Source organism: Ructibacterium sp. SJQ-7 (genome assembly GCF_054696575.1).
This window is the reverse complement of the sequence record NZ_CP195193.1, coordinates 2,536,807-2,594,477: the sequence shown is the minus strand read 5'-3', so window position 1 is coordinate 2,594,477 and position 57,671 is coordinate 2,536,807. Positions and strand designations below refer to the sequence as shown.

Here is a 57,671-nt window from a genome sequence, read left to right as displayed (position 1 = left end):
TTACCTCTCTTTACTTCCTCACAGGCACACAGGAGCCGTCCGCAAAAGGATTAAAACTCTTAGGGAAAGTCTAACTATTTTACGGATAACACGCGGACAGCCCTTGTCTGCCTGTGAGATTTAATTGTTACGACATCTCTCGTGCCAATTTTGCAACCGAGATATATCCGTCTTTAAAATTGAACAGTCTTTCTACCGTTTTTCTGTTCAAACCGCAGAAGTTTTGAACGTCTTTAACTTTTAATAACTCTTTAGTCGGAAAAAATTCCTTAATTCTTTCGAGATTATCTCTATATGATGGTTTCTCTAAAGCCATTTTAATCACCTACTTTCTATCTTCTAATCTACTATAATCCAATCTTTTGCGGCTAAATCCTCTGCGGACGGATTCCAACGACTTGCAGAGGGCTTGTTGTTCTTGAAAACTATACAACATTCTGCACTGTCTGTAGGTTTTATCTTTACACCGGCTAACACCGTTCTTATGTATTTTTTTCGTGCTATAAAACGTTTACGTTTTCTTGCTTTCTTCGCCGCTTTATAAATGTTCATTCTCTCACCTACTTTCATTTACGCTGATTGTATTTCCTTGCTATTTGTGCTATAATCAACCTCAAAGGAGGTGATTATATGAGAATTTACGCAAATCTGCTTGGTAATTGGACTGACATAACCGAAACTGGCACAGTAGCCGACTGTCAAAAACCTGTAACGTATTTCACGGAAAACTTAACATTTCTTGAAGGCTCTACCGTTGCCGAATGTTTTAAATACGGATACATACACGTTCAATATCAAGGTCACGACTATCGCTTACACCCATCTATGATACAAATTATAGATGACTAATATCTTTCATTTCTAATGCGATATTTTTTTGTATAGATTCGGCATCTCCCAAAGACAATTTACAAGATGCCGAATCATACATACGTTCGATAGCGATTTTTAATCTCGACCACTCATAACGTTTTAACCCCGAAAGCATTTCAGCAATCGTTTTTATCTTTTCTTCACTCATTTTCTCGCCCCCTTTCATTTACGCCGTTTTTTTGTTCTTGCAGATATGAAACCAACTTTCAACACAATATCCATCACTTTCAAAGATACAAGATATGATTAAACCTATTGATACTTCTGTACTTTTCCAGTTATTTGTGTTATAAACTGCTATTGCAACACTTATCGGCTATATTTGGGGAAAGACAGCACTTAACAACCAGTTAAACAATACACAAAATACTGCACTTGAGATAATGGAAACTACAATCGTTACCACCAACGGGTGACTCATCAAAAAGTCCCATATATCCATTGCTCAACACTCCCTTTCATTTACGCTGATTGTATTTCCCCGTTATTTGTGTTATAATCACCGTAGAAAGCGAGGTGATTATAATGAGTTTTACAAATTACGAAATCTGTCCACTAATGTCAACTGCTACCGATAAAGCACCCTGTTCTTCACGATGTGCTTGGTACGATGATGAATTAGCTGAATGCGCCATTTCTCGCATAAACGGTAATACAAAATGGTTACAAGATATTAGTGAAAAACTTTCTAATTGCGGCGAGTAATTTTCGCTCCTCTTACCCTATTTGCATTATTATATGGTGTATTAATTTTTAGTAACGGAGTTATTCCTAATTGTTGTAGCAATTCCATTAACTCCGTTGCTTTTTTTATGCTTTCATCAAGTTTTTGATTAAGCTCCGTTGTGTCTGTACCTATGTTTATAGTAACTTTTTCTTCGTTCATTATTATGTACCCCCTTTCATTTACGCTGATTTTTGTTCAGAGCTTTGAACAATGTTGGCAAAAAAAAATTCACCAATTTCGGAAGTTGGAATTTCCAACAGTTCACAAGCTTTATCAATTTCGTTTTGTTTCCATTCTCTTTTGTTGTTTAATTTTAATGATATACTGCGTGGTGACATATTCATCGCCTCCGCAAATCTTTCTTGCGTCTTGAACTTTTCTTTAATTCTTCCCGACAACTTTGCGTACTTAAATGACATATTTATTTACCCCCTTTCTATTTTTTGTTCAGTAACTTTGAACAATTATATAATACCATGTTCTTCACCACTTGTCAATACTTTTGTTCAAAAAAAATGAACTTTTTTATAAAACTTATTGACTTTTTGTTCAAGAACTGTTACAATAATCGTGTGAGGAGGCGATAAAATTGAAAAATTCAAATACTGCTCTTAGATTAAAACAATTAATGAAAGAACGTAATTTAAAACAGATTGATATAGTAAGATTGGCAGAGCCTTATTGCAAAGAAAATAATACGAGATTAGGCAGAAACGATATAAGTCAATATGTGGCGGGTAAATCAGAACCTGGACAACATAAACTATATATATTAGGTAAAGCGTTAAATGTAAGTGAAGCATGGCTTATGGGATATGACGTTCCAATGCAAGCTGAATCACCTGCCCCATCAAACACATATCCGTTAGATGATATAAAGTTTGTTAATGTTCCTGTTATTGGTTCTGTTGCAGCCGGAACGGGTTGTCTTGCTGATAATGAAATTATCGGATATGAACCGACAGACTACGATGACGTAAAAGACGGACAAGAGTACAGATATTTAACAGTTAAGGGCGACAGTATGTATCCGAAGTTTGAAGAAGGTGACCTTGTACTTGTCAGATGCCAGTCGTCGGTAGACAGTGGCAGTTATGCCGTGGTATTGATTGATGATGAAGAAGGCGTTATTAAGAAAATCGTATACGGTCCTAATTTTATTGAATTACATTCGATAAATCCGATGTACCCTGTCAGACGTTTTGAAAATGAAAATGTTTTGCGTATTCGGGTTTTTGGATTGGTTCGGTCAATAAAAAGGAAATTTTAAAACATTCTAAAATCGCATTAAAAATACAAAAAACGTAACAAAATGTATCAAAATCGTAATTAATTTATTAAAATAGTCGATTTTTAATAAATTGCAAATAAAAAATCCCCCGACCGCTACCAACAGTCGGAGAATAAGATATAGAGTGTATTGCATATGATACACATATTCGCAAAATTATTGTATCATATACACTCTGTTTTTGCAATACCTAATTTTAAAAGGAGTGTATTAAAATGAAAAAGAGAAAAGACGGAAGATACTTAAAAGTCGTCACAATAAATGGTAAACGGTTATACTTTTATAGTAGCAAGACAACAGAACAGCAAGCTGAACGTGATATAAATCGTCAAATACTTTCTTACACAAAGCAAGAGGAAAAAGGCAAGCTATTTTGTGATGTGGCGGAAGAATGGGAAGAAGAACATTTCCCGAAGATTGAGTATAATACTGCAAGACGCTACAAGGTTTTGTTGAATTACGCAATCGAAGAATTTGAATACATTTATATTAAAGATATTCAGCCGATTGACGTTGAACAATATCTAAACTACTTTGTCAGTCGTAATTATTCCTCGAAGTCGATAAAAGATACTTTGTCTGTGTTAAGATTAGTATGTAAATACGCTTGTATTAAGGGCTATATTACAACTGACCCCACAAGATACATAACACCACCGAAAGGCAAAGCTCCCGTCAAACGTCAAGCATTAACTGAAGAAGAAGTTGAAATTGTAAAAGACAATATTAATCAACCTTTCGGATTGTTTCCGTACTTCTTGATGTATACGGGGCTACGAAAAGGTGAAGCTCTTGCTCTACAGTATAAAGATATTGATTTTGATAATAAAGAGATTTCAGTTTCTAAATCTATCTACTACAAAGGTGGTGTAGCACATATAAAGGGTACAAAAACAGAAAGCGGTGAACGTAAAGTGTTCCTGCCGGACGTGTTGGCTGATAAACTGACGAAAGGCAAAGCAGAAGAATATTTATTTTCGGTTGACGGAACAAAACCTCTCGCTTATTCAACATTTGAACGTAAGTGGAAGAAATATAAAGAAGAAGTAGGATTGAATATAACCGCACATCAGTTGCGTCACACATATGCAACGATACTATTTGAAGCGGAAATTGATGCAAAAGACGCACAGTATTTATTAGGACACAGTGATATATCAGTGACCCGAAATATCTATACACACATTCGCAAAAATCATCTTGAACAAACAGGAGAAAAACTAAATAGATATATCAGTTAGTCAAGCATTAGTCAAACAGGCTATAAACGGCAGTATTACTCGATTTTAAAAGGGTTCAAGTCCCTTCATCTGCACCAATTAAAGCGATAACTTCGGTTATCGCTTTTTTTATTTTATACAAAAAGCACTCACTGTTCAACAAGTGCTTGACATTGCATTGTCACCTCATTCATTGTAAGATATTTCAACATTAAAATAGCAGCTGAAAAATCAGCTGCTATTTCTTATTTATTTAACTCTTTGAATTGTAACAGTTTGTTCTGTTTCATTCCACTTAACCGTTGCACCCAAATTTTCCGAGATAAAACGTATCGGTGTATATGTACGGTCGTTTTCAACAAAAGCAGGGCTATCAAGTTTAACTTCCTCACCGTTTACTTTTGCATAATCCGAGCCGATTGTGATAAGAATTGTCACATCCTCTTGTTTTTCGTTCTTACCTGTGATTGTTACAAGTTGTTTTTCGCCGTCCCATTCAACTGTTGCGCCAAGATTTTCCGCAACAAAACGAGCAGGCAACATTGTACGGTCATTCACAACCTTTGGAGCAACATCATTTGTCTTTGTTGTTCCGTAAACGAGTGCGTCATGTTCATCGATTGTCAAAACTATTGTATTTGAACTTTCTTTATTTTCATTTCCGCTATTATTATTTACGACATCTCCACTTCCGCCGTTTTCCTTTTTCTGTTCAGTCCACTTTGCGTAAAGTGTAAAACTTTTTGTTACTTTTTCCGTAAAATCGTACTTTGTTGTAAGTTCCTTATCAGTATACCATCCCGCAAATTCAAAGTTTTCTTTTATCGGAGCAGTCGGTTCTTTGACTGAATTATCTTTTGCAACAGTCTGACTCGTTATCTTATTACCGCCGTTTGTGTTAAACGAAACTGTATAACGTTTTGTACTGCCGCTGCCGCCACTGCTCTTACTGCCGGTTGCCGCATATACAGCAGTTACTCTCGCAGAGTCTGCCTCATTTGTAACTGTTTCTGCATCGCTTACGGTATAACCGTTTTCTGCAATTCCTTTTACAGTATAATTTGCTTTCGGTGTAATTGTTATTGTTGCGGTATAAACCGTACTATATCCGAATTTATCCGTAACTTCCGGCGACCAAGCTACCGTTGCTGTATATTCGTTTGTTTCCATTTCTGTCTGCGGTACTCCGTTTTTAACAGGTGCAGTCAGTATTATTTCAGAATTTATTGTTTTCGGCAATATTGTAAATAATTTTTCAAGTGTTCCTTCATAATTATTTGAAATCATCTCAACTTTAGCTTTTGCCTCTTCAGATGCTTTTATATTTTTTTCATATGCCACTGTATAATCTGTATCAAGTACAAGAACTTTATCCCCATCTTTGACCTCAATAACAGGTTTAATCTCCTCACCTGTATATGTTTGGTCTGCTATTTTTGTTATGTTGTCATTTGTAAGTATTTTCTTTCCTATTACAAATTCAACTGCGTCACTTTCAAGTCCTGTATACTTATCTGTTTCTTCAACCGTTGCTTTTACATAATATGTTCCCGCATCTGTCGGAACAATGTCGTTATATTCCCCGTCTGCCGCCGTTGAATATGTATATTTAGGTGTTCCGTATTTTACCGACGCTGTCGGTGCATTTGGTGTGTCACCATATGTCCATCCGACTATTTCAAGCGGTTTGGTAAATTCATTTGTATCAACTGTGTCATCAATACCTGTTGCAGAATACACTGCCGTTACTATAGCAGAATCTGCCTCATTTGTAACTGTTTGTGCACCGTTTACGGTATAACCGTTTTCTGCAATTCCTTTTACAGTATAATTTGCTTTCGGTGTAATTGTTATTGTTGCCGTATAAACGGTATCATATCCGAATTTGTCTTCAACTTCCGGTGACCAAACTACCGTTGCTGTATATTCGTCTGTTTCTATTTCTGTCTGCGGTACTTCATTTTTAACAGGTGCAGTTAGTTGTGTTATTGCTGTGTTTATTGTTTTCGGCAATATTGTAAATTCAACTGCATTACTTTCAAGTCCCGAATAGTCTGCTGTTTCTTCGACTGTTGCTTTTACATAATGTGTACCTGCCTCTGTCGGAACTTCTTCGGTATACGTTCCGTCTGCCGTATTTGAATATGTATATTTTATTGTTCCGTATTTTGCCTTTGCAGTTGGTTTATTTGCTGTTTCACCGTATGTCCAACCTGTTATTGCAAGCGGTTGTGTAAATTCGTTACTGTTTTTGTTTTCCGTTGCAGAATACACTGCCGTTACTGTAGCAGAATCTGCCTCATTTGTAACTGTTTGTGCACCGTTTACGGTATAACCGTTTTCTGCAATTCCTTTTACAGTATAATTTGCTTTTGGTGTGATTGTTATTGTTGCTGTGTAAACCGTATTATATACAAACTTGTCTGTAACTTTCGGTGACCAAGACACTGTTGCTGTATATTCGTCTGTTGTTATTTCTGTCTGCGGTACTTCATTTTTAACAGGTGCAGTCAGTGTTATTGCTGAATTTATTGTTTTCGGTAATATTGTAAATGTTTTTTCAAGTGTTCCGGCATAGTTGTTTGAAATTATCTCAACCGTAACTTTTGCCTCATCAGACGCTTTTGTATTGTTGTCATATGTTACCGTATAATCCGTATCAAGTACAAGAGTTTTATCTCCATCCTTAACTTCAATAGTAGGTTTTATTTCTCCACCTGTATATGTTTGATCTGCAATGTCTGTTATGTTGTCATTTGTAAGTGTTTTCTTTCCTATTACAAATTCAAAAGCATCACTTTCAAGTCCCGAATAGTCCGCTGTTTCTTCGACTGTTGCTTTTACATAATGTGTACCTGCCTCTGTCGGAACTTCTTCGGTATACGTTCCGTCTGCCGTATTTGAATATGTATATTTTATTGTTCCGTATTTTGCCACTGCTGTCGGTGTATTTGCTGTTTCACCGTATGTCCAACCTGTTATTGTAAGCGGTTGTGTAAATTCGTTACTGTTTTTATTTTCTGTTGCAGGATATACTACTTTTACCGTTACGGAATCTGCCTCATTTGTGACTGTTTCTGCACCGCTTACCGTATAACCGTTTTTCGCAATTCCTTTTACAGTATAATTTGTTTTCGGTGTGATTGTTATTGTTGCTGTGTAAACCGTATTATATACAAACTTTTCTGTAACTCCCGGTGACCAAACTACCGTTGCTGTATATTCGTCTGTTTCTATTTCTGTCTGCGGTACTCCGTTTTTAACAGGTGCAGTTAGTTGTGTTATTGCTGTGTTTATTGTTTTCGGTAATATTGTAAATGTTTTTTCAAGTGTTCCGGCATAGTTGTTTGAAATTATCTCAACCATAACTTTTGCCTCATCAGACGCATCTGTATTGTTGTCATATGTTACCGTATAATCCGTATCAAGTACAAGAGTTTTATCTCCGTCCTTAACTTCAATAGCAGGTTTTATTTCTCCCCCTGTATATGTTTGATCTGCAATGTCTGTTATGTTGTCATTTGTAAGTGTTTTCTTTTCTATCACAAATTCAAAAGCATTACTTTCAAGTCCCGAATAGTCTGCTGTTTCTTCGACTGTTGCTTTTACATAATGTGTACCTGCATTTGTCGGGACTTTTTCGGTATACGTTCCGTCAATATGTATATTTTATTGTTCCGTATTTTGCTTCTGCTGTCGGTGTATTTGCTGTTTCACCGTATGTCCAACCTGTTATTGTAAGCGGTTGTGTAAATTCATTTGTTTCAAAAGTCGATATTTTTTTCCAAACTGCATATAGTGTTGTATTGGAACTTATTGTAATACTGCCACCCGAACGGTATTCTGCTGATGTTGCATCTTTATCTGTCGCCCAACCAAGAAAATCATACCCTGTTCTTGTCGGCACACTGTCACTTATTGTAAAAGTTGCACTGTCGCCCGCAACTATTTCGGCACTGCTACCGTCCGGTGCATTTGTACCATTGTTTGCATCATAGCCGAGATAAACAGGAAATGTTGTTACTCCGCTTGATGTTTGAGTAAGCTTTATTTTATTATCCTCAAGTTTCAATGCGTAAGAGCTGTTGCTAACTCCAATCTTTGCCATATCATTGTATGTAAGCACAACGCCTTCTGCCGCATCAGCAATAACTCTGCCTTCTGATTCGCCCTCTACCGTAAGTATTAACGGATTTTTTATTGAAGATGTTATTTCAACATATTTAGTAGCAGATGTATTTGACATCAAATAAATATCATTTCCCACATCAATATTTGCATTACCGCCTATTCGCAATGACGCCTTAGCTTCATGTTTGCAACTATGAAAAATCGCAGCACCATTTGGTGTATCACCTAACGTAGTGTTATTCTTTATCACACCGCCGTTTATTATGGTTGTACCGTATGATGTATTATAGATTGCACCGCCGCAATTTGATGAATTTTTTTGTATAAGACCGCCGTTTATAGTAAGCTTAGCTGCTCTGACATAAAATGCTCCGCCGCCATATGAGGAAGCATCTGACGTCGTCTTATTATTTTCAATAATACCGCCGTTCATTTCAAAGCTACCGCCATCTAAATATATAGCACCACCGTAATTTCTGCTTTCACAACCTGAAATTGTACCACCGTTCATTTTAAAATTACCGCCGTCCATATACACTGCGGGTCCATAACCGCTGGTTCTTTTATGATTTGTAATCTTTGCCCCATCATTCATTATAACAGTACCGTCGGCCATATTGATCGCAGCTGCCGTCCAACTGTCAGAAATTGTCACGTTGTTACCGTCTATTGTAACATTGTTAAGTGTAAGACTACCGCTTTCAACTTTTATCAAATTTCCCGATGGACTCATTCTGTTAAGCGTTCCGCCGCCCGTGAATGTAACATTGCCTTTGATAGTAATTGCCGCCGTGATACCGACATCACCGTTTATTGTCACGGTTCCGCCTGATATTGTAACACCGCCTACCGTATCACCGTCATTCCATGTTGTGTCTGCGGAAATTGTTTCCGTAATTGCCTCGGCATGTACCAAAACGGTACTTGCAGGCAACACAGAAAACATCATTGCCAACGCCAGTATGATTGATAATAATTTTTTAGATTTCATGATTTTCCCTCCTAAAATTATATTATTCTCACAAAAATATTTTCTAAAGAATTTATTATATTTATGTATCTATTCATACTTAAATTATACACCGTACACTGATGTACGATGCAATAATTTTTGAGTATTTTTCTTCCTTTTCGACATTACATTTTTGTTACAGAGCATTGCTGTTTGAACCTGTCGATAATCTGTCAGCAACTCACGAAATCACATTTTATGATGTGATTTTTGAGTATTATCAGAGCAGACAAACTGATAAATTTTAAAAAAACAGTTGCAAAATTAAAAAAAACGTGTATAATATAAATGAGTGTATCTTCAGGGCAGGGTGTAATTCCCTACCGGTGGTTAAAGTCCACGACCCTACTCAGTACAGTAGGCTGATTTGGTGAAATTCCAAAACCGACGGTTAAAGTCCGGACGGAAGAAGATGTTTTTTTGTGTATGGTTTGCCCTGTAGCTATGCTATGGGGCTTTTTTTATTTCCCATTCATAGCGTCAAGACAAAATTTATGCGAAGAACTTTTCCTAAAGATACAAAATAAATTTTTAGGAGGCTTTTTAATTATGGAAGCAATCAACAATGTTCAAAACAAAACAAGGTTTACACCGAAATTTATCGCAAGTGTAGGAATACTGTCGGGTATATCTATTGTACTTATGCAGATTTTAGAATTTCCTATCCCGTTTATGCCGCCGTTTCTAAAGTTTGATTTTTCAACTTTACCTGCTTTGATAGGCGGATTTGCATACGGTCCTGTTACGGGTATTGCGATAGCATTCATCAAAGCGGCTCTACACCTGCTAAGAACAGACACAGGCGGTGTCGGTGAACTTGCCGATTTCCTTGCAAGCGGTTCACTTGTACTTGTTTCATCACTTATTTACAAGCGTATCAAAACAAGAAAAGGTGCGGTTTTAGGTCTTGTTCTCGGAGCAATAGCAATGGCAATCGTAGGCGGACTTGCAAACTACTTTATCTTGATACCGTTCTATACAAACGTTATGCCTATGGAGCAAATTATATCGCTTTGCAGCAAGGTTAATCCGCTTATAACAAACACTTTGGGATATGTTTTATACGGTGCAATTCCGTTTAATTTAATAAAAGCACTGTTGTTATCAATCATAACATTCGTACTATACAAACAAATTTCAAAGATTTTACATTAATTTGATATAGTAATAATTGCATTTTAGAAAAATATAGTGTATAATGAATTCTGTAATTTTTATTTTAAGGAGAAGTTTTATGGATTCTATTGTACAATCTATTGTCACAGCACTTTCAGGAAAAATATCAAAGGAATTAATTGTTTTTCTTGTATCAATGGTACCGTTGTTGGAGCTTAGAGGAAGTATTCTTGCGGCAGGACTTATGAAAATGAGTTTCTTCCCATCATACATTGCCGCAGTACTGGGTAATATGCTCCCGATACCGTTCATATTGCTGTTTATTGAAAAGATATTTGCGTGGATGAAAAAAAGTAAACGCTTTCACAAAATTCCCGATTGGCTTGAAAAGAAAGCACTTTCAAAATCGGCTCAAATCGAAAAATACGGCTATCTCGGCTTATTCCTTTTTGTAGCCATTCCGCTGCCGGGTACAGGTGCTTGGACAGGAAGTCTTATCGCAGTATTATTCGGTATGAAACCTAAAAAATCACTTTTGTTTATCTTTTTAGGTGTACTTACTGCAGGACTTATAATGTCGCTTTTATCATTCGGCGTTTTAAAACAACTTATTTCTTAGACATATCAAAAAATCGGACTGACAGTCCGATTTTTTTTGTTCTGTTTTTCCAAACAAAAATGCCCTCCACAACAGATAATGCTGTCGTGAAAGGCATTTATATTAACTTATAACAAGTTTAAATGTTACTTCACCCTCATAAGCAGGTGTATAGTTACTGTAACCGATTCCCTGAACGGATAATACTGAAAGCATTGACGTCAATCTGTCAGAACTCGTTGTGTAAAATTCACCGTCTTCATCGTATGAATATTGTCTTATAACGCTTAACGCCTCGTCTGCGTCTTTTGCGGAAATTACGATTGAACCGATAGGTTTATTTTCTTCGGGGGCTTCAATCGGATTGCCGTCTTTATCCAACTTATAGTATCTGCCGTATGCGATTTGGGCTCCGCCCGCAAGCGAATAATCATCTTCAGCACTTGATTTTACTGTTCTTGAATTATTGATATTGTCATCAGTTCCGTCATATACGGAACGATCGTCCGACTGAACATCAATACTTGCAATCGCTATTCCGTCATCTTGTGAATAAGCTTGAATATCGTTTGAATTATCAGCAACCTCAGCAGTTGTTTTCTGCGAAACCGCACCTTCGTCCGACTTTGCAGGTTCTGCAGAAACAGACGGTACCGCATTATTTTGTACCTTTGGACTTACAGACGGAGCAGATGTGGATTTACTGTTATTTGCAACCACACTGCTTTTTACCGAATTTGTACTCACACTTGTTTGCGGCTTTGCCGTTGCAAGCGATGATGTACTTTTCGCTGTTTTATTTTCGGGAATAGTGTTTTCAACCGTTTCTTCAAATACTGTCGGTTGATTTTCTTCCGCATTGTCTTGAGCAGCCACTGCCGGTGCTGTCGTACTTACGGCAGTATTTCCGTCACTGTCAGTCACGACTGTTTCCTCTTGAATAACACCGTCATCATTTCCGTTCATCTTATCGACGAACATATTGCTGTTAGCCGTTACAACAGCTACCAACGCAAAGCAAGCCGCTGCCGCAGTATACTGTTTCCAATTACGGCGAACATTACGCATTACACGTCTTGTTATTCGTGCTTTTTTCTTTTCCTCTTCATCTATGCGGACATTTAATTTCTCCATAAAATCCACAGGAACATTTATGTCAGGGAGAGATTTAGCCGTTGAAATAATTGAACGCATAAATTCAAGTTCACTTTTGCAATTTGCACATTCCAATGCGTGTTTATCCATTTTCTGCTTTGTTTCGTCACTCAAATTTTCATAGTTGTCCAAGCATTCGTTAAATTTATCACAATTCATTTTTACTCCCCCTTTCTTTAAATTTTCATTAATTTCTTTTTACAATATATTAGACGTAAGAAATATCAAAAAAGTTCCCGTTTATTCATTAAATTTTTCTTTAATGCACTTCTCGCACGATTAATTCGCGACTTAACCGTTCCCGACGGTATTCCGAGTACCTCAGCTATGTAATCGTAACTCAATCCCTCAATATCGCATAGTGTTATTACAGTTCTGTATTCTTCTTTGAGTTCGCTTATCGCCTCTCGTACAGCTCTCTGACGTTCCGATATTTCCATATTTTCTTCCGGTGTAGGACTTTCGTCCCTAATATCCATATCTTTCTTTTCGTCAATCGCCTGATTAATACTTATTACACCCGAATGTTTCTGACGTTTTCTCAGAATATCAGAGCAAACATTCGTAGTTATCCTATAAAGCCACGTGGTAAAGGAAGATTGCTCCTTAAATGACTCTATACTTTTATACACCCTTACGAATACCTCCTGTGCCGCGTCATATGCGTCCTCTTGATTTGAAAGCTTTCCGTAAGCGATATTTATAACTTGCTGTTGGTAATTTGAAACTAATATATTAAAAGCTTCTCGGCTACCTTTTTTACACTTTTTAATCAAATCATTTTCGGTCAAAAATCCCTCACCACCTCTCATGGTTTATTTGCCCTACGTTTGATTTTAGAAATTCTTAATTCTGTTCATATATACATCGTAATATGCCTTTACGTCAGCCATACAGTCACCGCTGAATTTATCCAAAAACGCCTTTGCGATTTCAAATGCGATTACCGCCTCAACGACAACCGAACAAGCCGGTACGGCACACACATCGGAACGTTCGACAGTTGCCTTATGCTCCGATTTATCGTCAATATTGACTGTTCTAAGCGGATTATACAAAGTAGGTATCGGTTTCATTGCCGCCTTAACAATAATCGGCTCACCGTTTGACATACCGCCCTCAATACCGCCGGCATTGTTGGTAAGTCTGTGGAAGTCGTCCGAATATTCGATTTCATCATGTACCTTTGAACCCGGTATTTCGCTCACACCGAAGCCCATACCGATTTCAACGCCCTTGATAGCCTGTACACTCATAACACCGAAAGCAAGGTTTGCGTCAAGTTTTCTGTCGTAATGAACATAACTTCCCAACCCGGCAGGCACACCTTTTACGATAGTTTCCACTATTCCGCCTACGCTTTCACCGCTTGACTTGATTTTGTCTATGTATTCCATAGCCTTTTGAGCGGCATTTTCATCACCGAACCCAACAGGTGAATTTTGTACTTTTTCAAAGAAATCTGCCGCAGTAAAATCGGCTGTATCTTCAACTTCGCCTATTCTCTTAACATGGCTTAAAAATTCTATTCCAAACGGTTTTAAAACCTGTCTGACAAGTGCGCCGACAGCCACTCTTGCTGCAGTTTCACGGGCACTTGCTCTTTCAAGCACGTTTCTCAAATCTCTGTGATTGTACTTCATACCTCCGGTAAGGTCTGCGTGTCCAGGTCTTGGGCATTCGACAGACTTTTCGTTATTCGCCGTTTCAGTACCCATTATACTTTCCCAATTCGCCCAATCTCTGTTTTCGATTTTTATTGCGATAGGACTTCCGAGAGTCACTCCGCCTCTCACACCAGAAAGAATTTCGGCAGTATCTTTTTCAATCTTCATTCGTCCGCCTCTGCCATAGCCCTGCTGACGCTTTGCAAGCTGTTCGTTTATCTCATCAAGGCTTATCTCAACACCTGACGGCATACCTTCGATTATAACTGTAAGGCACTTACCGTGTGTCTCTCCCGCTGTGAAATATCTAAGCATATTTTTATCTCCATTCGTAACTACAATTTGTATTTTTTTAATATATAAACTACAACATAATGTATATAATCTATTTTATCACTTTTTCGTTACTTTTGCAAGTTTTAACGACAATTTTACAAAACTCGCTTTGTGTAATTGTAATTAAAAAGATATATTTAAAATCGGAATATTATGATATAATTTGAATATCAATAAAGTCAGAGAGCTATTTCATACAGAAAGGAAAGGTAATTTTTATGAAAACTACAATCTGGGGAGATATTCTTCCTGCCGTAACAATCGACCTTGAACAAGGCGAAAGCATTTATACCGAATCGGGCGGTATGACATGGATGTCGGACAAAGTAAAAATGGACACCAATATGAAAGGCGGATTTATGAAAGGTCTTGGACGTATGTTCAGCGGTGAGTCATTGTTTATGGCTACATACACCGCCGAGGCACCAAACCAATCTATCACAATCGCCTCATCTTTTCCCGGAGAAATCAAAGAACTTCACATTTCTTCCGACAAAGAATTTATTTGTCAGAAATCAGCTTTTTTGTGTGCCGAGCAAAATGTTGAACTTTCAACATATGTGACAAGTGGTATAAAGAAAGGCTTATTCGGCGGTGAAGGCTTTGTACTTCAAAAGCTTTCCGGAAACGGTACTGCTTTCATTGAGCTTGACGGTTCAGTAAAAGAAATCGACCTTGCTGCGGGCGAAAAACTTAAAGTCGATACAGGCAGTGTTGCGATTTTTGAATCAACCGTCAAATATGACGTTGAAACAGTAAAGGGCTTTAAAAATATGTTGTTCGGCGGTGAAGGACTGTTCCTTACAACGCTTACCGGTCCGGGTAAGGTATATTTGCAAACAATGAATATGGCTGAATTTGCAAATAAAATTATCCCATATCTTCCGACACCGTCATCAAAATAGCAAATAGGAATTATAACTAAAGAAGTGGCAAAAATATTTTGCCACTTCTTATTTTTTATCTGGTTAAATAATTATAAATCATAATTATACTTTCCGCTCTTGTCATTTCACGGTTTGGATTGAAATTACCGTTACCGTCACCGCTTAACACGCCCATAGCCGAAAGCAATGCGATATATCCCTTATTTTCCGTAACATCATTGAACGGTGTAACGTAAATATCGTTATATTTCGCATAATTTTCAGCACCGATTGCACGAATCATATACACAGCAGCCTCCTCACGAGTTACTTCCGCATCATCATCGCGTTCATCTTCTGAAATAATACTGTTTTGTGTTGAATTTCTGTACACCCAATTTGCCTGTTCCAAATTATTTTTCAATACGATTATATCGTTACCGTTTATGCTCATCAAAAGTGCAAGAAAATCCTTTTGAGTAATCCTTTCGTCAGGCTTAAATTCGCCGCCCTCAAAACCTATTCCGTAATAAGCAAGCTCTTTGATATACTTTTCGGCATAGTGACCGTCTATATCCGAATATTCAAGTTTACTGCTTGCATCCTCCGTAATTTCTTTGTTTTGATAGTCAACAAACTTACCTGTAAACGGATTGATATTTTCTGTATCTATTGTGTATACAGGGATAATCTCTCTTGTGTTGTCAGTATAATTCTGCATATATACAATGCTGTAATCTTTTGCGTCAAACAAAATATTTTCAGCATCTTCCTTGCTCATTGCATTTTCGATTGACGGAAATTCGGTGTCGGTATAATTCATACTGAAATCAGTAAGTACGCCGTTGTTTGTTGTCACGTTGGCATAGTCGCCTGTTACCTTAATACCGTTGACATATCTGATATACTGATGTGAATTTTCATCATATTTGTATTCTTTTGCCTTATCACCTGCAAGTGTCTTTAAAGCCGAATCATCATTATTTTTTACCTCACTGTCATCTTCTCCCCAACGTGAATAATACTTTATTTCACCTGTTTTAGCATCAACAGAAGTATATATGTTGCACTTGTCATTTGACATTGATACAGCATATGTATATTCATCGTCATAATTTTTATATAAAGAAATGCTGTCTGTATTTATATTCTTAGGGATTGACAAAAGCTTGTTCGACTTTAATTTATTTTCCAAAGCGGTTCTTGAAATAAGTCCGTCTATATTGTCAAGCTCTTTTATTTCCTGTTCGGTAAGTCCACTGTCTGCTGTATCACCCTTTGCACTTTCAAATTTGTTGCCTGTGAAATATCTGTAATTTGTAACATCAACCACATCACCCGTAAGTGCATTAATGTATTTGTCGTAGTCGTATTCCTGTGTGTATACAGGATAAGCTACCACGTTACCGTCCTCGTCAACATATGTACGATAAACCAACTCAAGTCCGAGTTTATCACTGTACGCTTTTTTTGCCTCATCAACGCTTATCGCATTATTGATTGACGGAAAATCCGCTTGTATATAGCCCAAATCAAAACCCATTACATATCCGTCTGTACCGTCAATATTAACCGAGCCGTTTCCGTTCGTGAACAATACACCGTTTACATACGTTTTAATATAGAATGTATATCCGTTACCAAAAATACTGCCGTTGCTTCCATAAATTTTTATTTCATACGGAAAATCGGGATTAATTTGTTTTAAGAAGTTTTCCGCCGTCTTTTTTGCATCACTTTCGCTAATTTTCGGTAAATTCGGTGTGTTATTTTTATCATCAGATTCAAAACCGTAAATTGAATAGTTGGTTATAACTCCGTCTGCCGTACAAGTTATATTAACACTCTTGTTTCCGTCTTTTTCATTCCATGTAAAATTATAAACTTTTTCGCCGTACTGTTCCTCTGTTCTGCTCGAAAATTCACTGCACTCACTCGGAATTTCAACTCTCTGTTTAACACTTTCCAATATTTTCTGCATATTCTCTCTTGCAGATGTTTCTGTTTGCTGTGTGGCTAACGTTTCAGCGGCTAAAACTGCCGGTGATACTGCCGATACAGTAAGAGCCAACGCTGACGCTACCGCTAATAATTTTTTCATAACTTTTTCCTCCTTTTTAAATTTATCGGATTATTTTTCCTTTCATATATAATACTTTTCAGCACACCAAAAGGTTGCATTAAATTAAAAAAATTTTTTGATTTTTTAATTAACACAAAAGGGTGTTATATTAATACCCTTTCAGACTGTCGACAAATTGTCCGGAGCGTGCAAAACATTATTTTTTTATATTTACAACTTAATTTATAGCTATAACAAATAACAGGCAAGCCTATCTTCGATATACGGCTTGCCTGTGCACTTTTTGCGAAAATAAACTCTAACGTACCAACGTACGCCGATGAGTTCATTTTCACAAAATCCGAACTAATTTCTCGACATCTGATTCAATATTAAAATTTACCGCTGGCACCGCCGCCGCCGAAACTTCCGCCGCCGCCGGAGAATCCGCCTCCTCCGCTGCTGCTTCCGCTGGAAAATCCGCCGCCATAGTAACCGCCGCCGCTATGATAGCCGCCACGTCCGCCACGTCCTTTGATATTAGTGATAAATACCACAATCGCTAAAACTATGAAAAACACTACATATGTCATTATTTCAACCATAGTGTCATCATCATCTTCTTCATCGGGTGTCGGGTCTTCGAGTTCGCCGATTACCGAATCATAAATCTGCTTAATACCCTCGCTGTAATCACCTGCCGACAAAGAATCTGTTGCATTTCTGATAAATCGACCGCACTTACCGTCATTTAAAACGCCCTCAAGTCCGTAGCCGACTTCGATACGAATGTCACGACTATCCATAACAAGGAGAATAAGAACTCCGTTATCCGCGTCTTTATCGCCAATTCCCCATTTTCTCGCCGTTTCAATCGAAAAGTCTTCAAGGTCGTTTCCGTCTATACTTTCCATTGTCAAAACAACAACTTGCGGTCCGCCGTTAGCATTGTACGCCTTACCTTTTTCAAATATATAATCCTCTGTTTCACTGTCAATAACATTCGCATAGTCATTTATAAAAAATCTATCCGTATGATTCGGTATATCAACCTTCGCAAACGCACAAATATTTATAAATAAAACAAATATTGCGGAAATTAATGCCGCGAAACGTATCTTCCCCCTACTCATATCAATCAAAACTTACAGAAGGAGCAGATTGAGCCGCACTATCTGCCTCAAACTGTTGTTTCTTTTCAAAACCAAGCATATTTGCAAATATGTTTGTAGGGAATGAACGTATTTTTACGTTATATTTTTGAACGGCGTCATTATAATCCTTTCTTGCAACACCTATGCGATTTTCCGTACCTGCAAGTTCATCTTGAAGTGACAAGAAGTTTTCGTTTGACTTTAATTCCGGATATGATTCCGAGATTGCAATCAATCTGCTAAGTGCCGATGAAAGTTCTTCATTTGCCTCACTTGCCTCCTCAACCGTTCCCGCACCGGCAAGTTTTGCACGAGCGTCAGAAACGGCAGTAAACACTTCTGTTTCGTGTGCCGCATATCCCTTTACCGTATTAACAAGGTTCGGTACAAGATCCATACGTCTTTGAAGTTGAACCTGTATATCGGAATATGCCGTGTTGGTCGATTCTTCTAAACTTATAAGTCCGTTGTAACTTCCTATAATGCTTACCGCTATAATTACGATTACCGCTATTATAACACCGATAATTACACCTTTTTTCTTCATATTTTCTCCTCTTTTCTATAAATAATCTGTATATATTATACACTTACATTTTAACCTATGTGTCTATAAATGTCAACAAAAAAAGCAGACAAAACCATAAGGATTTTGTCTGCTTTTAAATTCTTAATACACTGTAATTAAAATTACTTAGAAAGGTTAGCCTTTAACTTAGCAAGTTCGTCAGCCATTTCCTTCGGAAGTTTATCTCCGAACTGTGCAAAATATTCTTCGATATTTGCAACGTCTTCAAGCCATACCTGCTTATCGATTGTAAGAAGACCCTTAATATCAACATTTTCGTCTTCAAGACCTGTTAGGTCGATATCTTCAGGCTTTGGTAGGTAACCGATTTCGCTTTCAACGGCGTCAACCTTACCTGCACATCTGTTAAGAATCCAAAGAAGTACACGCATATTGTCACCGAAACCAGGCCACATGAAGTGTCCTTCGTCATCTTTTCTGAACCAGTTAACGTGGAAGATTTTCGGAGCTTTGTCGCCAAGCTTCTTACCCATTTCAAGCCAGTGACCCCAGTAAGTAGCCATATTGTAGCCTACGAACGGTTTCATAGCCATTGGGTCACGTCTAACAACACCTACTGCACCTGCAGCTGCTGCTGTTGTTTCTGATGCCATTGTAGCACCAACGAATGTACCGTGCTGCCAATCTCTTGATTGATATACAAGCGGAGCACACTTAGCACGTCTGCCACCGAATACAATAGCCTCTACAGGAACGCCCTGTGGGTTTTCGAATTCAGATGAGATACATGGGCAGTTGATAGCCGGAGCTGTAAATCTTGAGTTAGGGTGAGCAAGATTGTTACCTGCTGCAGAGTATTCAGGACCGTTAACCTTTGAGCCCTTCCATTCTGTTGCATCAACAGGAGGATTCTTGTCAAGACCTTCCCACCAAACTGTATTGTCTGCATTGTTAAGAGCAACGTTTGTGAAGATTGTATTCTTCTTTGTTGATTCAAGAGCATTGAAGTTTGTCTTTACTGATGTACCAGGAGCAACACCGAAGAAACCTGCTTCAGGATTGATAGCATATAGTCTGCCGTCAGGACCGATGTTTAGCCATGAAATATCATCGCCGACTGTCCATACTTTGTAACCTTGGTTCTTTAGGTATTCCGGTGGGATAAGCATTGCAAGATTTGTCTTACCGCAAGCTGATGGGAATGCAGCACAGATATACTTAACTTCGCCTTGAGGATTTTCAAGACCAAGAATTAGCATATGCTCAGCCATCCAACCTTGGTTCTTACCAAGATATGATGCAATTCTTAGAGCGAAACACTTCTTACCAAGAAGAACGTTACCGCCGTAAGCCGAGTTGATTGACCAAATTGTGTTATCCTGTGGGAATTGAACGATGTATCTGTCATCAGGATTTACGTCTTTCTTAGCGTGTAGACACTTGATGAATTCAGCGTTTTCGTCATTTCCAAGTTGATCAAGAACCTTTTGACCGATTCTTGTCATAATAGCCATATTAAGTACAACATAGATACTGTCTGAAAGCTCGATACCGATCTTTGAGAAAGGTGAACCTATAGGACCCATTGAATAAGGGATAACGTACATTGTTCTGCCCTTCATTGAACCTGTATATAGTTTCTTTAGCTTTGCATACATTTCGTCAGGAGCCATCCAGTTATTGATTGGGCCGGCTTCTTCTTCTGTAGGAGTACAGATAAATGTTCTGTCTTCTACACGAGCTACGTCGTTTTCAGCTGTTCTGTGATAGTAACATCCAGGAAGCTTTTCTTGATTTAGTTTAATCATTTCACCTGTTGCAACAGCCTCTGCTCTTAGAGCCTCAAGCTGTTCTTCACTTCCGTCAATCCAAACAACATTGTCAGGTTGACACATAGCTTTCATTTCTTCAAGCCATGCAAGAACTGTCTTGTTTTCTGTCATGGTAAAAATCCTCCAATACATTTTTTAATTTTATACAGTGTTATTTTGTAACATTGTTTTCTATTTTATTGACAAGTGCATTATAACATATTTTTTGTTTTTTTTAAAGAATTTATAATGATTTTTTTATTTTTTTATCATTTACTATCAGAAATACGTTACTTTTTCGTTAAAAATGTGACGTTTTGCACAAATAAATCATAACCTTTTTGAATTTGCAGAATACAACTTTCGTTTTTGTCCTTGAAAGGCAGTCTTTTAGGTGTTATAATAACCATATAACCGAGTCTGTCGACAAAATGCCGACAGCTCCAAAAATCACATCGCAGATGTAATTTTTGAGTGTTTTCAGAGAAAAAATCACAAAGTTCCTCCAAAGTCGAAACTTTAGATTTTAAGCCATTTCTGCCGCACAGGTCGCCGGAAATGATTTTCAGTGAGGTTGCACCTCACACTCCAAAAAACATTGCAGACAAAACCACAGCGGTTTTATCTGCAATATAGATATTTGAAAGGCAGATTTATTACTTATGAAAGAACAAATTTATACAATACCGGTAAATGAAGTTTACGATACAGACTGCGAATGTCCGCTTTGTGAACTTGAGAAAAAACTTGAAAAAGAAACGCTTGACTACGCACTCGGTGCGGCAATGATGGAGCCTGAATTTCGTATGGAATCAAACGAAAAAGGCTTTTGCAACCATCACTGTTCAATGCTTTTCGGTATGTCAAACAAACTTACACTGTCGCTTGTGCTTGACACACATTTAGAGGAAATACGCAAAAAGCTTGATACGCTGAAAAAATCCGCGTCGGCTTTAAAAAATCAAAAAGGCGGTCTTTTTAAGAAAACAGGCTCGGCTGATTTTTCAAAAGCACTTTCCGAAAAGCTGGACGGTATATCGGACGGCTGTGTTGTGTGTGACAAAATCAATCACACTATGGAAAGATATGCCGATGTGCTTTTGTATATGTGGGCAAATGACGAAAAGTTTAAAGAAAAATTCAATAAATCAAAAGGTGTATGCTTAAAACATATGAAATTGCTTGTTGATACAGTGCCGAAATCATTAAAAGACTCACAAGCAGCTCAATTTCTTGCCTGCCTATTTGAAAAGCAAGAGACTGAACTTTCAAGAATACAGCAGGACATACATAAATTCACACTTAAATTCGACTATCGCAACAAAGATATGGAATGGGGTACCGCACAAGACGCACCAATCAGAACAATCGACAAAATTTCAGCTTTTATCAATAATGACTACGAAGAAAAATAAAAGTGGGGCTATAGTAGCCTCACTTTTGTTATTTTGAGCTTTTTTCAATAGCCTCCCACAAACCGTTTAGATATGTCGCACCCAACGCTCTGTCGTAAAGTCCGTAACCCGGCATAGCCACTTCGTCCCATATCATTCTTCCGTGGTCGGGGCGGATAGGACCGTCAAATCCGATTTCGTAAAGTGCTTTCATTATTTCGTACATATCAAACGAACCGTCGGCTGACAAGTGTGCCGCCTCCTCAAAATCGGTCGGTGAATTAAATTTAAGATTTCTGACGTGCGCAAAATGTATTCTTCCCTTTAATGATCGAATCATATCCGGCAAATCGTTTTCAAGGTTTGTTCCGTACGACCCCGAACAGAAAGTAACGCCGTTATGCACATCGTCAACCATTTTCATCATACGAAGTATATTCTGCTTATTAATTATAATTCTCGGCAAACCGAAAACGCTCCAAGCAGGGTCGTCGGGGTGAATTGCCATTTTTATATCGTACTTATTACATACAGGCATTATTCTTTCAAGAAAATACTTCAAATTTTCAAAAAGCTTTTCATCGTCAACATCCTTATACATTTCAAAAAGCTCTTTTACTTTTTCCATTCTCTCAGGTTCCCAACCCGGCATAACAGTGCCGTTCATATCCTTTGAAATAGATTCAAACATCTTCTCGGGAACGATTTTATCAATATCATCTTGATTGTATGCAAGCACGGTTGAACCGTCTGGACGTTTTCTTGCAAGCTCACTTCTTGTCCAGTCGAATACGGGCATAAAGTTATAGCACACAAGATGAATGTCCTCTTTTCCGAGATTTTCAAGCGTTTCAATATAATTGTCTATGTACTTATCTCTGTCCGATGTTCCGACTTTAATTGCGTCATGAACATTTACGCTTTCAATTCCGCTTACATGAAGTCCGCTTTTTTCGACTTCATCTTTCATTTCTTTAATTCTTTCTCTGCTCCATACTTCACCAGGTGCGGTGTCGTAAAGCGTTGTTATAACGCCCGTAACGCCCGGTATTTGTCGTATTTGCTTTAACGTTACGGTATCAAATTTTGAACCGTACCAACGTAATGTCATTTCCATTTTTATCTCTCCTGTTAAAATTCCTTATAAAAATCGTCTTTCATTTCCGATATTACCATATAACATTCTTTGCCGTAAAGCAATTTACAAGGCACTCGCCACGTCTTACCGTAATAGTAATCATCTGCAACAAGTTCACCATCCGCATAAATCTGCGCCACGTCACCGACATAGTCAATCTCGGCAAATCCGTATCTGCCGTCAACATTTATTTTCTTCCATGTCAGTTCTCTTTCTCCGCCAATGCACAATTCTTCTTTATACTTCGGCTCAAACGGTGCATTTTCCACGCCTGTAATTTCAACATTTGATTGCTTTGCCGACTGAACGATTGTAAGCGTTTCAAATTCACTGCCGTTCCATTTTTGACAAATATATTCGCCGTCCTCGACAGAATATATTTGTCCGTTTTCCTCATACAAATTACAACCGCCGCAAATATACACCGTTCCGTTTAATTTACGCATATACTTAGCATTTTCAAACGGCACCGTAACAATATTCGCACTGCCTTTGCTGAATTTGTATTCCGCTTTGATATTCGGTATTTCTGCAAAGAAATATGTATCATCGCACTTGCATAACGGCTGTGCTGTCGCATATTCAAGCACACTGTCGCCCATTTTCATATTAAACGGCATAAAGAAACTCACTTCACCCTTTACGTCAATCGGCGGAAACTCAACATTTTCCGCACTTATCACCGCATTTTCAATATCTGCAAGTTCGGTCAATCTCTGATAATGATTTACAAACACAAACCCACTTTTGCCGTTCGTTCTCATACCGTAACGCAAAGAATTTGTATCATCTACCGCCACCGAATTTGCAGAATCAACCGCAATCATCGGTGCAAATTCTTCGCCGAAATCGTTTACAAACATATGCAGCATATTAAGCAATCCGTACTGTTCTCTGACCTCTCCGTACTCCGACAACGGTGCTTGAAAATCATACGAAAGTATCGGATAATCATTCGGATAGCCTGTCGCCTTTGTTTCGTTAAAAGTTGATAGTTCGCCTATTTTGTTCGTACCGCCGTGATACATATAATAGCCTACAAGATTGTTTCCGTCACCGAGCTTTACAAGCGACACCGCATATATATCCATAGGCTTTATAATCGGTCTGCGGTGATGTGTAACCTCTATACCGCCGCCAAGCTCACACGTTGCGAACGGATAACGCTCATACGGCAGCTGCCAGCCGTCACTCTGAGTTTTTGCGATAAGGTCCGTTCCGATTGCGGAATCGTTTCTCATTCTGTTAAAGAAATAGTGCGGTGACGGTGACAGTCTGTTCATATGATTTTCCCACGGTGCCTCACAATAACCGCCGAATACAGGCACAACCTCATCAACGGGAATTTTCGCACCCGATGCACTGTTCCAGCCCGTAACTGTGTATATAGGTGCAATAAATCCACATTCTACGGCTATTTCTTTAAGTTTTGCCAAATGCTCGGCATTGTCGACAAATTCATTTTCAATCTGTACCGCAATTATGTTTCCGCCGTCCTTGTAGAACAGTCCTTTCACTTCGTTATATATGCTCTGATACCACTTCTTAACAACCGCCAGATATTCTTCATTGTTGTCACGAAGTTTATAATCCTTTTTCAAAAGCCAATCGGGGAAAGCGCCGTTTCTGCACTCGCCGTGCGCCCAAGGGCCTATACGAATTACAACGTCCAAGCCGACATCTTTACATTCTTTGATAAACGCTCTGATGTCATTGTCACCGCCAAAATCCATTTTACCCTCAATTTCTTCGTGGTATATCCAAAACAGATACGTTGAAACAATAGTTATGCCGCCGGCTTTCATTTTTGCAAGTTCTCTGTGCCAATTCTCTCTGCCGTATCTCGAAAAATGGAACTCGCCCATAACGCCTATCCAAGGTTTTCCGTTTCGTGTGAAATATCTGCTTGTGACGTTAATTTCTTCACCTTTCGGATTTTTACCGCCCATATTCAAATGATTTATCAAAAGCGGTTCATCTTTAAATTCTTTAAATTTATATATCATATACTGCCCTCCAAAAATTGTACTCCGTAGCCGTCCAATACTCCGTCAAATTTCAAACCATCAAACAGCGACACTCCTTTAATTTTTGTATCAACTTCATTTTCATTGTGATTTAAAATAATTGTGCAGTCATCTCGCTTAACAACCTCCACACCGTTCGGTGTATCAACTGTTTCCACATTCGCCGACTTTGCTATAATTCTTACAAGCTCTTTCATTGCGTCATTGTCCAAATCACAGCCTACATAATAAACTCTGCCCTTGCCGTATTCGTTTACTGTCACTGCACTTTCACCCTTATAGTATTCACTTCCGTATGTGCATATGGTTTTTGCGGTATCAGGTTTTATTATATCACACCATATTTCCGCACTTCCGCTTACTTCACCGTATATTTTTACAGGTTTTCTCGGTGCGTCAAATTCAACCGCCTCAATGCCCGCAATTTCCTTGAACACTCCCGGCAGTGCCATAGGTCTTACTCTGTTATATTCATCACGCGTACCGCTCCTAAACGTCAAAACAAGTGTACCGCCGTTTTTGACGTATTCCTTTATTTTCTCCGTCTCTGCGTCTGTGACTATGTTGTACGCAGGCATATACACGATTTTATAATCTTCATATTTGCCGTTTGAAACGGCTGTGTTTATGTTCAAATCACAATTTGCCTTGTAAAATGAATACAAGTGATTTTCATAATTATAGTTTTGTGCGTGACGTTTTATATCATGTCCCCATACATTGTCGTACGACTTCACAAGCAATGCATCATACTTATTTTTTGAGCCGACAATATATTTTTCAAGTTTTTGAAGTTCGTGACCTGTCTTTTGAATTTCATAAAAACGTCTTCTCGGCACACCGTCATGGTCAAGTACACCGTACCAATATTGCTCCATACCGAAAAGAGCCGTTCTGAATCTGAAATATACAACGCCCTCGCAGCCGTGTGCGATTGCCTGATATGTCCATAATCTAAGCTGATTGGGGCGTGGCGTTGAGCCTAAAATATCCCAACCGGCAGGTCCTGCCTGTTCCTCCATTACAACAAAGTTTTTGTTCTTCGCACCACGCATATTTTCGTGTGCCATAGACACATATTCATATTCGGACGTACCCCATTGATTGTCGGGATAATTGTCCCACGATACAAAATCAAGGTCTTTTGACAAATCATACGCGTTTATATCCGAAAAATGTCCCATCAAATTATGAGTTATCGGATTATCGGTATATTTTCTCAAAATATCAATCTGCATTTTCTGATAATTCACCCAAGTGTCAGAAGAAAAACGTCTGAATTCCAAGTCAAGTGCGGGATTGTGCGACCACAAATCGCCGTATGTACCCTCGCACGAATTATATTTCGGAAGTATTATATCGTCAAAAGAATCATAGTTTAAGCTCCAGAATACGCTCCCCCATTTTTCGTTTAGGTTCTCTATTGTCTGATACCTTTCCTCAAGCCATTTTGCAAAAGCCTTTCGACAATGCTCGCAATAACATCTTGTACTTACGTGACAGCCGAACTCATTATCAATCTGCCATGCTATGACGTTTGGATTGTCCTTGTAATGTTCAGCCATTTTTTCGGTTATGATTTTTGACTTTTCTATGTAGCTCGGATTGTTTCCGCAGCCTTCACGTCTTGAACCCCAATCCTTTTTTCTGCCGTATTTGTCCCTCTGCACGATGTCATATTTATCTGCAAGCCACTTCGGCGGTGCGGCAGTCGGTGTTCCGAGTATGGTTTTTATACCGTATTTTGCAAGTATCTCTATTGCGTCATCAAGGAATGAAAAATCAAATTCACCCTCTTTTTCCTCAAAAAGTTTCCAAGCAAATTCGCCCATTCTTACAGTGTTAAATCCGCCATCTTGCATAAGTTTAGCTTGACTTTCCCACTCATCTCTGTTCCAATGTTCGGGATAATAGTCTACACCAAATATCATTATTTTCCCCTCTTTCTACAAATTGTTCACAGTGCGATTTTAAAGCTTGCGGTGCCGTATGTGTATACTGCCCCAAGCGAAAAATTGTGCTGTGGGCAATTTTACTCTTGCATCGCTTTATATAGTTCTTCGTCCGTCATATGATTATCCAATACCAATAACAGCATAACCTCTCTGTCCTCTGGCGCATACATCGTTTCGCGATACCATTTGTCATGTCTGATATTATCGCCGAACTCTCTGATAACCCCCATTACCTTTCTTGCCATATACGCGGTATGCTTAATATCCGCAAAACAATCGTTATGATAAAAGCCTTGCCAAACTCCGTTTTCACTGTTACGCATTTCCTCATTCGCCTTGTCAAATAAAACCGCACTGTCACCGCAAAGCAAAAACGATTCTTTGTAATTTTCCTTTTCAAATTCCTCTATAGCGTTGCAAAATTTTATTACGCCGTTTGCACAATAATAATGAATTTTCGCCTGTAACAATACAGTTTCGTCAAAAAGCTGTTTCTCGTTTCCGCTTAGTTTTTCACTCGTCTTTTTGCACATTTCATAATATGAATTTATCTTGTCAATACCACTTTCGCATATAACTTTGTAATCTCTCACCTGCGTGTAAAACCCGCCTTTTCCGACAAGCCAATTAAGCGGAGCAATACTGTTTTTATCGTTCTTCACAAACTTATTCGCAATAATACGCACATTCTCGGTATAAAACTGTTCACCTGCGTGTTCATCTTCATTTTTACCGAATTTAATCGTTGACTTCGGATATTCCGCAAGGCATTTTGATACGTCATAAGTCGAATTAAAATAATCGTCCGCAAATTCCTTGCTGTGACTTTCGTCCGATATATCTTCACCGAACCATTTTTTTCTCACCGCATCAAGATAATATGTATGCGGTCTGACATTTGAACAGTTGATAACCCAAAAATCATCGCCGCCGTTTTCAAGTACGTCCGATAATTCTCTGTTCACAAAATCAACCGTATTCGGAAGCATTGTTATGTGGTTTGCGGCTTGCAAATCGTAAAACGAAACATGATAATAAATACCCTGTCTGCCGCCGTCTTTGACAGGCATTGACGACACTCGTGCCGTATGATTGTCACGTCGTCTTGTAACCATTTTACCGTAACCATTATCGGCTTTAACCTTGATAATACAGTCGTCAAGCTCTATATAACCGTCCTTGTAAAGTTCCATTATTTCGCCGTACAGGTTGGTACAAAAAACAGGATTTTTGACGTATTTCTTAACAATATCGCATTGCTTTTTTATAATATTGCTTATCAGCTTACCTCGTTTTTGCGGAGTGTCAAATTGACCGCTCGTGTCGTTACTCCAAAATGGGCAGTCACCCTGTCCTCTAAAGCACAAATTCCAAATAACATTGCAGTCTTTCTGTTCAATTACCGCGTCTTCCCAAAGTTTATAAAAAAGCTCCGACTTTTCCATAAAATTCGCCTCAACGCCCGGATATGCTCTTGCAAAAATCTCCGCACCCAACGGTTCTGCATGGTGATGAGTAATCCATAATCCCATATCCGCCGCCATTTGTCTGTTCAGTCTTGAATTTTTGTCAGTACCCGGAATTGTCATATTTCCGCCACAACGCAAAAGCGTTTCAAAAGCCATTCTCCAAGGCTCTTTTTTGTCACCGTTGATTTTCCATTTCATCATAAGCACTTCATCATTGAAAAACCAACCGCGATATTTTACCTTTGGTTTCGGTGAATTAATTTTACATTTTTCTATTCTAACACTGTCTTTCTTTTCGATTTTTTGGTCAAGCCAAAACCAAAACGGCTTAATATCAAGATATTTTTCACTTATTTTCAAAAGTGCATACACAAACCCCAAATCGTCCGCCGCACTTATCACGATATTTTCCGCTATGTCAATTTTATAACTTTCCTCATCTAATGTATCGTCTTTTTTTAAATGAATATCATTTCCATTTTCATCACTTGCACCGAAAACCTTTGCCATATCACGCTTTAAAATATTAATCGCATTCATAACAGGCTTTGTTTCCGTTTCGGTATGTATCTTCGTATTCAGGTTAAACAAAAAGCTCATTGATTTTGCTCCTTTTCATAAAATCTAATTATACATTACAGCAATTTAATCATATTTTCATCTAATATATTGGTTAAAACATTGATTATCTTGGTATTGTCTGATATAATGAAAGTGAGCCTGTCGACAAAATGTCGACAGCTCCAAAAATCACATCTTACGATGTAATTTTTGAGTATTTTCTGAGAAAAAATCATAAAGTTCCTCCGAAGTCGAAACTTTATATTTTAAGCCATTTCTGCCGCACATGTCGCCAGAAATGATTTTTAATGAGGTTAGCACCTCAAGCTCCCCCAAACAAGGTAAACCAAACCGTTACGGTTTTGTTTACAGAAAGGCAGATTGATATGACAGAGAAAACAGTAAAGATATTTCCGAATATGTATTTCGGTTTAACTCACTGCTACGATGAAGTACCCGACAACAATGATTTCAAGCTTCACAATCACGATGATGTATATGAAATAGTTCTGTTTCTAAGCGGTGATTCTGAATTTTACGCAGAGGGAAATGTGTACAAATTAAAGCCTTACGATATGCTCATAACGCGTCCGTTTGAAATGCACCATATACGTTGTTTGAGTGCGAAGCCGTATGAGAGGATTATTTTGTATCTGTCGACAGAATATTTCAAGCAAAACCGTTGTGAAGAATTTGAAGATATTTTCATAAACCGTCCGCCGGGTACGGGCAACCTAATACCGTCCGACATTGTAAAGGACGATTTGCTAAACCCGATAAACCGCATAAGCGTGTATATCCATAACGGCTCACTCACCGCCGCAAACGGTGTCATTATAGAATTTCTCTATCTTTTGAATACTTCAAAATCGGCAATCTCACCGTCAAAATCAAAAGACAAACGAATAAGCGACATAATTATGTACATAAACGAACACCTTTCCGAAACAATAACACTTGACTTCCTTTCCGAAAAATTCTTTATAAATAAATACCACCTGTGTAAGCTGTTCAAGAAAAATACGGGATACACACTAAGTCAATATATCAATCATAAACGCATACTTCTTGTACGCGAACTGCATACGCAAGGTCAGTCACTCCTTGAGGCAAGCACCAATGCCGGTTTTAATAATTATTCGCATTTTTACAGACAGTACGTCAAAAAAACAGGTATGACGCCAAAAAATATGAATTAAAAAAAGGGAGATACATCTGTTTGATGTGACCCCCAAAAGTTAGACTTTTTATAGCGTAGTAGTTTTAACGACTGCTACGCTATTTTTATGCAGCCAAGGTGTTGAGCCGATACTCAACCGGACTCATCCACCCAAGTTTTTCTTTTATTCTTTTCTCGTTGTAATATTTTATATATCTTTCAATAGCATCTTTAAGCTCTTCAAAGCTGTAATATGTAGTTCCATAATACATTTCCTGCTTTAATATTCCAAAGAAATTTTCCATCACAGAGTTATCATAACAATTTCCTTTCCGAGACATACTTTGAAATATTTTGTTTTCTTTAAGAACAGAGGAATATGCACCCATTTGATATGCCCAACCTCTGTCTGAATGGAATGTTCTTCTGTATGGGCAATCAGATGTTATTTCTATTGCTTGTTTCTGTGCCGATAAAACACTTGCCGCTGATGGAGTTTTGCTTATACCATAGCTTAACACTTCACCATTAAACATATCAAGAAATGGGTCTAAATACAATTTCTTAATTACCATTCGGCCTTTGTTGTCAATCTCATAATACTTAAATTCGGTCGTGTCAGTAGTTATCTTTTGATGCGGTACAGATGTATTAAATCGCCTGTTAATTCTGTTTGGTGCTATTTTACCAACATTGCCTTTGTACGAATTATATCTGCGACTTTTTCGAGTAAATGATGTGACCTGGAAACATAATTTTTGCATGATTCTTTGAACTTTCTTTTTATTCACAAAAATCTTTCTGTTTCGTAATTCTCTATATACCCGTCTGTAACCGTAATCCTTGTTTTCTATATGGATTTTAGTGATTTCATCCTCCAACTGTTTATCAGGATTTTCTCTGTCAAATCGTTTTTGCCAATACATATATGTTGCCTTTGGAAAACCGACTACTGCGAGAATGTCTTTTAATTTGAACTGTCCTCGGAGACTGTGGACAATTCTCGCTGTTTTTTCAGAAGAGTTTCCTCCTCTAAACGCAGTCTCCTCAATTCTTTTAAATATGCATTTTCTATTCTAAGTTTAAGTAGTTCGTCTTCAAGTTCTTTGACATGCTCGGCACTTGTATCCACGGGTTTTTCTCCGTCATATTTAGAAGGCTTTTTACATTCTCTTATATCCAATGTTTTCTTACGACCTTTCTTTTTAGGTCTCAAAGCATCAGGTCCGGCAATTCTGAAATCATTGACCCATTTTACAATCAATGATGGATTACTAATTCCTTGTGATAGTGCTAATTCCTGATATGAGACCTCACTTGATAGATACAATTCTACCATAGAAAGCTTAAATTGAAAAGTATATTTCTTATTTTGTCTCGAACGCATTAACCCTTCTTCACCAAATTCTCTGTATGCGTGTACCCATTCTTCAATTCTCCTCTTTGCAGGAATGTTATATTTACTTGCTAAATATCTATACCCACCTTCAGCATTTAGATATGCCTGCACAACCTCCATTTTAAATTCAAAACTATATTTTGCCATGAAAAAACCGACCTCCCAATAGTTAGATTTTTGGTCTAACTTTTGGGGGTCGGTTCAGTTGTATCTCCCTTTTAGTTTATTTCATTTGATTTTCGTAGCTTTCAATCATCTTTTTAACCATCTGACCGCCTACACTGCCGGCTTGCTTTGCTGTAAGTTCACCGTTATAGCCTTGACCAAGTGTTACGCCTACTTCTCTTGCCGCTTCCATTTTGAATTGTTCCAATCCTGCTGTTTTGCTTTTCTTTGACATGATTATTTCTCCTTTACATAAAGTATTTAAGTGAGTAATTAACTCATTCATAATTTATGTAAAATACGAAAATATAAACATACAATTTTTACTAATTCATAACAATGTCGTCACTGATTATACTTTCGGCACGTTTACGAAGTCCGCTGTACTTTTCGGACTCCAAATGTCTGTCCTCAGCCATAATCTTTTTTGCCGCCTCCTGTGACATAGCAAGAATATCTCTGTCCTCAAACAGATTAGCAATTCTCATTTCAGGCAAACCGTGTTGACGTGTACCGAAAAAATCACCCGGTCCGCGAAGTTTCAAATCCTGTTCACTTATATAAAAACCGTCGTTTGAAATACACATAGTTTCCATACGTTTTTTTGTCACTTCATTTTTACCGTGTGCAAATAATATGCAAAATGCCTGTGCGTTGCCACGTCCGACACGTCCTCTAAGCTGATGAAGTTGCGACAGTCCGAATCGTTCGGCATTTTCGATAACCATAATATTTGCGTTCGGCACGTTTACGCCGACTTCAATTACCGTTGTCGATACAAGTATGTTAATCTCTCCGCGCACAAACTCGTCCATTACTTCCTCTTTCAGCTTTGCTTTCATTTTTCCGTGCATAAGACCGATTTTGAACTCGGGAAATATTGCCTGCAACTTTTCCGCAAGCATTTCGGCATTTTGCAAGTCGCTCGTTTCCGTTTCCTCAATCAACGGACATACAACGTACGCCTGCATACCGGCACTTACGTTTTTTTGTAAAAATGCAAAAATGCGTTTTCGCATACTTTCACCGACTGCGTACGTCTTAACGGGCTTTCTTCCCGGCGGTAATTCATCAATAACCGATATATCCAAATCGCCGTACAAAATAAGTGCAAGGGTTCGCGGTATCGGTGTTGCCGACATAATAAGCATATGCGGATTATTTCCCTTTGCCGCAAGTTTTGCCCTTTGTTCAACGCCAAATCTGTGTTGTTCGTCGGCAACCACAAATGCAAGGTCATAAAACTCCACCGCATCTTGAATTATCGCGTGAGTTCCGACAATAACGTCTGCGACACCTGTCGCAATCAAGTCATATGCACGTCTTTTTTCCGCAGCTCGCATACTTCCGGTAAGCATTACCACCGTTATACCCGTACCTTTGAAAAATTCAGCCAATGTTTCTGCGTGCTGAGTTGCAAGAATTTCAGTCGGTGCCATCATTGCGGCTTGATGACCGTTTTTTACGGCGGTATAAATTGCCGCCGCCGCAACAGCCGTTTTACCGCTGCCGACATCACCTTGAACAAGTCTGTTCATCATCTTACCGCTCTTGCAATCCTTCAAAATTTCATTCAGCGTTTTCTTTTGTGCGTTTGTAAGCGAAAACGGCAGATTATCCGTAAATTCACGCACACAATTTATATCTTCAAACACAATACCGTCCTGCGATGTATTTATATCCTTTCTTCCGCTTAACGCAAGCTGAAGCACAAGCAGTTCTTCAAATACAAATCGTTCTCTTGCAATGTTGTAGCTTTCAAAGTTTTCGGGAAAATGTATGTTTTTCATTGCAAAATTAAGCTCTGCAATGTGATATTTTTCTCTTATATCGGACGGAATGTATTCCTCCATTCGTCCGACTTCCTTTATTGCAAGCTCCATTGTCGACTGTAAAATTTTCTGCGTCAGTCCGCTTGTAAGCGGATAAAGCGGTACTATTTTGCCCGTAAATCTCTCTTTACCCTCTTGTTCACAAACAGGACTCACCATTTCAAGTTTACCTCTGTTCTTAGTTACCTTGCCGTATAAAACATACTTATCGCCCGTCTTAAACTGATTTTTTACATATTTGTTATTGTACCAAACCACATTCAAAACACCGGATTCGTCCGATACAATCATTGTTGAAATAAGCATATTTCGTCTTACTCTTGTTTCTCTGACAGGCGAAAAAACGGTAATGCTCACGCACACCGTTTCTCCCTCTATGCAGTCGGCAATATCTTTCTTTTCCGTTCTGTCCTCATGAGAACGCGGAAAATAGTAAAGCAAATCTTCGACTGTCTTTATTCCTTTTTTTGCGAATAATTCGGCTCTTTTCTCGCCGACACCTTTCAAATATCTTATATCCTTAGGCATATTCTGACTCCATAATATTATTCTGCGGAAATAATATAGTAGTAAAGCGGCTGACCGCCTTTTTTAAACGAAACTTCGATTTCATCGTCCGCATACTTTGTTTCAAGTGCTTTAAGCATTACATCAGCCTGCGGTTTCTTGATTTCCTTACCGTAATATACGTTCAAAAATTCAGTATCTTCGTCAACCATCTGTGAAACTACCCGGTTAAGTACATCGTCAATATCCTTGCCTACCGTTACGATTTTACCCTCAACCATTCCGAGAATATCATCTTTTTTAATTTCAATACCGTCGATTTCGGTATCACGAACGGCATAAGTAAGCTGACCCGATGTAACTCTGCCGATAGCCTTATTCATAGCCTTTTCATTAGCCTCTGCCGACTTTTTATCATTAAATTCCACCATTGCGCTTATACACTGCGGAACTGACTTTGACGGAATTACAACGATTTTCTTATCCTCAACAAGTTCTGCAGCTTGATTTGCGGCCATAATAATATTTTTATTGTTCGGGAACACATAAACCGTCTTTGCCTTGACACGTTTTACAGCTTTCAAAATATCGTCCGTACTCGGATTCATTGTTTGTCCGCCCTCAATAACTCTGTCAACGCCAAGGTCTTTAAGAATATTTGTAATTCCCTTACCCATACATACCGCTACAAAACCGTAATCCTTTAATTCAACAGGTACTTTCGGTTTAGGAGCTTTTTTAGGCTTTTCAGTCTTTTTCTCTGCCTTGACTTCCGCTGTTTTAACTTCGGCATTTTCCGAAGTCTGTTCATTACTTCCGTCAATAATAGACTTGTGCTGATGTTTCATATTATCTATTTTCAAATTAATCATTTCACCGAGTTTTATAGCCTCTTCAAGCACAAAACCCGGATGATTTGTATGAATATGCACCTTTACGATTTCATCATCGTCAATTACAAGCATACAGTCACCCTTTGGGGCAATAGTATCTCTGAACGTACTTACACTAAGACCTTTTTGCTTTTTCTCAACGATAAATTCCGTACAATATTTAAACTTTATATCTTCTGTCTTAATTGCCTCTTGTGACTTTTTCTTTACAGGAGCAGTCTGCGTTTCAAGTGCTTCGCCTTGTCTTTCAACAACATTACCGCTCTTTAAATAAGACAGTGCACCCTCAAGCACAAACATCCAGCCTTGACCGCCTGCGTCAACAACGCCTGCCTGTCTTAATGCAGGTAGCATTTGAGTTGTCTTTTGAAGTGCCTTGTTACCTCTTTCAATGGCACTCTCCATTACGTCAATAATGTTTTCGTTTGTATTTGCGGCAAGCTGAGCGCCTGTTGCGACTTCACGCGAAACTGTAAGAATTGTACCCTCTGTCGGCTTCATTACCGCCTTATATGCCGCATCCGAACCGTCTTTTAAAGCAACTGCAAGTTCTTCCGCATTACATTCTGTTTTGCCTTTAAGGCTCTTTGATATACCTCTGAAAAACTGTGACAGGATAACACCGGAGTTACCTCTTGCACCTCTTAGAGTTGCGAATGACATTGTATCAGCCGCTTTTGTAAGAGTTGTGTCGCCTTTTTTCAAAAGTTCAGTCGCCATAGCCGTTGCGGTAAGCGACATATTTGTACCTGTATCGCCGTCCGGTACCGGGAAAACGTTAAGTTCATCAACAGTTTTTCTGTTATTATATAAATTATTTGCTCCGCTTATAATCATTTGAGCAAATGTGTTTCCGTTAAGCGTATTAATTTTAATCACCCCTAATTAGTTTTAGTCAACACGGACACCTTCAACACGAACATTAATTCTGTTCACTTTAATTCCAACTGTATTTTCGATAGTATATCTGACTCTGTTCACAATACTTTTACATATTGTATTAATATTTATGCCGTACTCAACGATAAGATGTATTTCTACGATAACTCCGCCTTCTTCAACTGTTATGCTGATACCTTTAGTCATACTGTCAGGCTTTAGGAGGTTCACAATTCCGTCTTTTTTATTTCTCGACGCCATTCCGACAACGCCGTAACACTTTGTCGCAACCGCACCCGCAATTTCAGAGATAACGTTGTTTGAAATGGTTACCTCGCCTAAATCACCACTTGTTTTAAGTACCATCGCTCTATTCATTCCTTTCAACTCAAAATAATCCAAAATATCTATATATCTTTATTGTACTATAAAATTCAAAAATAGTAAATACCATTTTGAAAAAAAGGCACTTGCATTGACTTAAAATAAATTATATAATAAAAAGGAGCCTGCCGAGGCTCCAAAAATCGCATCTTGCGATGTAATTCTTGAATATTTTGGGAGATAAATCAGAGGTTATATATTATGAGCAAACATTCAAAATTAATGAATTTTCTTTCGGGTATGCCGGATTTTGTTTTTGACTATATCGAAATTGCGTATAACGGCGAAAGCATTAATACACAAATCGGTTACAGTATAGATATTAAAACATTTTTGGAATATCTGCAAAAATTCAATTTCAGTTATATAGAAAAAATTGAAGATTTCACGGTAGCTGATATGGAGAAAGTTACGCTCCGTGATTTAAACGCTTTTACGGCATATCTAAAAGAATACGAAACCGACACCGTTTCGATTGACGGCAAACACATTAAACGAATCCGCCGCAACAGTGCTTACGGCATAAACCGTAAACTTTCGGGAATACGCGGACTGTTTTCGTATCTTTACAAAAACGACTTGATTTCTCAAAACGTAACGGATAAGTTGGATTTTAAAAAACTGCATCAAAAAATGAAACGTCCGCTTACATCACAAGAAACCGTCAACCTTCTTGACGTGATATATAACGGTGAAAAATATTATACAGGTCGTGACCTTACGGAATACAAGAACAGAAAAAAACGTGATATTGCACTTTTTACCGCATATCTCGGTACAGGCTGTCGTGTGAGTGAACTTATCAACCTTGATATTCGTGACGTGTGCTTTGATACCTCGTCATTCGTTGTCACCCGTAAGGGCGGTGACGAACAGGAAATATTTATGCCTGTCCAAGTGGAAAACGAATTGTTTACATATATGCAGGAACGTGTTGAAAACGAAAAAGCAAAAGACGACGCACTTTTTATTAGCCGACTCGGAACACGAATGACCGCACAAGGTGTTGAAAAGGTACTGAAAAAATATTGTGCGACTGTCGGTATATACGACCCCGACAAGGCACGTCCGCACGCATTAAGACGTACATTCGCCTGTAATCTTATCGCTGACGGCATTGATATAAAAATGGTTGCGGAGCTTATGGGACACAAAAATATTGAAGTAACCCACAAATACTACACTCAATACGCAATCGAAAAACGTAAAGAAGTTATGCAGAATTTTGACATTACGGGAAATCGATAAAAAATTGAATACATAAAAAAAATACACACTCCGCAGAGTGTGTATTTTAATTTGTTCAAGATTATTTAACTTGAAGTGTTACTGTTTGACCTTCTGAATCTTTCATTTGATAAGCTTGTGTATTAATCTTCAAGCCCTTTAGTGTTTCTGCCAATTCAGCATTTTCAGTATCATTTTGTGCATCATAGATTGCCTGTGCAACAAGTGACGCATTCTTCATAGCACCGAAATATGAAAGGTGAAGATCGTCTTGCTGTGCTCCGCTAAAGTAAACATTGAAGTTCTTTGACCAGTATTCCTTATTTGAACCTGATGCTGTATAATCAGCATATCCAAGACCTGAAAGGTTTACACCTAAAACGCCTTTTTCCTTAGCTACTTCAAGAATCTTAGGACCGAACTTAACGTCTGCTTTATTTGTATCACCACGAGCCGCACCAAAGTTTGGTGTTGACAAAATCAATGTGATACCTGCTTTTTCACAATCGTCTGCAATTTCTTCAAGAGCAGTTGCCATCTTAGCCTCACTACTGTAGTTTGCATCATTGTAACCACATTCCATAATCATGTAGTCACCGGCTTTTGCATTAGCCAATACACCAGGGAATGTGCTTGCCTGCAAGCCTGTTGCATAGTTACCGCTTTCTGCAAGGTTAGTTACATTCAAGTCTGATGAAATGAACTTATCCATAACTTGACCCCAACCTGTTTGAGCGTCACCGGCTGTCGGAATACCGTCACCGTCTTCGTCGGCAAATGTGCCGTAGTAGTTTGATACAAGTGAGTCACCCAAGATATATACATGAGTCTTTCTCGGAATAATTGAAGGTGCTTTCTTAACAACGATTGAATCCATATTTGAATCATTATCCTTCATTGTTACAACCGCACTGCCGCCTTCAACCTTAACGTCCTTAGCTGTGTAAGTAGAACCCGAAGTTGCTCTGCCCTTACCGTATTGGTCAACGTTCTGACCTACCATATTACCGTTTACGAATATATCGGCTCTTGTACCGTTTGACTTCTTAAATGTAAAGTCATACAAACCGTCGCATAGAGGAATTGTCTTACCTGCCGCTACATTACCAACACTTGTGTATGAATAAATCGGAGATACTTCATACTTAGCAGCACCTGTCATATCAACAGTTACTTTACCGTCTGTTGACTTTGTTTCTGTTTGATTAACAAGTACGCCGTCAGCTGTTGCTGTTGTTACACGATACTGTGTATCTGCCGCATAATTTGCAAGCTTTGTTACATCAACGTCAACATTGCCTGTTGCCTCGCCCGATTCACTGTACTTAGCAACTGTTGCTGTCTTAGTTTCTGTCTTTGTCTTACCAGGGTTACCTACTGTAACTGAAACTGTGTAGCTGCCAAGTTTACCTGTTGTTGTTACAACGCCTGTAGCTGAATCTATTGTTGCAATATCACTGCCGTCTGTTATAGCATATGTAACAGCCATCGGTGATTCGTCACCGTATTGGTCAATGATATTCTTTGCCTGATATGTTACTTTGTCACCGGCATTGACTGCTACCGGACCTTCAATATCAAATGATTTTACTTCTGCAAAATCCTTAATTGTAACTTCATGAGTTGCTTTCTTAGGTGTTTCTGTTGTGCTTAGACTGCTTGTGTAAGAAACAACTGCAACTGTATCTGCCGCAACTGTATCCGCAACTGAAAGGACACCCTTTTGGTCGATTGTTACACCGTCAATCGGACTACCGCTTGCGTCTGCTACTGACCAAGTATATGTTTCACCTTCTGCAAGTGAGAAGATTGAACCCTTAAATGCCTTTGTTGCTGTAGTACCCGAAACCTTAGCAAGTTGACTGTCACCGACAATTTCAACTTCTGCTACATCAGAATCTGAAATAACAAGATTTGTAAGCGTACACAATCTTTCGTTCGGAACACCTGCACCGCCTGTCATTACAATCTTAGCAATATCATTAACTGTACCTACCTCGTATTCTGCCAAAGTAGTACCGTTGTAGCTTAGAATTGCTGATGTAACGCCTTTTGCATCTGTCTTTAGAACAAATGTAGCACTTGATTTTTCGCCAAGTTCACCCATCTTACCTATTTCAGTACCTGTATATGACTTGTCTACAACAGAGTAATCTTTGACAACACTTGAACCGGCAAAGTCAATATCAATTACCGCTGTTCCTTCTGAGTTAAGGAACTTCAAGCTTCTTTCTTGTGCACTGATGTTCTTTACAGTCATAATATTATCGAATGTAATCATCTTTGCACTGCCTGCTTTTAGTTCAACCGGTGTAGGCAATGTAATTTCTGTTGTTGCCTTTCCGCCCACACTTGCCGGCCATACTATTGAATTAACACCGTTTACTGTTTCCATTCTCGGTGTACCGTATGTTGCTTCACCTGTACCCGGTTCATAGAAATCGTATCCGTATACAGTAACTGTTCTTTCTGCGCTGATTGCAGGATTTGACACAGATGCTACTGTAAGCTTAACTTCCTGTGTACGTGATGTACCAACGTTTGGTGTAATTGACAATCCTTCTATTGTGGCCTTTGCATCATCAGATGTCAATGTATATGTATTTTCACCTGTGAAGTCATTGCCGTATTGATCTTTTACATTTGCAACAGAATATGTTGCCGCCGTTCCGTCTTTAATAACTGCCGGACCGACAATATCCCATGTTGTTGCTCTTGCTGTGTTATGAATATGGATTGTTTTTTCATCTGTTACGTTTGTACCCTTAACAGTTGCTCTTACAACTACATCAACACCGTTATCGTCTGTAAGAGGATATTGAGGTGTAAGTGTAATAACACCGTCATTGCCGATTGAAATTGTATCAGGCTGACCAGGAAGTGACCATTCAACTTCTGCGTTATCCATTACAAGACCTGCATTATCATATACTGTTGCAGTGAATGCTTTTGAAGTTGCGGTTCCGCTTGTAGGAAGATAGATATAATCTTCTCCGCCGCCTAATTCTGCTCTTGTTGCAACTGCCTCACCTACATATTCAAGAACTAAATCGTTATCATTAGTAACTTCTGTAGTTTCCAATTTTGCAGTTGAAACAGGTTTCATTCCTTGAGTAGAATCCCAAAGCATATACTTTTCTGTGCAACCTGTTTTTTTAACCGGTTTAACAGTGTATGTACCGTTTTGAATATCTACATCTGTTGTTGTGACGCTGTCAAGAGTTTTGTCAGCCTTGTAATAAGCGTGTACAAGAGTTGCTTTGTTTACATCCGACGCAATATTTTCAAATTTATAAACACTGCTTGTTTCGCCTGATTTTGCCACAGTCACTTTGCCTGTTAAAGCCTTGTGCTTTGCAAGTTTTAATGTATAATCATATGTACCCGGAAGGTAATATGCCTCTACTTTACCGCTTGCAGGAACAGTATATGTATCATCGCCGATTGTAAGAATTGCTCCTTCAACCGATTCACCGTCTTTGTTTGATTTTACATTAAATGTAACCTTTTCTCTGTCAACTGTTTTTGCTGTAAAGTCATCAATAAAGAAAGGTCTGTCCCAATCTTTTTTCTGATCATATTCAATAGCAATTTCGCCGATATTACTGCCTGAGGCAAATTCAGCTGTTGTATTACCCAATGTAACTTCTCCGCCATTTTCATTAAATGTCACATATGCGCTGATGTCTGTATATTTACTGTCTGAGAATGCCGAATAGCTTGCATCTTTAACTTCATCACCCACTACAAGTGCTATTCTTCTTGCCCAATCACTGCCACCGCTTGTGACTCTGAATTTGAACAATTCTGTGCCGTCAGTTGACTTAAATACCATGTCCCAAGTTGCTGTATTTTGCATAAAGCTCTTAACCGAACCTGCTTTAAATGTCATTTTAACATCTTTTGTTTTACTACCCATTCCGTTCGGAACTTTAAGAATGCTCTTTCCGTCATTAGCAGTAAGAGATAGTGCTTTGTTTGTACCTCCCCAGTCATTTCCGATAACTACATCCCATTTGTAACCGTTACCGTCAACAGCACTTTCACCGTCAAAATTTTCGCTGATGTCCACACTGCCGTCCCATGACGGGTCAACTGTAGGAGCAGCTGTAGGCGCCTCTGTAGGCGCTGTTGTAGCCTCTGTTGCTTCTGCTGTTGCAGTCGGTGCTGTTGTTGCTTCTGTTGCTTCCGCTGTTGCAGTCGGTGCTGTTGTAGCCTCTGTTGCTTCCGCTGTTGCAGTCGGTGCTGTTGTTGCTTCTGTCGCTTCCGCTGTTGCAGTAGGTGCTGTTGTTGCAACAGTTGAATCTCCCGCATTTTCTGCGTCAAACATAGTTATTCTGTTGTCAAAAACATCGAACAAACTGTCTTTTGAATTTACAGGAGCCGCAAAGCTCGTAAATGCAGAAGTTATCATTGACACTGCGATTGCCAATGACAATATTTTCTTTTTGTTACTCATGTGCTTTCTCCCTCTCTTTCTGATTTTTACACGACAAACCATCGCATAATACAACATGATAGCTATATTATACATCATTTACTATTTTTTTTCAATAGTATTTCTACGACTAAAATATTATCACTGATTTTTAAACATTATTTGTTACCTATATTTGTATAAGATATTGATTTTATATCGTTTTTCCCTTATAATAATAAGTAATAAAACAATTCGGAGTGATAAAATATTTTGAGTAAAGCAACGCAATTTTTAAAAGGTGCAAGGCTCGGTATGCCTATTGCACTCGGATACATACCCGTTTCATTTTCATTCGGTATGCTTGCCGTACAAAACGGAATACCCGCTTGGGCGGCAATAGTAATTTCAATGACTAACCTTACTTCTGCCGGACAATTTGCCGGTATGAACATAATTTCCGCCGCCGGCGGTATGTGGGAAATGGCAATTACGACATTTGTGATAAATCTTCGATATATGCTTATGTCGCTTTCCCTGTCACAAAAAATCGGTAAAATGTCGCTTGCAAGAAGGCTTATCACAGCATTCGGCATAACAGACGAAGTATTCGCCGTTGCGTCAACAACACCGATTGCCATTACATTTCCGTTTATGCTCGGACTGATTGCAATACCGTACATCGGCTGGACACTCGGCACAGTGCTCGGTGCTTTTATAAACAATCTGCTGCCGACATCACTTGCGGACGCAATGGGAATAACATTATACGCAATGTTTATCGCAATAATTATCCCTGCGTCAAGGAGAGATAAAAACGTACTTTTTGTACTTATCGCCGCAGTTATATTGAGTTGCGTTCTGTATTTCGCACTTCCTTTTATATCATCGGGCTGGGCTGTTATCATAACGGCAGTGTTGGCGTCGGCATTCGGTGCGACGTTCTTTCCGCACAATGAGGAGGGCGAAAAATGAAAATGATTGCTTTAATGGCTGTTATGGCAATAGTGACGTACATAATTCGTGCATTGCCTATAACACTTTTCAGAAAAGAAATAAAATCAAAATGGCTTAAATCGTTTTTATATTACATACCGTATGCCGTACTCGGCGCTATGACGTTTCCGGCTATATTTTTTTCGACAGGCTCGGTTTTCTCCGCCTCGCTCGGATTGGTCGGTGCTATGCTTATGGCCTTTTTCGACAAGGGGCTTATGGCTGCCGCCGTTACGTCTGTTGTGATTGCATTTGTGAGCGGATTTTTTGTGTAATATACCACCTAAATTTACATATTATATTATCAGAAAGGAACGGATGTTATGAGCTATGATATTGATTATCTGACACTGCTTTCACAGCAGTATCCGACAGTTAAAACCGCATCAACCGAAATTATTCGATTGCAGTCAAGGCAAAAACTGCCGAAACTTACAGAGCATTTTATGAGTGATATTCACGGTGAATACGAATCTTTTTTGCACATTTTAAAAAATGCCTCCGGTGTAATCAAGGACAAGATTACGCAAATTTACGGTCGTACGTTGTCCGAACGTGACAGACAAGTTCTCGCCACTCTTATTTATTATCCGGAGCAAAAGCTTGAATATATCAAGGACGAAGTGGACGATATTAATGATTGGTACAAAATCACTTTATATCGCCTTATAGAAATATGCCGCGTTGTTGCGTCAAAATACACACGAGCAAAAATCAGAGAATTTTTGCCGGAGGCGTTCGGCAGTACGATAGACGAACTTATACACGCAAATACAGATTACGGCTCGGACAAAGAAACATATTATAACGAATCTATTTCAACAATCGTCGAACTCGGACAAGCCGATGATTTTATTGTGGAAATTTCAACACTTATCCAAACACTTGCAATCGGTCGTCTGCATATTATCGGCGATATTTTTGACCGTGGTCCGCGAGCCGATATAATTCTTGACACACTGACGAAGTACCACAGTGTCGATATTCAATGGGGCAACCATGATGTTCAGTGGATGGGTGCCGCTGCGGGCAGTTTGGCTTGTATTGCAAATGTACTTGCTATTTCCACCAAGTATTCAAACTTTGACTGCCTTGAGGACGGTTACGGAATTAATATGCGTCCGCTTACGGTATTTGCACTTGAAACTTATGCGGACGATCCGTGCGAATGCTTTATACCTCGAAATCCGAATATGGTTTATATTTCTCAGCATGACGAAAACTTTTGGGCAAAGGTACATAAAGCTATATCTGTAATTCAGTTTAAGTTAGAAGGACAAATTATAAAACGTCACCCTGAATTTAATATGGACAACCACCTTATGCTTGACAAAATCAATTACGAAAACGGAACAATTATGCTTGAAGGCAAAGAATACAAATTAAAAGATACCAACTTCCCTACAATCAATCCCGAAAATCCGTTTGAACTTACAGACGCCGAAAAAGAGCTTATGAATTTATTGCGTTCATCGTTTTTACGCAGTGAAAAACTTCAAAATCACGTCAAATTCTTATACGAAAAAGGCAGTATATATCTGACATTCAACAACAATTTGTTGTATCACGGCTGTATACCGATGAACAGTGACGGTACTTTTACGGAAGTTACACTTTTCGGTGAAACGGTAAGCGGCAAATCGCTCATGGACAAAGCCGAACAGCTTGCACGTGACGGTTATTTTGCCAAAAACGGTTCCGAAGAAAAAGAATACGGCAAAGATTTTCTGTGGTTTTTATGGTGCGGTTGCTACTCCCCTGTTTACGGCAAAAATAAAATGACTTCGTTTGAACGATATTTTATTGATGATGAAAGTACATGGGTGGAAATTAAAGACGAATATTATCACCTTATCGAAAAGCCGAGTGTATGCAACAAAATTTTATGTGAGTTCGGAATTGACCCGAATAATTTTTCTCACATTATAAACGGTCACGTTCCCGTAAAAATCAAGAAAGGCGAAAGTCCAATTAAAGCAAACGGCAAACTTTTAGTCATAGACGGCGGTCTTTCAAAGGCATATCAGAAAGTCACAGGACTTGCGGGTTACACATTGCTGTTCAATTCACACGGTTTGCTTTTAAGTGCGCATGACGCATTTGAATCTATCGAAAGTGCCATAAAAGAAGAAAAAGACATTCACTCAACGCTTGACGTTGTTGAACTTGCTCCGAACCGTTTACTTGTTGAGGACACTGACGCAGGTAAATCGTTATCGAAAAAAATCACCGACTTAAAAGCACTTGTTGACGCATATTTAAAAGGAAAAATAAAAACACATTAAATAAAGAGAGGAAATCCACAAATGAATTACGAAAAAGAACCACTGCATATTTCAACATCCGTACCCAACGGCACTTATGAAGTAACTGTCACAGTTACCGCACACGAAGATATTATTTTCACAATACTTTCGCAGTCACGCCGTTTTATGGCACAAGATATAAATCTTGGCAAGGGAGAAAGCTCAGACATTACTTTCAATGTAAGCGTATGTGACTACCACAAAAACAACGAAGATTACACAAACGTAAACGGAGTTGAAATTGATATTATGTGCGACGGTGATTTTACCGCACTTTCCGCAGTATCGCCTGTCAATATTCCGACAGTTTACATCGCCGGTGACTCAACCGTCACAGACCAGCCTGCCGAATATCCGTACAACGCTGCCTCTACATACTGCGGTTGGGGTCAAATGTTTCCGCAATTTTTTAACACGGGCATTGCGGTTGAAAACCACGCTCAATCAGGTTCTACAACCGAAGATTTTAAAAATGTGAATTTCACCGCATTCAAAGACAAAATCAAAAAGGGTGATTTCCTGATTATCGAGTTCGGTCACAACGACCAAAAAATAGATACTCTTGACGCGTTCGGCGGATACACGGAAAACTTAAAATATTTTGTAAACTTTGTCCGCGAAAAAGGTGCAAATCCGATAATATGTTCACCAATTAACAGAATTATATTCCAAGAGGACGGAACACTTCTTAACTTGCTCGGTGATTACAGAACAGCAGTTAAAAACGTATGTGACGAAATGAATGTACCGTTTATCGACTTGTGGTCACGCACAACCGAATTTTTTGAGGCGGCAGGAGCGGTAAAAGCTTGGGATTATTTCTGGGGCAACGGCACTGACCGCGATTACACCCACACAAACGATATCGGCGGCAACATCGTTGCACGATTTGTTGCAAACGAAATGATTAAAAACAACGTTCAGCCGATAGCAGACTTAATCAAAAAAGATATGATTAACGTCGAAATGCCGAAACACGATTCAAGTGTCAAACCGCAAAATTCAAAAGAAATCGAACACTTAAAAACAATCGGTCTTGTCAACATTCCGAAAGCGTCCGAGCTTGCCGACCTTGACAAAGACATCACCAATATCTAATACAGAGGCTGTCGTCATAATGTCGCCAGCCCAAAAATCACATCTTGCGATGTAATTTTTGAGTATTTTTTGTGAAAAAATCTAAAGTTCCTCCACAGTCGAAACTTTAGATTTTAAGCCATTTCTGCCGCACATGTCGTCAGAAATGATTTCCAATGAGGTTAGCACCTCATACTCCAAAAAACAAAGCATACAAAACCATAACGGTTTTGTCTACAAAATAACAAAAACTGCATTTTGAATAAAATCAAAATGCAGTTTTTTTATATCTTATCTTAATTGAGCACCGATTTGATTTTCAAGATTTTTAACAACCTTATCAAATACTTTCTGTACTTCATCACCTGTCAAACTTCTGTCTGCGCTTCTGTATATAGCACTGTATGCAACGCTCTTTTTGCCCTCAGGTATCTGTTTACCCTCGTAAACGTCAAACAACTGCAAGCTTTCAAGCATTTTACCCGATGCCTTTTTGATTACATTTTCAATATCCGCAACAGGAACTGTCTTATCAACAAGCATTGCTATATCACGAGTTACGGCAGGATACTTAGGAAGTTCCTTAAACTTAATATCAGTCTTAATATTAAGGAATACATTTTCAAAATCCAATTCGGCAATATATACAGGAGTTTCAATTCCGTATTTTCTGCTTACTGCAGGGTGAATTTCACCGATTATGCCGATTACCTTATTGCCGGCACTTATCTTTGCACATCTTCCCGGGTGGAATGTCGGGTTATCTGTTACGGCCTCATACTTAACATTCTTTACGTTAAGTTGTGCAAACATTGTTTCGCATATACCCTTAATGTCATAGAAATCTACGTTATCGCCGTACATACCCATTGTGATTTTAACAGGTTCGTTCGGAAGTTCACCGTCCGTTGTCGGAATAAATATCTTTCCTATTTCAAACAACTTGGCAGACGGATTTCTGTAATTATAGTTTCTTGACAATATATCCATCATACTTGCGATAGTAGTTGTACGCATTACCGATGTGTCCTCGCCAAGCGGATTTGTAATTTTTACAACGTTTCTCATTTCACTGTCTTTCGGAATATTCAGTTTATCGAATATTGACGGACTTGTGAATGTGTATGTGTAAATTTCGTACATACCTTGTGCTGTAAGAAGTTCGTTCACTCTGTCCTGTATCTGCTGACGTTCTGTTTTCATTCCGCAAGTAGCCTCGCCCGAAAGAAGTGTTACAGGTATTTTATCGTAACCGTAGAAACGTGCAACTTCTTCCGCAATATCCGCCTCACCTTCAAGGTCAGGTCTGAATGACGGAGGAGTTACAGTCATCTTGTCAAGGTCAACCTTGATTTCAAGTGCGTCAAAATACTTAACCATATCCTCTGTCGGAATGTCTGTTCCAAGGAACGCATTAATTTTATCAGGTCTGAAAGCAAGCGGCTGCATATCTGTTACGTTACCCATAACGTCAATCATTCCGCCGACATTTTCACCACAGCCAAGTTTTTCTACAAGCTGACACGCTCTTTCAACGGCAGGAACTGTATTGTTATAGTCAAGTCCCTTTTCATATCTTGATGATGATTCTGTTCTAAGACCGACACTTTGTGCTGTAAGTCTTACAGACGCACCGTCAAATGTAGCCGATTCAAAAATAACAGTTGTTGTATCATCCTTAACTTCACTGTTAAATCCGCCCATAACACCTGCAATAGCAACAGCTCTGCCGCCGTCTGCGATTACAAGGTCGTTTGAAGTAAGTGTTCTGTCCTGTTCATCAAGAGTCTTTATAACTTCACCGTCATTTGCACGTCTTACGATAATTTTGTTATCCTGTAAATCTCTCAAATCAAATGCGTGCATAGGCTGACCGTATTCAAGAAGTACATAGTTTGTTATATCGACAATATTGTTGATAGGTCTTACACCGCACGCACGAAGTCTTTCCTGCATCCAACTCGGTGACGGGCCGATTTTAACGTTTTTAACCATTCTTGCACAGTATCTCTTACACTTATCCTTGTCCTGTACATCAACGCTGATTGTATCGGCGATATTTTCACTGTTTTCGTTAAACTTAACTTCAGGAATAGTGAACTTTTTATTAAATGACGCCGCTGTTTCACGTGCAAGACCGATTATGCTGAAACAATCAGGTCTGTTTGAAGTGATTTCAAATTCAACGACAGTTTCATTCATACCGAATATATCCTTAATATCCGTACCGATTTTTGTATCGTCCGGAAGAATAAGAATACCGTATTCAGGTTCATAACCAAGCATATCCTCTGTTATACCAAGTTCATCGTGTGAGCAAAGCATACCGTAAGATTCAACGCCTCTAAGCTTGCCTTTTTTAATTTTTCCGTCAGGAAGTACCGCACCGACAAGTGCAACGGGAACGATTATACCTGCTTTTACATTCGGCGCACCGCAGACAATCTGCAAAATCTCGCCTGTTCCCGCGTCAACCGTACACACATGAAGATGGTCACTGTCAGGGTGATCTTCACAGGTAAGCACCTTACCCGCAACTACATTCTGAACAGATTCGCCCATATTCTCCCAACCCTCAACTTTAGAGCCTGTCATTGTAAGTCTGTCTGAATATTCTTTCGGCGTAACGTCTATATCCATATAGTCATTAAGCCAACTCATAGGTAAATTCATTATATTTCATTCCTTTCAATTTCCGAATAATATATTAAAACTGGTCTAAGAATCTCAAATCATTTTCAAAGAAAAGTCTAAGGTCGTTAATATCATACTTACCCATTGCAATTCTTTCAAGACCGATACCGAAAGCAAATCCCGAATATACTTCAGGGTCAATACCGCAGTTTGCAAGTACCTTAGGGTGTACCATACCGCAGCCCAAAACTTCAATCCAGCCCTCGCCTTTACATACGCTGCAGCCTTTACCGCCGCAAGCGAAACACGAAACGTCAACTTCGGCTGACGGCTCTGTAAACGGGAAATGGTGAGGTCTGAAACGTACTTTTGTATTTTCGCCGTAAAGACGGTGGATAAACATTTCAAGAGTACCCTTTAAATCTGCCATTGTAACACCTTTATCAACTACCAGTCCTTCGATTTGGTGGAATACAGGTGAGTGAGTCGCGTCAACCGCATCACTTCTGTAAACTCTTCCGGGTGCTATAATTCTGATAGGCGGTTTCTTCTTTTCCATAACACGAACTTGGATAGGTGAAGTTTGTGTTCTCAAAACCGTATTTTCGTTTATATAGAATGTGTCCTGAGTATCACGTGCAGGGTGATTCGGTGGAATGTTAAGCGCTTCAAAGTTGTAGTAGTCAAGCTCAACTTCCGGACCTTCTGCGATTTCAAAACCCATTCCGATAAATGTGTCTTTAATGTTGTTCATTACTTTTGTAAGCGGATGAAGTTTACCTGTTTTTTGTGCCTTACCCGGCATTGTAACGTCGATTACTTCGCTCTTTAGCTTGATTTCTTCAAGCTTTTCTGAAATTTCCGCTTTCTTCGTATCTATATGGTTTTCGATTACACCGCGAATTTCGTTTGCAAGCGCACCGATTTGCGGTCTTTCTTCTTTGCTTAACTGTCCCATACCTTTTAGTACGGCAGTAAGTTCACCCTTTTTACCGAGAAACTTTATTCTTGCTTCTTCAAGAGCATCAATGTCAGTTGCTTTTTGAAGTACATCAAGGGCATTTTTTTTGATTTCTTCTAACTTTTCTCTCATTTCAAAATTCCTTTCAATATAAATTAAAAAACACTCCGTCCCATAAGGGACGAAGTGTGTAAATTCAAACTCCGCGGTACCACCCGACTTCCGATAAAATATCGGCACTCAATTATGTATAACGGCACTACCCGTCACAGACTACTTGCAAACCACTTTCACCTATGCAGCTCCGGAATGAAATTTCAAATAAATCCTTACCGTATCGGCTCACAGCTCAATAACCGATACTCTCTTTAGGCGGTATATACCTTACTTTGTTCCATCATTGCTTTTAATATTCAATAATAAAGTATTATATCACCTTTTTTTTATTTTGTCAATCAATAACACAAAATTATTTAAAAGGATTGATTTTTTTGCCAAAAAATTATATAATTTATCCCGAAAGGGTTGATTTGAATTGAAAGAAGAAATTTTAGATATATTAAAAAATGCAGACGGATATATTTCAGGCGAACGCATAAGCGAAATGTTGAATGTTTCGCGAACGGCAATATGGAAACACATTAAATCATTACGCGAAAGCGGTTACAAAATCGAATCGGTCACGAACAAAGGCTACCGCCTTATTTCCTCGCCCGACATCATAACCGAAAGCGGTATCAAAAGCGGACTTACCACCGATTTTATCGGTCACAACTTATTTATATATGATGAAACCGACACGACAAACAATCGTGCAAAGGAAAGCAATTCCTCGCCTGACGGCAGTGTATTTATCGCCGAAGTGCAAACGCACGGCAAAGGCAGTCGCGGACGCGGTTGGACTTCTCCAAGAGGGATAGGCATTTGGCATTCAATCCTTTTAAAGCCCGAAATCTCCCCGCTTGAAGTTTCGCAAATAACGCTTGTCGCAGGTCTTGCCGTCTGCAAGGCTATCGGTCTTAATTCAATGATTAAATGGCCTAACGACATTGTTATTAACGGTAAAAAAATCTGCGGTATTCTAACCGAAATGTCTGCTGAAATAAATATGGTCAACTACGTTGTATGCGGTATCGGTGTAAATGTAAACACAGAATCATTCGATGCCGACATTGCCGACAAGGCTACTTCGATGTTTATCGAAAGCGGTCACAAATATGTGCGAAACGAATTAATCGCAAAATTGTTAAACGAATTTGAATATTATTATAAGAAGTTTCTCGACGGTGGACTCAATGCAATTCTTGATGAATACAAAAAGTGTTGCGTCACGCTCGGCAGAGAAGTAAACGTCATTTTCAAAAACGAAACGGTTCGCGGAACTGCTGTTGACGTTGACGAAAACGGCTCACTCGCCGTACAAACCGAAAACGGTATTATTCACGTCACTTCCGGTGAAGTTTCGGTCAGAGGTATCTACGGTTACATCTAAAATCGGATATATTATGAATAAATTGTAAATTGTTAGCACTCACATCTGTTGAGTGCTAATTTTGTATTGACAAATCTTACTTTGAGTATTAATATATATTATGTAAATTAATTAAACTTCAAGGAGTGATTTATATGGCAAAAGGTAATATTTCAGTTGACAGTGAAAATCTTTTCCCTATTATAAAAAAATGGCTTTATTCCGATAAGGATATTTTCCTTAGAGAACTTGTTTCAAACGGTTGTGACGCGGTCACAAAATTAAAGAAACTTGCAAGTATCGGTGAAGCTCAAATTGACGAAAACGAAAAATTCAAAGTTACCGTATCAATATTTAAGGACGCTAAAAAGCTTGTCATCAGTGATAACGGTATCGGCATGACTGCCGAAGAAATCGACAAGTACATCAATCAAATAGCATTTTCGGGTGCAAGCGACTTCCTTTCAAAGTACAAAGAGGAGGACGACAAAGGTTCTCAAATTATCGGTCATTTCGGACTTGGTTTTTACAGTGCGTTTATGGTTGCCGACAGTGTTGAAATTGATTCGCTTTCATATCAAGACGGTGCAAAGGCCGCAAAATGGACTTGTGACGGAAGTATGGAATTTGACTTAACAGACGGTGACAGAACAGAAAGAGGTACTTCAATAACTCTTAACATCGCCGAAGATTCGGAAGAATTTCTTGAAGAAAGCAAAATCCGTCAAATTCTTCATAAGTATTGTGCATTCCTACCTATTGAAATATATGTTGAAGTTCCTGAGGACAAACACGAAGATCACTGCGACTGCGGTCACGATCATGATCATGAACACGAGGACGATACACCGTCAGAGCCAAAGCCTATCAACAACACAACACCGCTTTGGATGAAAAAGCCGTCGGAGTGTACAGACGAAGAATACAAGGAATTTTACAGAAACGTATTTATGGACTTCAACGAACCGCTTTTCTGGATTCACCTTAACGTAGACTATCCGTTCAACTTAAAAGGTATTTTGTACTTCCCTAAAATCAATCATGAATTTGCAGGTCAAGAGGGACAGATAAAGTTATACAACAATCAAGTATTTGTTGCCGACAACGTAAAGGAAGTTATTCCCGAATTTCTAATGCTTTTGAAGGGTGTTATCGACTGTCCTGACTTGCCGCTTAACGTATCACGAAGTTTCTTGCAGAATGACGGTTATGTTAAGAAAATTTCTTCACATATTACAAAGAAAGTTGCGGACAAGCTTACAAGTATTTATAATAACGAACGTGAAAACTATGAAAAGTATTGGGATTATATCAATATATTCATTAAATACGGCTGTTTAAGAGATGAAAAGTTCTATGAAAAAGTTAAGGATGTAATTATTTATAAGGATATTGACGGTAAATATTTGACGTTGGACGAATACCTTGACGGCAAGGAAGAAAAAGACGTTTATTACGTTTCTGATCCGCAAACTCAATCGCAGTATATCAATATGTTCAAAAATCAAGGACTTAATGCCGTTGTACTTCCGTCAATGATGGATACACATTTTATTTCACTTGTTGAAATGAAACAGCCCGGTGTTAAATTCAAACGTATTGATTCCGCCATAAATGACATTTCGGACAACACAGAAAAAGACGATTCAACTAAAGAACAAGAAGAAAAGTTGATTGAAAAGTTCAAGAATGAAATCAAGGACGATACATTGAAAATCGAAGTGCAGTCACTTAAAGACGATTCAATCCCTGCCGTAATTTTGCTTGGTGAGCAGTCAAGACGTATGCAGGAGATGTATAAGGCTTACGGTCAGCAAATGGCAGGTATGGCTGATATGTTCCACGATGAATTTACACTTGTACTAAATTCAAACAACTCACTTATCAAGAAAATAGATACATTAAATGACGAGGACGCAAATCTTGTTATTGACCATGTTTACGACTTAGCGAAAATAAGCCACAGTCCTTTGCCGGCAGAACAAATGACAAAGTTTATCGAACGCTCCAATAAATTGCTTGAAAAACTGTTTTAATTAACAGTTTTTTCTTCCATCGTCAAAGAGGGACACTAAATTTCAGTTTAGTGTCCCTCTTTTAATATGTTTAATAATTCTTCTATTGTATCCACAGTATAATCCGGCACTTCAAATTCATTTTTAGGTGTGTTTAACTTGTGAATACCCTGTTTTACGCATACGGTTTTCATACCCAACTTTTTAGCCGGTGCAACGTCATTATCCACCCTGTCACCGACCATCACAGCATTTTCACCTTTACAGTCGGCTTTCTCAAGTGCTTTTTGAAAAAGTCTTATATCGGGTTTTGATACACCCTCCTCCGCAGAGGATATGACAAGGCTGATATACTTTGCCAAGCCGTACTTTTCAAGGCGTTTTTGTGTCCCCAACGGCTGATTGGCTATAACTCCGATTTTGTACTTACCATACAGTTGTGACAAAACATTTTCAGAATATTCATAAGGCATTTCAAGCTCACTGTGCCATTCTGCCCTATTCAATCCCGATATAATAACAGCGTCATCATACGGAATTAAATTTTTCAAAGCACAGTCGTCCATTAATTTATAAAACTCGCTTACGCTTATGTTGCTCCCTTTTACCGTATCGCTGACGCGTTTTTCCCACGCCTTGCTTTCGTCAACAAGCGTTGAACCGACATCGAAAAATATCCACTCTATCATTCTCTTATCTGACCGTCACCGTAAATTATATATTTAATAGAAGTCAATGCCTCAAGTCCCATTGGACCTCTTGCGTGCATTTTTTGTGTACTTATGCCTATTTCAGCACCAAATCCGAACTCAAAACCGTCCGTAAATCTTGTTGACGCATTAACATAAACCGCCGCCGCATCAACCTCATTCAAGAACTTTTGCGAATGTTCGTAATTGTTTGTAACAATCGCCTCAGAATGTTTTGTGTTGTACTTATTAATATGCTCAATCGCCTCATCAATTCCGTCAACGACTTTTACCGCCATAATATAATCATTATATTCAGTATAATAATCCTCGTCTGTCACGTCATTTACATCTGCAAATATTGCTTTTGAATTTTGGTCGGCTCTGATTTCAACATTCTTTTCTTTCAGTGCCTTGAACATAACAGGAATAAATTTATCCGCTATTTTTTTGTCTATAAGCAAAGTTTCGGCGGCATTGCACACAGACGGACGTTGTACTTTCGCATTAAGCACAATTTTAACCGCCATATCAATATCCGCGTCCGCATCAACGAAAACGTGGCAGTTGCCTGCCGCCGTTTCAACAACGGGAACTGTCGCATTTTCAACAACCGAACGAATAAGTCCCTTACCGCCGCGCGGGATTAACAAATCTACATATCCGTTCATTTTCATAAGCTGAGTTGCTGTTTCACGCGAAGTATCTTCTATTATATTTAGTGTCCCCTCAGGTATTCCGACACCGTATGCCGCGTCCTGCATAATTTTCATAACAGCTTTGTTTGAATTGATTGCTTCACTTCCGCCTCTTAAAATGCAAGCGTTTGAAGTTTTAAGGCAAAGTACCGCCGCGTCAACCGTTACATTCGGTCTTGCCTCGTAAATTATTGCAATAACGCCCATAGGCACACGTTTTTGACCGATAGTCAATCCGTTTGGTCTTTTCCACATTTTTATTACTTCACCGATTGGGTCGGCAAGTGCTTTGACCTGTCTTACTCCCTCCGCAATTCCGTCAATGCGTTCTTTTGTAAGAGTAAGTCTGTCAATCATAGCTTGACGTGTTCCGTTTTTCTTTGCGTTTTCTATGTCAATGTTGTTTGCCGCAATAATTTCATCGGCACGTTCTACAAGTGCATTTGCAATAGCCTCAAGTGCATTGTCCTTTGTAACCGTACTTACTGAAACCATTTTATATCCTGCATCTTTTGCAAGAGTGCATTTTTCCAAAAGCTCGCTCATTATTCTTCCTCCTTATCGAAATTCTTCGACACAAACAATGTTCCAACAGGCTTTCCGTCAAGTATATCGTAAAGTGAATCAACATTGTTTCCGTTTGCGATTATCATATGAATACCGGCATTTGTCGCTCTTTCGGCAGCCTCAAGCTTTGTCACCATACCGCCCGTACCTCTGCTTGTTCCCGCACCGCCTGCAACATCTCTCACTTCGTCAATATCGTATACTGTAGGAAGTAATTTTGCGTTTTTATTCTTGTGTGGGTCATCGTCGTACAAGCCGTCAATATCGGAGAAAAGTACAAGTAAATCCGCGTCAACAAGGTCGGCAACGACTGCCGATAAATTATCATTGTCGCCGATTTCGATTTCGTCATAACTTACCGTATCATTTTCGTTTACAACAGGAATTATCCCCATTTCAATAAGCGTTGTAACAGTATTTTGAATATTTCTCTTTCTGCGCGGAATTGCAATATCCTCACGCGTTAAAAGCACCTGTGCAACGGTGTTGTTGTAACCCGAAAACATTTTGTCGTAAAGATACATCAGTTCGCACTGTCCGACTGCCGCAATGGCTTGTTTGCCCTTTGTATCTTTCGGCTTTTCAGCCAAACCGAGTTTACCGAGTGCAATTCCCTGCGCACCAGATGAAACAAGAATTATCTCCTTGCCTTGATTTCTTAAATCAGAAAGCACCATAGACAGTCTGTCTATAAGTTTTAAATTCATTGTTCCGTGTTCATATGTAAGCGTAGACGTTCCGACTTTGACAACAATCCTATGCGCCATAGACACGTCCTTTAATATATCGTTCATTGCCATCCTCCTATAAAGCATATAGTTATTTCTATTATATCGCTTTATGGGTTGTTTGTAAAGTCATTTTTATCTTACCTTATTCTTCAAAATTTTACTTGCATTTTTTTACTCTCTATGATACTATATAAATATATCTTTACAAAATTTTCATTGTATCATATAACAATAATGTGAATTTTATTATATATTATACAACATTGTGGGAGGTAATGATGAAAAAACAAATAATTGCGGCAACTGCGCTGATGTTAGCGATTTCTTCAACCGCATATGCGTCCGACAACATAAACATATTCGTAAACGGAAATGCCTTAAACACAGGTGCTTTCATTATGAATGATTCGACGTATATACCACTTAGAGCGGTCAGTGAGGCTCTCGGTTCAAATGTAAACTGGGATGGAAATACAAGAAGTGTTTACATTGATTCCGATGAAGATACAGTCACTGCTCAAGTGATTGAAAACGCAAGTTCAAGTGTCGTTGCAATAGTAGGAAATTACAAACCCGAATATATGACAGGGACTGTTTCAAATTACAACGAACTTACCGCTCACGGTACAGGTGTAGTTATCAAATCAGGCGGTATTATCCTTACAAACGCACACGTTGTAAGCGATATTGACAACATAACAGTCGTTTTCTCCGACGGCGAAAGCTATGCCGGACAAGTTCAGGCAATCGACAAAGATTCCGACTTAGCTTTGGTAAAGGTTGGCCGTCTTGGTTTAAAACCAATATCATTCGCGCAATCGGACAGTATCTTCGCAGGGCAGTCCGTTGTTGCAATCGGTACTCCCCTTTCGCTTTCAATGCGAAACAGTGCATCAAAAGGTATCGTAAGCGGACTTAACGTCAGCACTCCGAGTGCATATTATCCGTTAATTCAAACTGACGCCGCTATCAATGCAGGTAATTCCGGCGGACCGCTTCTTAATATGAAAGGTCAGCTTATAGGTATTAATTCTTCAAAATATGCAGGTGTCGGAATTGAGGGAATTAACTTTTCAATCCCGCTTGACACGATTAATTATGTACTTAATCAATTTGAGCAAAGCGGAAAAGTCATAAGACCGGATTTAGGCGTTACACTTGAAAATTCATGGGAGGCGCGAATCGGTCTGCCGACAAAGAAAGGCGTCACCGTAAAAACATCTTCGTCAAGTTCACTTTCAAACGGTGACGTTATAAACTCTATCAACGGCGTTGAAGTACACAGCATTGTGGACTTTAATAAAGCATTGCGTGATACATATTCTTCGGGAAGTATCAACGTAATTTATACAAGGAACGGTGAACAAATTTCAACGGACATCGTTCCTAATCTAAAATAATAAAATTGGGGGTATTAAAATGAACAAAAAACTAATCGCTGCAATTCTTGCCGCAACAACAGCTCTTTCAGCAGCACCTTTTGCTCTTGCTGAAAATGACGAAAACACAAATGACAAAGTAGAAATCGCATTCAACGTGGGTGACAGTATTCTGAAAATAAACGGCATTGAA

General features: G+C 38.8%; 46 protein-coding genes, 1 riboswitch and 1 other annotated feature (1 of these 48 running past the window's edge). Of the genes, 17 read left to right on the top strand and 29 right to left on the bottom strand.

Going from position 1 to position 57,671, the window contains the following annotated elements:
- Positions 1–127: 127 nt before the first annotated feature.
- Together ACSAMO_RS11260 and ACSAMO_RS11255 are read right to left on the bottom strand one after the other, a co-directional pair.
- A complete protein-coding gene (locus ACSAMO_RS11260) occupies positions 128–316 on the bottom strand; it encodes a hypothetical protein (RefSeq protein WP_499209331.1) in 189 nt (62 codons plus the stop codon).
- A gap of 23 nt (positions 317–339) precedes the next feature.
- Positions 340–552 (bottom strand): Thoeris anti-defense Tad2 family protein, encoded by a 213-nt coding sequence (locus tag ACSAMO_RS11255; RefSeq protein ID WP_499209330.1) that lies wholly within the window; start codon positions 550–552, stop codon positions 340–342.
- Between the two features lie 78 nt (positions 553–630).
- On the opposite strand from ACSAMO_RS11255, the gene ACSAMO_RS11250 reads away from it, so the two are divergent.
- Entirely contained in the window at positions 631–849 is a 219-nt protein-coding gene (locus ACSAMO_RS11250; RefSeq protein ID WP_499209329.1) for a hypothetical protein, read from the top strand.
- Here the strand turns inward: ACSAMO_RS11250 and ACSAMO_RS11245 are convergent.
- From ACSAMO_RS11245 to ACSAMO_RS11235, 3 genes are all read right to left on the bottom strand, one after another.
- The gene (locus tag ACSAMO_RS11245) at positions 836–1,021 is read right to left on the bottom strand and encodes a hypothetical protein (RefSeq protein ID WP_499209328.1); all 186 of its coding nucleotides are present in this window, start codon (positions 1,019–1,021) and stop codon (positions 836–838) included. The genes ACSAMO_RS11250 and ACSAMO_RS11245 overlap by 14 nt on opposite strands.
- A gap of 540 nt (positions 1,022–1,561) precedes the next feature.
- Entirely contained in the window at positions 1,562–1,759 is a 198-nt protein-coding gene (locus tag ACSAMO_RS11240) for a hypothetical protein (RefSeq protein WP_483229932.1), read from the bottom strand.
- A gap of 20 nt (positions 1,760–1,779) precedes the next feature.
- On the bottom strand, positions 1,780–2,019 hold the full coding sequence (locus ACSAMO_RS11235; RefSeq protein ID WP_499209327.1) for a DUF739 family protein: 240 nt from the start codon (positions 2,017–2,019) through the stop codon (positions 1,780–1,782).
- Positions 2,020–2,189: 170 nt separating this feature from the next.
- Between ACSAMO_RS11235 and ACSAMO_RS11230 the strand changes: the two genes are divergently transcribed.
- Together ACSAMO_RS11230 and ACSAMO_RS11225 are read left to right on the top strand one after the other, a co-directional pair.
- Complete coding sequence (locus ACSAMO_RS11230; protein WP_499209326.1) at positions 2,190–2,870, top strand: LexA family protein; 681 nt, start codon at positions 2,190–2,192, stop codon at positions 2,868–2,870.
- A 236-nt stretch (positions 2,871–3,106) separates the two neighbouring features.
- On the top strand, positions 3,107–4,132 hold the full coding sequence (locus ACSAMO_RS11225; RefSeq protein WP_499209325.1) for a tyrosine-type recombinase/integrase: 1,026 nt from the start codon (positions 3,107–3,109) through the stop codon (positions 4,130–4,132).
- Between the two features lie 228 nt (positions 4,133–4,360).
- Here ACSAMO_RS11225 and ACSAMO_RS11220 read toward each other — a convergent pair whose 3' ends face one another.
- Both ACSAMO_RS11220 and ACSAMO_RS11215 read right to left on the bottom strand, forming a co-directional pair.
- A complete protein-coding gene (locus ACSAMO_RS11220) occupies positions 4,361–7,657 on the bottom strand; it encodes a stalk domain-containing protein (RefSeq protein WP_499209324.1) in 3,297 nt (1,098 codons plus the stop codon).
- Positions 7,658–7,766: 109 nt separating this feature from the next.
- Positions 7,767–9,233 carry an InlB B-repeat-containing protein gene (locus ACSAMO_RS11215; RefSeq protein ID WP_499209323.1) on the bottom strand — a complete coding sequence of 489 codons (1,467 nt, stop codon included), beginning with the start codon at positions 9,231–9,233 and terminating at the stop codon, positions 7,767–7,769.
- Positions 9,234–9,546: 313 nt separating this feature from the next.
- Positions 9,547–9,672: riboswitch (FMN riboswitch) on the top strand.
- Positions 9,673–9,803: 131 nt separating this feature from the next.
- Here ACSAMO_RS11215 and ACSAMO_RS11210 point away from each other — a divergent pair.
- Together ACSAMO_RS11210 and ACSAMO_RS11205 are read left to right on the top strand one after the other, a co-directional pair.
- A complete protein-coding gene (locus ACSAMO_RS11210; RefSeq protein WP_022230476.1) occupies positions 9,804–10,409 on the top strand; it encodes an ECF transporter S component in 606 nt (201 codons plus the stop codon).
- A 79-nt stretch (positions 10,410–10,488) separates the two neighbouring features.
- Positions 10,489–10,989, top strand: coding sequence for a COG2426 family protein (locus ACSAMO_RS11205; RefSeq protein WP_022230475.1), 501 nt, complete (start codon positions 10,489–10,491; stop codon positions 10,987–10,989).
- 102 nt (positions 10,990–11,091) lie between these two features.
- Here the strand turns inward: ACSAMO_RS11205 and ACSAMO_RS11200 are convergent, their stop codons facing one another.
- The 3 genes from ACSAMO_RS11200 to aroC all read right to left on the bottom strand — a co-directional run bounded on the left by ACSAMO_RS11200 (position 11,092) and on the right by aroC (position 14,105).
- The gene (locus tag ACSAMO_RS11200) at positions 11,092–12,282 is read right to left on the bottom strand and encodes a hypothetical protein (protein ID WP_499209322.1); all 1,191 of its coding nucleotides are present in this window, start codon (positions 12,280–12,282) and stop codon (positions 11,092–11,094) included.
- Positions 12,283–12,347: 65 nt separating this feature from the next.
- Positions 12,348–12,935: an RNA polymerase sigma factor gene (locus tag ACSAMO_RS11195; RefSeq protein WP_022230473.1), complete on the bottom strand. Its 588-nt coding sequence runs from the start codon at positions 12,933–12,935 to the stop codon at positions 12,348–12,350.
- 24 nt (positions 12,936–12,959) lie between these two features.
- Entirely contained in the window at positions 12,960–14,105 is a 1,146-nt protein-coding gene (gene aroC, locus ACSAMO_RS11190; protein ID WP_412274325.1) for a chorismate synthase, read from the bottom strand.
- Positions 14,106–14,344: 239 nt separating this feature from the next.
- Between aroC and ACSAMO_RS11185 the strand changes: the two genes are divergently transcribed.
- The gene (locus ACSAMO_RS11185) at positions 14,345–15,031 is read left to right on the top strand and encodes a TIGR00266 family protein (RefSeq protein WP_499209321.1); all 687 of its coding nucleotides are present in this window, start codon (positions 14,345–14,347) and stop codon (positions 15,029–15,031) included.
- 55 nt (positions 15,032–15,086) lie between these two features.
- On the opposite strand, the gene ACSAMO_RS11180 is transcribed toward ACSAMO_RS11185, so the two are convergent.
- The 4 genes from ACSAMO_RS11180 to ACSAMO_RS11165 all read right to left on the bottom strand — a co-directional run bounded on the left by ACSAMO_RS11180 (position 15,087) and on the right by ACSAMO_RS11165 (position 20,680).
- Positions 15,087–17,093: an S-layer homology domain-containing protein gene (locus ACSAMO_RS11180; protein ID WP_499209320.1), complete on the bottom strand. Its 2,007-nt coding sequence runs from the start codon at positions 17,091–17,093 to the stop codon at positions 15,087–15,089.
- Positions 17,094–17,446: 353 nt separating this feature from the next.
- Positions 17,447–18,187 carry a TPM domain-containing protein gene (locus ACSAMO_RS11175; RefSeq protein WP_499209319.1) on the bottom strand — a complete coding sequence of 247 codons (741 nt, stop codon included), beginning with the start codon at positions 18,185–18,187 and terminating at the stop codon, positions 17,447–17,449.
- A 1-nt stretch (position 18,188) separates the two neighbouring features.
- Positions 18,189–18,755, bottom strand: coding sequence for a LemA family protein (locus ACSAMO_RS11170; RefSeq protein WP_147513565.1), 567 nt, complete (start codon positions 18,753–18,755; stop codon positions 18,189–18,191).
- Between the two features lie 143 nt (positions 18,756–18,898).
- Positions 18,899–20,680 (bottom strand): phosphoenolpyruvate carboxykinase (GTP), encoded by a 1,782-nt coding sequence (locus ACSAMO_RS11165; RefSeq protein WP_499209318.1) that lies wholly within the window; start codon positions 20,678–20,680, stop codon positions 18,899–18,901.
- A gap of 530 nt (positions 20,681–21,210) precedes the next feature.
- Here ACSAMO_RS11165 and ACSAMO_RS11160 point away from each other — a divergent pair.
- On the top strand, positions 21,211–21,963 hold the full coding sequence (locus ACSAMO_RS11160; protein WP_412294770.1) for a DUF6062 family protein: 753 nt from the start codon (positions 21,211–21,213) through the stop codon (positions 21,961–21,963).
- A 28-nt stretch (positions 21,964–21,991) separates the two neighbouring features.
- Here the strand turns inward: ACSAMO_RS11160 and uxuA are convergent, their stop codons facing one another.
- The 4 genes from uxuA to ACSAMO_RS11140 all read right to left on the bottom strand — a co-directional run bounded on the left by uxuA (position 21,992) and on the right by ACSAMO_RS11140 (position 29,131).
- Positions 21,992–23,059: a mannonate dehydratase gene (gene uxuA / locus ACSAMO_RS11155; protein ID WP_412294772.1), complete on the bottom strand. Its 1,068-nt coding sequence runs from the start codon at positions 23,057–23,059 to the stop codon at positions 21,992–21,994.
- Positions 23,060–23,073: 14 nt separating this feature from the next.
- On the bottom strand, positions 23,074–25,086 hold the full coding sequence (locus ACSAMO_RS11150; RefSeq protein ID WP_412294773.1) for a beta-galactosidase: 2,013 nt from the start codon (positions 25,084–25,086) through the stop codon (positions 23,074–23,076).
- Complete coding sequence (locus ACSAMO_RS11145) at positions 25,083–27,038, bottom strand: beta-galactosidase (protein WP_499209317.1); 1,956 nt, start codon at positions 27,036–27,038, stop codon at positions 25,083–25,085. Before ACSAMO_RS11145 ends, ACSAMO_RS11150 begins: the two co-directional genes overlap by 4 nt.
- A gap of 101 nt (positions 27,039–27,139) precedes the next feature.
- Positions 27,140–29,131, bottom strand: a complete 1,992-nt coding sequence (locus ACSAMO_RS11140) for a glycosyl hydrolase 115 family protein (protein ID WP_022230462.1) — start codon at positions 29,129–29,131, stop codon at positions 27,140–27,142.
- 269 nt (positions 29,132–29,400) lie between these two features.
- Here ACSAMO_RS11140 and ACSAMO_RS11135 point away from each other — a divergent pair, with 269 nt between their 5' ends.
- Entirely contained in the window at positions 29,401–30,291 is an 891-nt protein-coding gene (locus ACSAMO_RS11135) for a helix-turn-helix domain-containing protein (protein WP_484110582.1), read from the top strand.
- 85 nt (positions 30,292–30,376) lie between these two features.
- On the opposite strand, the gene ACSAMO_RS11130 is transcribed toward ACSAMO_RS11135, so the two are convergent.
- The 5 genes from ACSAMO_RS11130 to ACSAMO_RS11110 all read right to left on the bottom strand — a co-directional run bounded on the left by ACSAMO_RS11130 (position 30,377) and on the right by ACSAMO_RS11110 (position 36,304).
- Positions 30,377–31,797, bottom strand: a protein-coding gene (locus ACSAMO_RS11130; protein ID WP_303693311.1) for an IS3 family transposase whose coding sequence is annotated in 2 segments (ribosomal slippage) — positions 30,377–31,275 and positions 31,275–31,797 — 1,422 coding nt in all. Because the reading frame shifts where the segments join, the coding sequence is not laid out codon by codon here.
- A gap of 76 nt (positions 31,798–31,873) precedes the next feature.
- Positions 31,874–32,050: an alpha/beta-type small acid-soluble spore protein gene (locus ACSAMO_RS11125; protein ID WP_022230459.1), complete on the bottom strand. Its 177-nt coding sequence runs from the start codon at positions 32,048–32,050 to the stop codon at positions 31,874–31,876.
- Positions 32,051–32,141: 91 nt separating this feature from the next.
- A complete protein-coding gene (gene recG / locus ACSAMO_RS11120) occupies positions 32,142–34,175 on the bottom strand; it encodes an ATP-dependent DNA helicase RecG (protein ID WP_499209316.1) in 2,034 nt (677 codons plus the stop codon).
- A gap of 17 nt (positions 34,176–34,192) precedes the next feature.
- Positions 34,193–35,926 carry a DAK2 domain-containing protein gene (locus ACSAMO_RS11115; RefSeq protein ID WP_412956208.1) on the bottom strand — a complete coding sequence of 578 codons (1,734 nt, stop codon included), beginning with the start codon at positions 35,924–35,926 and terminating at the stop codon, positions 34,193–34,195.
- Positions 35,927–35,938: 12 nt separating this feature from the next.
- Positions 35,939–36,304, bottom strand: coding sequence for an Asp23/Gls24 family envelope stress response protein (locus tag ACSAMO_RS11110; protein ID WP_308456414.1), 366 nt, complete (start codon positions 36,302–36,304; stop codon positions 35,939–35,941).
- A 207-nt stretch (positions 36,305–36,511) separates the two neighbouring features.
- Between ACSAMO_RS11110 and ACSAMO_RS11105 the strand changes: the two genes are divergently transcribed.
- Entirely contained in the window at positions 36,512–37,558 is a 1,047-nt protein-coding gene (locus ACSAMO_RS11105) for a tyrosine-type recombinase/integrase (protein ID WP_022230455.1), read from the top strand.
- A gap of 61 nt (positions 37,559–37,619) precedes the next feature.
- Here the strand turns inward: ACSAMO_RS11105 and ACSAMO_RS11100 are convergent, their stop codons facing one another.
- The gene (locus tag ACSAMO_RS11100; RefSeq protein WP_499209315.1) at positions 37,620–41,996 is read right to left on the bottom strand and encodes an SGNH/GDSL hydrolase family protein; all 4,377 of its coding nucleotides are present in this window, start codon (positions 41,994–41,996) and stop codon (positions 37,620–37,622) included.
- Between the two features lie 273 nt (positions 41,997–42,269).
- On the opposite strand from ACSAMO_RS11100, the gene ACSAMO_RS11095 reads away from it, so the two are divergent.
- Genes ACSAMO_RS11095 through ACSAMO_RS11080 form a run of 4 tightly spaced genes read left to right on the top strand, consistent with a single transcriptional unit; the run spans position 42,270 to position 46,354 of the window.
- Positions 42,270–42,929, top strand: a complete 660-nt coding sequence (locus ACSAMO_RS11095) for an AzlC family ABC transporter permease (RefSeq protein WP_118445811.1) — start codon at positions 42,270–42,272, stop codon at positions 42,927–42,929.
- Complete coding sequence (locus ACSAMO_RS11090; RefSeq protein WP_117965035.1) at positions 42,926–43,225, top strand: AzlD domain-containing protein; 300 nt, start codon at positions 42,926–42,928, stop codon at positions 43,223–43,225. The genes ACSAMO_RS11095 and ACSAMO_RS11090 overlap by 4 nt, the downstream gene beginning before the upstream one ends.
- Positions 43,226–43,273: 48 nt before the next feature.
- Positions 43,274–45,235 carry a fructose-1,6-bisphosphatase gene (locus ACSAMO_RS11085; RefSeq protein WP_482489765.1) on the top strand — a complete coding sequence of 654 codons (1,962 nt, stop codon included), beginning with the start codon at positions 43,274–43,276 and terminating at the stop codon, positions 45,233–45,235.
- Between the two features lie 21 nt (positions 45,236–45,256).
- Positions 45,257–46,354 (top strand): rhamnogalacturonan acetylesterase, encoded by a 1,098-nt coding sequence (locus ACSAMO_RS11080; RefSeq protein WP_499209314.1) that lies wholly within the window; start codon positions 45,257–45,259, stop codon positions 46,352–46,354.
- A 270-nt stretch (positions 46,355–46,624) separates the two neighbouring features.
- On the opposite strand, the gene pheT is transcribed toward ACSAMO_RS11080, so the two are convergent.
- Both pheT and pheS read right to left on the bottom strand, forming a co-directional pair.
- Positions 46,625–49,006 carry a phenylalanine--tRNA ligase subunit beta gene (pheT, locus tag ACSAMO_RS11075; RefSeq protein WP_337869851.1) on the bottom strand — a complete coding sequence of 794 codons (2,382 nt, stop codon included), beginning with the start codon at positions 49,004–49,006 and terminating at the stop codon, positions 46,625–46,627.
- A 34-nt stretch (positions 49,007–49,040) separates the two neighbouring features.
- The gene (gene pheS / locus ACSAMO_RS11070) at positions 49,041–50,060 is read right to left on the bottom strand and encodes a phenylalanine--tRNA ligase subunit alpha (RefSeq protein WP_022230448.1); all 1,020 of its coding nucleotides are present in this window, start codon (positions 50,058–50,060) and stop codon (positions 49,041–49,043) included.
- Positions 50,061–50,102: 42 nt separating this feature from the next.
- Positions 50,103–50,338: a binding site (T-box leader), on the bottom strand.
- 125 nt (positions 50,339–50,463) lie between these two features.
- On the opposite strand from pheS, the gene ACSAMO_RS11065 reads away from it, so the two are divergent.
- Positions 50,464–51,420 carry a biotin--[acetyl-CoA-carboxylase] ligase gene (locus tag ACSAMO_RS11065; RefSeq protein WP_412274367.1) on the top strand — a complete coding sequence of 319 codons (957 nt, stop codon included), beginning with the start codon at positions 50,464–50,466 and terminating at the stop codon, positions 51,418–51,420.
- 134 nt (positions 51,421–51,554) lie between these two features.
- On the top strand, positions 51,555–53,435 hold the full coding sequence (gene htpG, locus ACSAMO_RS11060) for a molecular chaperone HtpG (RefSeq protein WP_499209313.1): 1,881 nt from the start codon (positions 51,555–51,557) through the stop codon (positions 53,433–53,435).
- 47 nt (positions 53,436–53,482) lie between these two features.
- Here htpG and ACSAMO_RS11055 read toward each other — a convergent pair whose 3' ends face one another.
- From ACSAMO_RS11055 to proB, 3 genes are read right to left on the bottom strand one after another with little or no spacing between them, the layout of a single operon-like run.
- Positions 53,483–54,103, bottom strand: a complete 621-nt coding sequence (locus tag ACSAMO_RS11055; RefSeq protein WP_147513547.1) for an HAD family hydrolase — start codon at positions 54,101–54,103, stop codon at positions 53,483–53,485.
- On the bottom strand, positions 54,100–55,350 hold the full coding sequence (locus ACSAMO_RS11050) for a glutamate-5-semialdehyde dehydrogenase (RefSeq protein ID WP_499210101.1): 1,251 nt from the start codon (positions 55,348–55,350) through the stop codon (positions 54,100–54,102). The genes ACSAMO_RS11055 and ACSAMO_RS11050 overlap by 4 nt, the downstream gene beginning before the upstream one ends.
- Positions 55,347–56,162, bottom strand: a complete 816-nt coding sequence (gene proB, locus ACSAMO_RS11045) for a glutamate 5-kinase (RefSeq protein ID WP_117965064.1) — start codon at positions 56,160–56,162, stop codon at positions 55,347–55,349. The genes ACSAMO_RS11050 and proB overlap by 4 nt, the downstream gene beginning before the upstream one ends.
- Positions 56,163–56,377: 215 nt before the next feature.
- Between proB and ACSAMO_RS11040 the strand changes: the two genes are divergently transcribed.
- Together ACSAMO_RS11040 and ACSAMO_RS11035 are read left to right on the top strand one after the other, a co-directional pair.
- Entirely contained in the window at positions 56,378–57,499 is a 1,122-nt protein-coding gene (locus tag ACSAMO_RS11040) for a trypsin-like peptidase domain-containing protein (protein ID WP_499209312.1), read from the top strand.
- A gap of 19 nt (positions 57,500–57,518) precedes the next feature.
- Positions 57,519–57,671: the 5' portion of a copper amine oxidase N-terminal domain-containing protein gene (locus tag ACSAMO_RS11035; protein WP_499209311.1), read on the top strand. The gene runs 1,740 nt beyond the window's last position; 153 of the gene's 1,893 nt are visible here — the first part of the coding sequence; it begins with the start codon at positions 57,519–57,521; its stop codon lies off the right edge, out of view.

Coding starts and splice junctions, on each gene's coding strand:
- uxuA (WP_412294772.1), bottom strand. CDS start 23,059: ATGGAAATGACATTACGTTGGTACGGTTCAAAATTTGATACCGTAACG.
- ACSAMO_RS11255 (WP_499209330.1), bottom strand. CDS start 552: ATGAACATTTATAAAGCGGCGAAGAAAGCAAGAAAACGTAAACGTTTT.
- ACSAMO_RS11135 (WP_484110582.1), top strand. CDS start 29,401: ATGAGGTTAGCACCTCAAGCTCCCCCAAACAAGGTAAACCAAACCGTT.
- proB (WP_117965064.1), bottom strand. CDS start 56,162: ATGAACGATATATTAAAGGACGTGTCTATGGCGCATAGGATTGTTGTC.
- recG (WP_499209316.1), bottom strand. CDS start 34,175: ATGCCTAAGGATATAAGATATTTGAAAGGTGTCGGCGAGAAAAGAGCC.
- pheS (WP_022230448.1), bottom strand. CDS start 50,060: ATGAGAGAAAAGTTAGAAGAAATCAAAAAAAATGCCCTTGATGTACTT.
- ACSAMO_RS11040 (WP_499209312.1), top strand. CDS start 56,378: ATGAAAAAACAAATAATTGCGGCAACTGCGCTGATGTTAGCGATTTCT.
- ACSAMO_RS11090 (WP_117965035.1), top strand. CDS start 42,926: ATGAAAATGATTGCTTTAATGGCTGTTATGGCAATAGTGACGTACATA.
- ACSAMO_RS11225 (WP_499209325.1), top strand. CDS start 3,107: ATGAAAAAGAGAAAAGACGGAAGATACTTAAAAGTCGTCACAATAAAT.
- ACSAMO_RS11195 (WP_022230473.1), bottom strand. CDS start 12,935: ATGAGAGGTGGTGAGGGATTTTTGACCGAAAATGATTTGATTAAAAAG.
- ACSAMO_RS11175 (WP_499209319.1), bottom strand. CDS start 18,187: ATGAGTAGGGGGAAGATACGTTTCGCGGCATTAATTTCCGCAATATTT.
- ACSAMO_RS11140 (WP_022230462.1), bottom strand. CDS start 29,131: ATGAGCTTTTTGTTTAACCTGAATACGAAGATACATACCGAAACGGAA.
- ACSAMO_RS11085 (WP_482489765.1), top strand. CDS start 43,274: ATGAGCTATGATATTGATTATCTGACACTGCTTTCACAGCAGTATCCG.
- ACSAMO_RS11210 (WP_022230476.1), top strand. CDS start 9,804: ATGGAAGCAATCAACAATGTTCAAAACAAAACAAGGTTTACACCGAAA.
- ACSAMO_RS11215 (WP_499209323.1), bottom strand. CDS start 9,233: ATGAAATCTAAAAAATTATTATCAATCATACTGGCGTTGGCAATGATG.
- ACSAMO_RS11180 (WP_499209320.1), bottom strand. CDS start 17,093: ATGAAAAAATTATTAGCGGTAGCGTCAGCGTTGGCTCTTACTGTATCG.
- aroC (WP_412274325.1), bottom strand. CDS start 14,105: ATGCTTAGATATTTCACAGCGGGAGAGACACACGGTAAGTGCCTTACA.
- ACSAMO_RS11100 (WP_499209315.1), bottom strand. CDS start 41,996: ATGAGTAACAAAAAGAAAATATTGTCATTGGCAATCGCAGTGTCAATG.
- ACSAMO_RS11160 (WP_412294770.1), top strand. CDS start 21,211: ATGAAAGAACAAATTTATACAATACCGGTAAATGAAGTTTACGATACA.
- ACSAMO_RS11055 (WP_147513547.1), bottom strand. CDS start 54,103: ATGATAGAGTGGATATTTTTCGATGTCGGTTCAACGCTTGTTGACGAA.
- ACSAMO_RS11165 (WP_499209318.1), bottom strand. CDS start 20,680: ATGACAGAAAACAAGACAGTTCTTGCATGGCTTGAAGAAATGAAAGCT.
- ACSAMO_RS11145 (WP_499209317.1), bottom strand. CDS start 27,038: ATGATATTTGGTGTAGACTATTATCCCGAACATTGGAACAGAGATGAG.
- ACSAMO_RS11095 (WP_118445811.1), top strand. CDS start 42,270: ATGCCTATTGCACTCGGATACATACCCGTTTCATTTTCATTCGGTATG.
- ACSAMO_RS11235 (WP_499209327.1), bottom strand. CDS start 2,019: ATGTCATTTAAGTACGCAAAGTTGTCGGGAAGAATTAAAGAAAAGTTC.
- ACSAMO_RS11250 (WP_499209329.1), top strand. CDS start 631: ATGAGAATTTACGCAAATCTGCTTGGTAATTGGACTGACATAACCGAA.
- ACSAMO_RS11200 (WP_499209322.1), bottom strand. CDS start 12,282: ATGAATTGTGATAAATTTAACGAATGCTTGGACAACTATGAAAATTTG.
- ACSAMO_RS11150 (WP_412294773.1), bottom strand. CDS start 25,086: ATGATATATAAATTTAAAGAATTTAAAGATGAACCGCTTTTGATAAAT.
- htpG (WP_499209313.1), top strand. CDS start 51,555: ATGGCAAAAGGTAATATTTCAGTTGACAGTGAAAATCTTTTCCCTATT.
- ACSAMO_RS11170 (WP_147513565.1), bottom strand. CDS start 18,755: ATGAAGAAAAAAGGTGTAATTATCGGTGTTATAATAGCGGTAATCGTA.
- ACSAMO_RS11105 (WP_022230455.1), top strand. CDS start 36,512: ATGAGCAAACATTCAAAATTAATGAATTTTCTTTCGGGTATGCCGGAT.
- ACSAMO_RS11185 (WP_499209321.1), top strand. CDS start 14,345: ATGAAAACTACAATCTGGGGAGATATTCTTCCTGCCGTAACAATCGAC.
- ACSAMO_RS11260 (WP_499209331.1), bottom strand. CDS start 316: ATGGCTTTAGAGAAACCATCATATAGAGATAATCTCGAAAGAATTAAG.
- ACSAMO_RS11240 (WP_483229932.1), bottom strand. CDS start 1,759: ATGAACGAAGAAAAAGTTACTATAAACATAGGTACAGACACAACGGAG.
- ACSAMO_RS11125 (WP_022230459.1), bottom strand. CDS start 32,050: ATGTCAAAGAAAAGCAAAACAGCAGGATTGGAACAATTCAAAATGGAA.
- pheT (WP_337869851.1), bottom strand. CDS start 49,006: ATGAATTTACCTATGAGTTGGCTTAATGACTATATGGATATAGACGTT.
- ACSAMO_RS11245 (WP_499209328.1), bottom strand. CDS start 1,021: ATGAGTGAAGAAAAGATAAAAACGATTGCTGAAATGCTTTCGGGGTTA.
- ACSAMO_RS11080 (WP_499209314.1), top strand. CDS start 45,257: ATGAATTACGAAAAAGAACCACTGCATATTTCAACATCCGTACCCAAC.
- ACSAMO_RS11205 (WP_022230475.1), top strand. CDS start 10,489: ATGGATTCTATTGTACAATCTATTGTCACAGCACTTTCAGGAAAAATA.
- ACSAMO_RS11110 (WP_308456414.1), bottom strand. CDS start 36,304: ATGAATAGAGCGATGGTACTTAAAACAAGTGGTGATTTAGGCGAGGTA.